Source organism: Sulfurimonas sp. ST-25 (assembly GCF_048079205.1).
GTDB classification, from domain to species: domain Bacteria; phylum Campylobacterota; class Campylobacteria; order Campylobacterales; family Sulfurimonadaceae; genus Thiomicrolovo; species Thiomicrolovo sulfuroxydans.
The window spans coordinates 1,854,681-1,912,351 of the sequence record NZ_CP182225.1; the positions used below are offsets into that span (position 1 = coordinate 1,854,681).

The window sequence follows — 57,671 nt, forward strand, 5'->3', positions numbered from 1 at the left end:
CACGGCGATCTTCGCCGCATTGAGACGTTCAAGCAGGCTCAGGCCGTCGATGGAGGGGACGTTGATATCGAGGATCAGCAGGTCGTACCCCCCCTTCATAATGGCCTCCAGGGCCTCCGCCCCGTCGACGAAGGCGTCGACCCTGTGGTTATGCATCTGCAGGTACTCGCTCACGGCGCCTTGCAGCATCACCTCATCTTCAAGCAGCAGAATTCTCATCGCACCCCCCTTTCGCAATAATATAGGTAAAGGCCGTCACCCCCGCCTCGGAACTGATCTCCGTCTCGATGCCGTACTTGTTGCAGATAGACTTGACAAGGTGCAGCCCCAGCCCGAAGCCGCTCAGCTCGTCCGCTTCCCGGTAGAAGGCTTCGAAGACCTTCTCCGGGCGGTCGATGGGGTTCGAGCGCGTCGTAAACCGCATCCGGGCCGTCTGCGCCACCACCTCCAGCTCGACGTCGACGGTGCTGTCGGGATAGGCGTACTTGATGGCGTTGGAGAGGTTGTTGTCGACGATGCGACGCAGCTCCTCGTCATTCATGCAGACCGGGACCGTCTGGGCGATCTTCGCGGCGACGCTCAGCCGGTTGGCGGCCATGACGCTCTCGAAGAACCCCAGCCGCGCCTGCAGGAACGCCCCCAGGTCGATCGTATCGGAGGGGTAGTCGATCCGCTCCTTCTTCACCATGTAGCGCAGGTCGTCAAAGATCGTATGGAGCATCTTCGCCGCCGCTTCGATGTGGCCGAGGAAACGGTCCTCCCCGTGCATGTGGCGGTAGAGGTCGATCTGCGTCATGATCACCGCCAGCGGGGTGTTAACCTCGTGGATAGACTGCTTGATAAAAGCGTCCTGCGACTGCACGAGCTGGTCGCTGAACGCCTTCTCCTTCTGCAGTTTGGCCGTTTTGTCCCGCACTTTCTGCTCCAGAGAGGCGTTGAGTTCGGAAAGCTCGAGGTTGCGGCTGTGGATCGTGTCGACCATCGCGTTGACGTGAACGACCAGGGTCTGGAACTCCGCGATCCGGATCTGCTCACGTTCGATGACGACGTAGCGCGACGCGGCAAGGGAGAAGAAGTCGCTGAAGGTGCGGATCTCGTCGCGCAGTACCTTGTTGATCAGTTTGATCCCGCTCAGCGCCAGGGCGAAGAGGATGGCACTGAGGGTGAGGATCTCCATCACGTACTTGATAAGCTGGTCGCGCTTTTGCAGCTTCTTCTCCGCGATCAGGGCATCGATATCGTCTAGGTAGACCCCCGTACCGATCAGCCACTGCCATGGTCCAAAGGCCACCGCCGTCGCAATCTTCGGGGAGAGCTTGCCCGTCGTCGGTTTCTCCCAGACGTAGTGGACGAATCCCCCGGAGCCTGCCGCCGCGATCAGTTCGCGCAGGATCTTCACTCCGTTCACATCCTCGATGTCCAACATATCCTTGCCGTAGTTTTCCGGCTTGTTCGGGTCGTTGATGTTGATGCCCTCAAGGGTATAGACAAAGATGTACTTGCTGCCGTCGCCGCGGTCGTAGAGGGCGTTGATCGCGTCGATGATGTTGCGCTGGAGCACCGCCTCATCGAGCCGCCCGTGCCAACGTGCGTACTCGTGCTCGACGAAACTGAGCGCGCGCTGCGTCTCCTCGCGGATCAGCTCTTTCTGCTGCTGTAGGTAGGTTGCGCGCATCTGGGCCGCATCCCGGTCGAAATCACGGTACTCTTCGAAAATGACCAGCAGCGTAAAGAGCATCGCAAAGCAGAAGAGTGCCACAATGGCAAGGAAGTTGATCTTCTCCAGGCTGATCGTATGCCACAGGCCGTGCGATGCTTTTCTTTTCACTGTCTCATATTCCGTTTCCCCATTAACTGAAATGAAGTTTATCCTAAATCTCATGCGGAACAAATCACGGCAGAAAACATATTGGCAGGATTCTTTAGGGACGCTACAGCATCCTGCGACGCTCCCGGTGTTATAATGTGAAGTCAAACACGCCAGCCAGAAGCATCTCTTCCGTCTACGGTCATGGACGGAACAGCCTTCATTGCGACGGAAGCACACTCGCCGGCACCCAAATTTATCCAGAGGAAGAGATGCGCCCTTTGCCACTGCCTGCCGCTTCCCAGACATTAAAAAGCGTCCGAACCATGCTGTTGGCGCTTCTCGCATCGCAAGCAGTGCTGCTTGCATCTGATCTTCCGCAGCAGCCGCTTTCCAACGCGGACGACACCCTCGTTGCACAGCACGAACCGTATACCGAGCACGGATTGATCGTGGCCGACTACCAGGTGATCCCCCTCACGGGCAGCGGCACGATCGACCTGTTCGGGATGCGCTACCTCCAGCAGCTCAACAGCTGGCTCTCTTTCGGGGTCGGCTTCCATGCCCCCCTGGTCGAGGGGGATTACGGCGGCTTTATGACCCTCGATGCCACGCTCCACGCCCAGTACACCCTCTATGAAGGGCTCTTCATCGACGCGGGGGCGACCGTCGGCGGCGGGGGCGGCGGTTCCAGCATTGAGCAAAGCAAAGAGCTCTCCGGTACGGGGGGATTCGGCATCGGCTATATCGGGTTGGGGTACGCCTTTGACAACGGCTTCTCGGCAGGAATAAACTACGCCCGCATCAAATTCAAAGCGTCGCAGATCGACAGCTCGCAGGTCAATTTCTTTATCGAGAAATCCGTCGATTACACCGCCGGTTCCTATGCCGATGCCGGCAAGATCGTTCCGGCCTTTTACGATCTGTTCTCTTCGCATGAGAAGATCCTGACCTTCGAAATGAACAACATCTTTCAGATCGACCCGCAAGGCACGAACCAGAAAACTATCAACACCCTCGCGCTGCAGTACTCCCATTTCCTCGATGACGCCAACTACCTCTTTATAGAAGCGGAAGTCGGTTACAGGGGGCGCCCGCTCTACAACCAGATCCTTCCCGGTGCCGGCCACCGTTTCGCGCTCACCCCGCACCTGCACCTCTACGGCCAGATCGGCGTCGGGTCCGGGGGCTACTCGCCCGAACTCATCGATACCGGCTCCGGGCTGCTGGTCTATCCCAAAGCCGCGTTGGAGTACCGGCTGAACGACGGCATCGGCCTGGCCATCACCGGGGGCTACCTGGCCGCGCCGACGGGCAGCTCTAGAAACTATACGGTCGGGGCCGCCCTCGACTACCACCTCTCGGCCGGACGGAAAAACACCCAGGAGTATGATTCGGCTACGGCCCCGCGTTACAAGGGCTTCCGCCTCAGTATCTTTCCCCAGAGCGACCTCAACGTCAAGGTCGCCCACGCGGACCACCACGACATCCATATGCTCTCGGGACAGCTCGACGTGCTCTTGCATCAGAACTGGTACTTCGCGACCCAGGCCAGCATCGCCTACAACGACTTCAGGGAGTACCCGGGATACGGGGAGATACTGGCGGGAATCGGGGTACAGAACCGCTACACCTCTTCCACGCGGTTTCAGAGTTTCTTCCAGTTGCTGCTCGGTACCAACGTCGACGGCGTCGTCTTCAAACCCTCCGTCGGGACAAGCTACACCCTCAGCGACAGGGCTGCGTTCTATGCTCAGGTGGGCCAGATCATCTCCGTGGACAGTGCGGGCCTCTACCGTGAGGAGAGGCCGTTCAGCGCGACATCCGTCGGTGCGGGTCTCAGCTACCGCTTTTCGCTTCCGTAAGCGCGGGCCTTCCCTTGGCCTACGCCCTTATCCGTGAGTAACCCGCTTTAGAAACCGCCCGTTAAGTTTTTCCCAAATATAATGCGGATTACATTACACAGGGAGCACTACATATGTTCGGTTTCGGAAAACAAGAACTCAAGACCTACGACTACAGCGCCGAGGAGATGGCATCGTTCCAATGGGTAAAAATGACCACCAGCAAGGGTGTCATGTGGCTCAAACTCTACAACGAAGAGACGCCGAACACCGTCGCGAACTTCGCTTTCCTCGCCAAAGACGGCTACTACGACGGCCTCAACTTCCACCGCGTCATCCCGGGCTTCATGGCCCAGGGCGGCTGTCCTCACGGTACCGGTACCGGCGGTCCGGGCTGGAGCATCGCGTGTGAAACAGCCAACAACGTTCACAAGCACGTCAAAGGCACCCTCTCCATGGCCCACGCAGGTCCGAACACCGGCGGCAGCCAGTTCTTCATCTGTTTCGTCCCCTGCCCGCACCTCGACGGCGTCCACACCGTCTTTGGCGGCATCGAAGCCGGTGACGCAGACTCCATGGCCGTGCTCGACAGCATTGCCGGCCAGGACAAGATCGAGAAAGTCGAGATTTTAGCGGAACGCTAACCGAGCAAAGCCCGGATAGCTGCGTTAACACTGGGTTGCGCTGCCCTCACTGCGTTGCGAAATTCCGCTCCGCTACATCGGCAGCAGGCGCACTGGAAGAAGTGCCCTCGGGGTGCCCGCGCGCCCTTGGCGCTTTCCGCCAACCGAGAAAGGAATGATTTATGTTAGTGCATATTTGCTGTTCTGTTGACAGTCATTTCTTTCTTGAGAAACTGCAGCACGACTACCCCGACGAGAAGCTGACCGGCTTCTTCTACGACCCCAACATCCACCCCTATTCCGAATACCGCCTGCGCTACCTTGACGTCCAGCGTTCGTGCAAGAAGCTCGGTATCGATCTGCTTGAAGGCGAATACGACTTCGAGACGTGGATGGACGCTGTCAGAGGATTGGAAAAAGAGCCGGAAAAAGGGGCGCGCTGCGAGGTCTGTTTCGACCGCCGTTTCGAGGTGAGCGCGAACAAAGCGCTGGAGCTGGGCAAAAAGCGGATGACGACGACCCTTTTGGTAAGCCCCCTCAAATCCCAGGAGCAGCTCAAACGCGTCGGCGACGCCTTCCACAAAGAGCACGGCGTCGAGTTCATCGCCGTCGACTACCGCGCCGCCGGCGGCACTCAGGACCAGAGCCGGGTCACCAAGGAGCAGCAGCTCTACCGCCAGGACTACTGCGGCTGTCTCTTCGGACTGAGCATGCAGCGCGAGCACCAGGATCGCCTGATGGACGAGATGTTCTCCCCCGTAGACGGCCGCATCCTGCCCGCCTCCATCGAGGAGCGCCTCACCATGTACGAACAGCGGATGGCCCTGGAGGATGCGGGAAAGACCTACCGCATCGTCAAGCAGAAGTTCCTCAACTACCGCCAGTTCACCTGCCGCCTCACCCGGGGCAAAAGCGAATCCGTGCCAGCGTATGCCCTGCACTACTCGACCCTGCCGCGCAAACGCGCCAATGGAAAAATCGAGTATGAGCAGCACGGCATCCACTACTTCAACCGCGACGATATCCGATTCATCTCGATAGATGAGTTCAATAAAAGAGTGGCAACGTCGTACGCAAGCGTGACTGAACTGATCTTCAACCCGCCCGCGTTCGAAGACGAACTGGCATTGCGCCGGCAGCTTTGCGAAACGCCGTTCGACCTCACCCCGGTTATCGTTACGGACGAAAAACCCGAAGGCAAATACACCCTTTTCCTAGACGCCAAGGTCTACGAGGACACCAAAGAGCGGTTGATCATCGACTAAAGCCGCTATCGACGGTTCACTTTTACATTGAACCGCACAGTTACCGCAAATCACATCACACATGTCTGAGAGCTTTCTTACGCTAATCCGCCGAACCAGCCAAAAGTTTTTTTATCAACTCCGGATCTTGTGAAGCCGCACACGCTCTTCCCCCTAGATCCTTTGACAACACACTTTTTGTCTTTTAAACACAAATTAACTTTAATTTCTAAACTCTTGTGTGATAATGGCGCGACAAAAGGGGTGGGGGCTGCATGCAGATCGTTAGAATCGCGTTTTTTATTCTTCTCGTTCTAAACGCGCATGCCTATGAATCAGAGGCGAAACTCCAAAGTGCCATCATCGGGAAAATCGCAGAGTATATCACCTGGCCAAATGATCGGCGGAACTCCTTTACGATCACCATCCTCAAAAACCAGATGGGGACACATTTTGAAGATTTCTACAAGCACAATACCATCAAGGGAAAACCGGTCAGGATTGTTCTACGAGATGACGTTGCACGCGCAAAAACCCCAGAGGTACTTTATGTATCCGGGAAAAACGCGAGACAACTGCCGACCATCCTCAACACCCTAAAAAACCAGCCCGTACTGACTGTCAGCGACATGCGGGGATTCGCCGAAAAAGGCGGGATGGTGCAAATCTATTTCACCGGCCAGCGCATGCGGCTGAAAGTCAACCTCGATGCGCTCGAAGCTCATGGACTCAAAGCCTCACCCCATCTGCTTCGCTTCGTCGATATCGTCAAGGAGCACAACTGATGACAAAACTCGGAATCCTCCTCACCTGCAGCCTATTAAGTCTTCCCATTCTGTCGGCGGAGGACAATCTTTATACCAAAAGCATGGAGGGGATTCTTTCCACAGAGTCCGAGCTGAAGGCCCAGGTCGGCTCGCGCACGAATGCCGTCAACTACCTGGAATCCAATATCCCGATCGATGTCATCACCCAAGAACAGATCGCCCGAAGCGGCATGACATCGCTCCCGGATATACTGCGCTATTTCGTCGCAGGGTTCAATGCACCTGAAACCTCAATCGCCGACGGCAGCGATCATGTTCGCACCATCACGCTTCGGGGGATGAGTCCCGATCAGATCCTCGTGCTCATCAACGGCAAACGCCTGCACACCTCTTCGCTGCTGCATGTCAACGGGACGATTGGACGCGGATCGAGCCATGCCGACCTTGATACGATCCCGCTGGCCATGATCGAGAAGATCGAAATCATGCGCGACGGTGCATCGGCACAATACGGCTCGGACGCGATCTCCGCCGTAATCAATATCATCTTCAAAGGGATTGGAAACGACACAAAAGCCGGAGTCTTATATGGAGGACGGAAGGCGGGTGACGGTCACCAGGCCGCTGGAAACGCGTTTGCCACCATTGCGCTTCCATATGATGGGTTTGTCAACCTTTCCATCGACGCCAAAGGGCAGGAACAGACACAGCGCGCGGGCCTGGACCGCCGTGTCTCACCTCCTGCGCTCACCACCCATGTCGGCATACCCGACAGCGACAGCCTCACCATCGGACTGAATGCGGAATTGGCAGGCGAAGAGACGACATCGCTCTACCTTGACGGATTCCTGCACCACCGCAATAGCCGGGCGGGGGCATTTTACCGCCCTGAACTAACCGCTGAAGGTTTCCCGGGCTTTCTGCCGATCATCAACGCGGACATTCTGGACTATGCTGTGACCGCCGGCATCAAGGGGGTCAACGACTCCGACATCACCTGGGATCTGAGCAATACGTACGGTCTCAACCGTATACACTACACGGTTGAAGACAGCCTCAACTATACCCAGGGCGATCCGCAGCTTCGCAGTTTCGACAACGGGAGCCTGCAGTTCACGCAAAATACGGTCAACTTCGATATCACCCAGCGCCGATCGAACTATAAGTTCTCCGCCGGAGCCGAGTACCGTTACGAAAACTACAAGATTCTTGCGGGTGAACAGGCATCCTACGCAGACTACGGCGTTGTCAGCGGTGTCACTGCCGGAACACAGGGCTTCGCCGGATACTCTCCCTACAATGCGGTTGATGAGTGCCGCAGCAGCTATGCACTGTACGCAGACAGCGTCTTCGATCTGAATGAACGGTTCAATGTGGAGATCCTCGTGCGTTATGAAGAGTACTCTGATTTCGGCGAAAGCACCAATGCGAAAGTGGCCTTGACGTATCAGGTTTCGCCGTCGCTGATGCTGCGCAGCTCCGGCAGCACCGGGTTCAGGGCCCCGTCGCTGTCCCAGTCTTACTATGCTCAGACCTCATCGTTTGCCGGCGCAAACGGCATCGACACCCAGGGAACCTTCCGCGTTGACGACCCGATCGCGGAGGCACTGGGAGCCAAACCGCTTAAATCCGAGCGCTCCAAGAATGTCACCCTGGGCGGTGTCTATCAGTACGACGGCGAAACGGCACTCACCGTCGACTTCTTTTACGTGGAAGTCAACGACCGCATCATGCTCAGTGACGACATCAACAATACCTCCGACCTTTGGCCGAACGTTTCCAAGGTCCGTTTTTTCATCAACGCGGCCCATACCTCCACCCACGGCGTCGATATCAAGTTCAATAAGAGCTACCCTATTGAGCGCTTCGGCATGTTCAGAACCGGTCTCTGGTACAACTACAATATCAACAAAATTTCCGGGAACGGATCGGACAACTCAAGCGCCGATGATGCGACACAGAAGATCCGAATCGAAAAAGGTCAGCCAAGGCACGCTCTGCGTTGGCTGAACAACTACAGTTACCGCGGCCTGGATGCCACGGCGAACATCAGCTACTTCGGCACGTACTCCCAGATGGTCGATGCCAAAGAGTACGTTTTTGACCCGATGTGGACACTCGATGCCGACATCGCCTACCGATTCGACTCCGGATTGACGATCGCTGTCGGAGGGCATAATCTTTTTGATGCCGTCCCGAACAAATGGGACGGCCTTTCGGGGACCCTCTACGGCTACGACGGCATCAAGCCGTATTCGCGTTACTCCCCCAACGGCTACAGCGGCACTTTTTACTATCTCCGTGCCGAAATGACGTTCTAAAGTCCGTGCGATGAAAAAACTGTTTGCTCATCTCAAAGCGGCGTATATCTTTCTCGCCATCGCCCTGGGAATATTCATCGTTGCGACCCTGCTCTCATTCAAATACCAGGACACGCGCAATGAAATTTTCCAGATCAACAAGGCCCTCAATCTGCAATACGTGCAGGGACTTGCACAAAACCTCAGCGAAGACATCCTGCGCATCGTCGACAAAAATTTTCATGATGAGCTCATGACGAACGCGCTCCTGCATGATTACGTCGAAGCCGACCTGAAACTGTTTATCACCACCAAATTCAAAGATATCCGTCTGCTGGTAAAGCCTGCCGATTCTCAAACGTGTATGATCGCAGCAGACGGGAATGCGTCACCCAGCAGAGCTTGCAGCGAAAACGAACAGACCATCTTTTCAGAGATTCATGACACCGGGGAACCACGGTATGTCGTCGACTCCTCCGAAGCAGACGTCTGGGCGACCTATTATGCCCCCATCGTCAGCCACGAAAAAGTTCAGGCCGTCATCGTCATCAAGTTTTCGATGTTCGAGCAGCGGAGTATTTTGGGCGAACTTGCCAAATTGGGGAATCTGATCGAGTCGATTTTCATCTTTTTTGTCGTGATTGTCCTGCTGATCCTTTGGTTCGCCTATTTCGATTTCAGGCGCGAAAGAGACAAGAACAGACTGCTGCAGGAACTAGAAACGTCCAATCAGGAGCTGAGTGAAAAGACGAAACAGCTTGCGTTCAAGACCCAAAAAGCCCATGAGCTTTTTGTACAGGCCAGCCAGAATCTGGCGACGCTGAATGAAGCGCAGAGAATCGCCAAGATCGGGAGTTTCGATGACTATCTGGATCAGGACCACTTGATCTTTTCGGAAGAAAACTACCGTATCTGGGAAATCGAACCCGGGCAGACGATAACACACAAATCGCTTCTCACACGCGTCCATCCCGAAGACATGGGGACCCTTGCTCAGCACATCAACGCCAACATGGAACAACACGCGGACAGCATGTATTCATTCAGGATCATGACGTCAGACGGCGAAGCAAAACATATCCTGGCACGTGAGAGTTCCATCTTTGACGACGACGGGGTATTCATCGGGATCAGGGGAACCCATCAGGATATCAGCGAAAAAGTGAAGGCTGAGGAGAAAGAGCAGAAACAGAACCTGCTGATCATGCACCAAAACCGCCTGGCGATGCAGGGCGAAATGCTTGAGATGATCGCACACCAGTGGCGACAGCCGCTCAACACGCTTTCGCTGACACTCTTCTCCCTGTATGTAAAGATCGCTGCCCTCCCGGAGGTCCCTGATGACGTCAGTGCCCTGCATGAGAAAGCGGATCACGCCATACAGTATCTTTCCAGAACCATAGACGACTTCAAAAGTTTCTTCGCCGAGGACAAATCGACCCAACGGTTTTCACCTGCCGTGCTCCTCGATGAAACCCTCGGCATCATAGACAACCGGCTGGAACAATACCGTATCGACGTGAACAAAAACTATAATGCCGTTGACCGCGTGCAAATCGAATCCCTGCCATCGGAACTGGGCCAGGTGCTTCTTGCCATTGTCAACAACGCCATTGATGCACTGAAAGAAGTGCAGATCGACCGTCAGATCTTTATCGATATTGCCCCCTTCGGCGATTATGGTGTACGCATTGAAATCGTCGATAATGCGGGCGGGATTCCCCACGACGTGATACCGTATATCTTCGAGCCCTATTTTTCAACCAAGAAAGACAAAAACGGTACCGGACTTGGGCTCTATATGGCCAAGATGATCATAGAGGAGTCCCTCGGAGGCAGTATTGCCGCCCGGACGGAAAACGATCGGGCCATTTTCACGCTCATACTCCCGGGATCAAAGCCTCAGGAGCACCCCTTCTCCTAGCAACATCATCAGCGTTGCCGGACGTATAACGGTGGCCTTTTTGCCCCGCGCGTTTCGATCCATAATGCATCCTTAACGACAATTTCGATAAAATCACTCACTTTTCTACCCGCTCGATTATGGAAGCGGGCATTACATAAAAAGGAAGATCCACCCACTATGATCGATGTTGTCGAAATTCAGAAAATTCTGCCGCACCGCTTCCCGTTCCTCCTCGTAGACCGCGTCACCGAACTCAACCCGAACGAGTCCCTCACCGGTTACAAGAACGTGACAATAGGCGAACAGATCTTCGAAGGCCACTTCCCGGGCCACCCTATCTATCCGGGCGTTATGATCCTCGAGGGGATGGCGCAGGCCGGCGGTATCCTCGCGTTTAAAAGCATGGATATGAGCGAAGAGGAAGCGGCGAACAAAGTCGTCTACTTCATGAGCATCGACGGCGCGAAATTCCGCAACCCGGTCCGTCCGGGCGACCGTCTGGAGTACCGCATGAAAGTCGTCAAACACAAAGGCGCCATCTGGATCCTCGAGGGCAAAGCCTATGTGGACGACAAGCTCGTCTCCGAAGCCGAGCTCAAAGCGATGATCGTCGACAAGTAAGGCAGGTATGATGAGCAAAATCTCACCGCAGGCGATCATCGAAGAGGGCGCCGTCATCGGCAACGACGTCGAAATCGGCCCCTTCTGTTTCATCTCATCCGAAGCGACCATCGGCGACGGCACCACGATCGCGCAGGGCGCCTGCATCTACGGGAAAACGACCATCGGCAAGCATAACGAGATCTTCTCCTATGCCGTCCTCGGCTCCATCCCGCAGGATCTGAAATTCGGCGGCGAAGACGTAGAACTCATTATCGGCGATCACAACAAGATCCGCGAGTTCACCCTCTTCAATCCCGGCACCAAAGGCGGCGGCGGCAAAACGATCATCGGCAGCCACAACCTCTTTATGGGCTACGTCCATATCGGGCACGACGTCGTGATCGGCAACCACTGCATCCTGGCTAACGCCGCGACGCTCGCGGGCCACGTCGAGATGGGCGATTACGCTGTTATCGGGGGGATGACCCCGATCCATCAGTTCGTGCATATCGGCGACTTCGCGATGATCGCCGGTGCATCGGCATTGTCGCAGGACGTTCCGCCCTACTGCATGGCCGAAGGGAACCGCGCCGTTATCCGGGGCCTCAACCTTACCGGCCTGCGCCGCCACAGCGAGCGCAACGACATCGATGCCCTCAAGTCCGCCTACCGCGACCTTTTCGAATCGGGTCAGCCGCTCAAAGAGACGGCGGCGGAGCTGGTGGAGAGCAGCGACAACCACTACGTACACAACCTGTGTAACTTTATCCTGAAAACCAAACGGGGAATCCCCTTTGAGAGGAAAACAGCATGAAACAGCGCCACTGCAGCTTCTGCGGGACCCATGAGAGCGAGGCGAACCCCCTGATCGCGGGCAACGACGCCTATATTTGCAAGAACTGCGTCTTCTCCGCCTACAAGATCATGTTCGGCGACGAGGAGGCCCTCAGCGAAGCGGACAAGCATCTTGTCGAATATGTCGGCGATCTGATGACGCCCAAGGAGATCAACGCGTTCCTGGGCGAGTACATCATCGGGCAGGAGCGTGCGCGCAAGCTGCTCTCCGTCGCCGTTTACAACCACTACAAGCGGATATTCAAACAGCACGACCTCGACGACGATACGGAGATCGCCAAATCGAACGTGCTGCTGATCGGACCGACGGGCAGCGGGAAAACCCTGATGGCCCAGACGATCGCCCGTATTCTCAACGTGCCCCTGGCGATCGCAGACGCCACCAGCCTCACGGAGGCGGGCTACGTCGGCGAGGACGTGGAGAACATCCTCACCAAACTGCTGCAAGCGGCCGACGGCGACGTCGAACGAGCCCAGCAGGGGATCCTCTTCATCGACGAGATCGACAAGATCGCCCGCATGAGTGAAAACCGCTCCATCACCCGCGACGTCTCCGGCGAAGGGGTGCAGCAAGCGCTGCTCAAGATCATCGAGGGCTCCGTCGTCAATATCCCGCCCAAAGGGGGCAGAAAGCACCCCAACCAGGATTTCATCGCGATGGACACCTCCAATATCCTCTTCATCTGCGGCGGGGCCTTCGACGGCATGCAGGAAATCCTCAAGCGCAAAGCGGGCAAAAACGTGCTCGGCTTCGGCCACGAGCAGAAAAGTACCGCCGAGCAGGAGGTCACCATGGAGAGCGTCGAACCCGATGACCTCGTGCACTACGGCCTGATCCCCGAACTGATCGGCCGTCTGCCGGTCATTGCATCGCTCAACGAGATCAGCGAAGAGGATATGATCCGCATCCTCACCGAGCCGAAGAACTCGCTGATCCGCCAGTACGCCAAACTCTTTGCCATCGACAACGTCAAACTGACCTTCGAAGACGACGCCCTTCGCGCTATCGCCGCCAAGGCCAAATCCCGCAAGACCGGGGCCCGTGGCCTGCGCTCGATTCTCGAAGAGACGATGATCGACATCATGTATGAACTGCCCGACTACAGCGGTTACGAGGTCGTCATTACGGCCGAGTGTATCACCGAGGGGGAGAAACCCCTCTACATCAAAACAGACGACAAGAAAAGCGCTTAAAGGAACACGATGCTTCTGAACAAATTGATCGGACTCTTCTCCAACGACCTCTCCATCGACCTGGGGACGGCCAATACCCTCGTCATCGCCAAGGGACACGGCATCATCATCAACGAGCCTTCCGTCGTCGCCGTGAAGATGGAAAAATTCGGCCAGCAGCGCGTCCTGGCCGTCGGCCACGAAGCCAAGGAGATGGTCGGGAAGACCCCGGGCAACATCCGCGCCATCCGTCCGATGAAAGACGGGGTCATCGCCGACTTCGACATGACCGAAAAAATGATCCGCAAGTTCATCGAGAAGGCCCACGGCCGCTCGGCGCTGATCAGCCCGCGCATCATCATCTGCGTCCCCTACGGCCTGACGCAGGTCGAGCGTAAAGCAGTCCGCGAATCGGCCCTCTCCGCCGGCGCACGGGAGGTCTTCCTTATCGAGGAGCCGATGGCCGCCGCCATCGGTGCGGGTGTGGATATCCGCGAACCCCAGGGGAACCTCGTCGTCGATATCGGTGGCGGTACGACAGAGATCGGCGTCGTCAGCCTCGGCGGCCTCGTGCTCTCCAAGTCCATCCGTACCGCCGGCGACAAGATCGACAAGGCGATCATCGACTACGTCAAACGCAAATACAACCTCCTCATCGGCGACCGTACCGCCGAAGAGATCAAGATCGAGATCGGGACGGCCCTGCCGCTGGAAAAACGTCTGACAAAAGTCGCGACGGGCCGCGACCAGGTCGAAGGGATGCTGAGCACCATCGAACTCACCAGCGACGACGCCTACGAAGCGATGAAAGAGCCGCTCAAAGAGATCGCCGAAGCGCTGCGGGACGTCCTAGAGAAGATGCCGCCCGACCTCGCCGGCGACATCGTCGACCACGGCATCATCCTCACCGGCGGCGGCGCACTGATCCGCCAGCTCGACAAGTTCCTGGCCGACATCATCCGCATCCCGGTCTTCGTCGCCGACGAACCGCTCCTGGCCGTCGCCAAGGGAACGGGACGCGCCCTGGAGGAGATCGACCTGCTCCAGGAACTCTTCGAAAATGAGTAAACGCGCCTCTGCGCTCCTCTTCCTGCTTCTGCTGTTCGCGGGGGCCGTCTACTTTTCGACGACCCTGCAATCCCCCCTGCTCTCCGTCCTGCAATCGATCAACCGCTCCTGGAACACCTTTAGCACCGGTATTGGCAATCTGATCGAGGAAAACTTCGAACAGAAAGAGACCATTCAGGCGCTGCGCAAAGAAGCCGAACTCTACCGACAGTCGCACCTGATCCTGCACGAGATGGCCACCGAGTTCAACGCCCTTCTGGCCGAGAATAACTCCACCTTCCGCTACGACCCGCGCGTCGCCCTCGTGCGTACCATCGCCTATGCCAACTTTGCCGACATGACCAAGCTCTGGCTGCAGATGGATGATTTCAACTCTTCGCGCCTCTACGGACTCATCTATAACGAGACGGCCGCCGGGATCGTCACGGCGCGCGACGGCAGACCGCTGGCCCTGCTCAACGGCGATTACCAGTGCACCTATGCCGTCTTCGTCGGGCCCAACAAGGCCCCAGGGATCGTCCGCGGCCGCAACAGCGACACCATGCTCGTACAGTACATTCCCACCTGGGTCGCCATTACCGTCGGTGACGAGGTCGTCACCTCCGGCCTGGACCACCTCTTCTTCGCGGGGGTCAAGGTCGGCACGGTCAAATCCATCGAACTCACCGGCGGCTACCAGAACGCCGTCATCGAACCCTATTACAAAGGAAACGATCCGGATTATTTCCACGTGATCACTGACATCAGATGAAACGATTACTCCTTTTACTGCTCCTGCCCCTGTTCCTGGGAGCCAAAGATGATATCTTCCTCGGGGCCGGCCCCTATTTCCAGACCCTGCCCTACAAGGATGCCGACCCCGTTGTTCTCGGTACGCCCGTCATCTTTTTCGACAACTCCCTCTTTTACATCCGATGGACCCGGGTCGGGATGTACTTCTACGGCGAAAGCGGCGAGACGCAGAGCTGGGGGCTCTCTTTCACCGCGCAGCCCCAGATTATCGGCTACTACGAAAGCCGCGCGCTGACCCAGCTCAACCGCCGCTCCAAAACGCCTATTTTGCAGGGAATGCGTGAGCGCGACAGCGGCTGGGAAGGGGGCCTCGCGGCCAGCTACGCCTACGGCGATTTTTTCGCGGAGTTCGTTGCGCTGCATGACATTACCGATACGAACAACGGTACGAAACTGCGCCTGGAAGTAGGCCAGAGCTTCAGCGTCGGAGATTGGTACTTTGTTCCCAGCATCCTCGCCGTCTGGCTCTCCCAGCCCTTTGCAAACTACTATTTCGGCGTGAAAAACAGCGAAGAGGATCTGCTGATCGGCCGGCCCGCCTACCGCAGCGACGCGACGCTGAATTTTGCCGTCCAGACCTATGTGAAGTACAACATCAACGCACACTGGCACCTGCTCGGCAATCTCCGCGCCGACCGCTTCGGCGACCCCGTCGCAGACAGTCCCCTGACGGAGACCAGATACATGTACAGCGGCATGCTCTCCCTGCTCTACTCCTTCAACCTTTTCGGCGAAGAAAAAGCCGTCCTTAACCCGCCGGAAAAACGGTGACGCCGGCGGGGAGCCTTTTCCCGCCTTTCACCCCTTTTTAAGGGCCTCCCGACTATAATATCCTTCTGAAATTTTCATCTTTTTTGAAGGGTATAAATGCCAAAACGCGATGACATCAAAACGATTCTGCTCATCGGCTCCGGCCCGATCGTAATCGGTCAGGCCTGCGAATTCGACTACTCCGGCACCCAGGCGGTCAAAACGCTCAAAGAGCTCGGCTACCGTGTCGTCCTGATCAACTCCAACCCGGCGACGATCATGACGGACCCGGAGTTTGCCGACCGTACTTACATCGAGCCGATCAAAGAAGAGATCATCGCCCAGATCATCGCAAAAGAGAACGTCGACGCGATCCTGCCGACCATGGGCGGGCAGACGGCCCTGAATGCCGCCATGAGCATGTACGAAAAAGGAATGCTCGACGGCATCGAATTCCTCGGCGCCAATCCCGAAGCGATTAAAAAAGGCGAGGATCGCCAAGCGTTCAAGGAAGCGATGATCAAGCTCGGCATGGACCTGCCGCATTCGCGCTACGCCTACAACATGGACGAAGCGCTCGCGGCGGCCGAAGAGATCGGCTTCCCGATTATCATCCGTGCCTCTTTTACCCTCGCCGGCGGCGGTTCGGGCGTTGCCTACAACATCGACGAGTACAAACTGCTTGCCCAGCGCGGTCTGGATGAGAGCCCGATCACCGAGATCCTCGTCGAAGAGTCCCTCCTGGGGTGGAAAGAGTACGAGATGGAAGTTATCCGCGACCGCGCCGACAACTGCATCATCGTCTGTTCCATCGAGAACTTCGACCCGATGGGCGTCCATACCGGCGACTCCATCACGATCGCCCCGGCACTGACGCTGACCGACAAAGAGTACCAGCGCATGCGTGACGCCTCCTTCGAGATTCTGCGCGAGATCGGCGTCGATACCGGCGGTTCCAACGTCCAGTTCTCCGTCGATCCGAAAACGGGGCGCATGATCGTCATCGAGATGAACCCCCGCGTCTCCCGCTCCTCGGCGCTGGCGTCCAAAGCGACGGGCTACCCTATTGCCAAAGTCGCGACCCTGCTCGCCGTCGGCTTTACCCTCGACGAGATCACCAACGATATCACCGGGACGCCGGCCTCCTTCGAACCGGTTATCGACTACATCGTCACCAAGACGCCGCGCTTCACCTTCGAGAAGTTCCCCGAAGCCGAAAACACCCTGACGACGGGAATGAAATCCGTCGGCGAGGCGATGGCCGTCGGCCGCACCTTCAAAGAGTCCATGCAAAAAGCGCTCTGCTCGCTGGAAACGGGCCTCTCCGGCTTTGACGAAATAGCGGGCGACATGGACCACATCCGCCACGAGATCCGCCGGCCGAACGCCGAGCGGATGCTCTACGTCGCCGAAGGCTTCCGCCGCGGCATGGACGTCGAGGAGCTCTTTGAACTCTCCAACATCGATCCGTGGTTCCTCTACCAGATCGAAGAGATCGTCGCCGAAGAGCAGACGGTCGACCTCGATATCCTCAACGACGCGGCCCGCCTGCGCAAGGCAAAAGCCAACGGCTTCAGCGACAAGAAGATCGCCCAGCTCATCGCCAAGCAGGGTGCGGGCGACATCCGCGAGAGCGACGTCTACAACGCGCGCAAACGCATGGGCATCCACCTCGAGTACAACGAAGTCGACACCTGTGCCGCCGAGTTCGAGGCGCTGACGCCCTACCTCTACTCCACGACGAACATCACGACCCTGCCCGAACAGCCGACGCGCGCTTCGGACAAGAAAAAAGTGATGATCCTCGGCGGCGGCCCGAACCGCATCGGCCAGGGGATCGAGTTCGACTACTGCTGTGTCCACGCGGCGTTCGCCCTCGAGGAGATGGGGATCGAGACGATCATGTACAACTGTAACCCCGAAACCGTCTCGACCGACTACGACACCTCCGACGTCCTCTACTTCGAGCCGATCGATCTCGAGCATGTCCGCGAAGTCATCGAATACGAGAAACCGAACGGCGTTATCGTCCACTTCGGCGGCCAGACCCCGCTGAAGCTCGCCAACCCGCTGACGGCCATCGGCGCGCAGATCGCGGGGACCCCGGCCAAGGTGATCGACCTCGCCGAGGACCGCGAAAAGTTCTCCGACTTCGTGACCAAGCATGACCTCAAGCAGCCCGACAACGGCATCGCGACGACCAAAGAGGAGGCGATCAGCGTCGCTTCGCGTCTGGGCTACCCGGTCCTCGTACGCCCCTCCTTCGTCCTCGGCGGCCGCGCGATGCGTATCGTCTACAAAGAGGAGGAGCTGCGCCAATACATGGAAGAAGCGGTCTCCGTCTCCAACGACGCGCCGGTGCTCGTCGACAAGTTCCTTGACCAGGCGGTCGAGCTCGACGTCGACGCCATCTGTGACGGCAGCGAGGTCTATATCGGCTCGGTAATGCAGCACATCGAAGAGGCCGGTATCCACTCCGGCGACTCCGCCTGTTCGCTGCCGCCGGTCAACCTCAGCGATGCGCTGCTCGCACAGGTCGAGCAGCAGACGAAAACGATTGCCCTCGGCCTCGGTGTCATCGGCCTGCTGAACATCCAGTACGCCATCTACCAGAACGAGGTCTACCTCATCGAGGTCAATCCGCGCGCATCGCGTACCGTCCCCTTCGTCTCCAAGGCGACTGGGATGCCGCTGGCCAAAGTCGCGACACGCGTCATGATGGGCGACACCCTGCGCAACGCGCTGGCCTTCTACGACCGCTACGATATCGTCATCGAAGGCGACGGGCTGCTCAAACCGCGCCTGCGCGACCACATCGCCCTCAAAGAGGCGGTCTTCCCGTTCAACAAACTCTACGGCGCCGACCTGGTCCTGAGCCCGGAGATGAAATCGACCGGCGAGGTCATGGGGATCAGCTCCAGCTTCGGTGTGAGCTTCGCCAAGTCGCAGATGGCGGCGGGCAACCGTATCCCGACTTCGGGAACCTGTTTCCTCTCCTTCATCACGATGGACAAACCTGCCGGCGTCGAGATCGCTCGCGGACTGCATGAACACGGCTTCAAGCTCGTCGCCACCCGCGGCACCCAGAAGGTGATCGAAGAGGCGGGCATCCCGTGCGAACCGGTCCTCAAGATCTCCGAAGGACGCCCGAACATCGAAGACATGATGAAAAACGGCGACATCACCATGGCAATCAATACCTCCGACAACAACACGTCGAAAAAAGATGCCATCGTCATCCGACAGATCGTCCTGCGGATGAACATCCCCTATTTCACGACGCTCAGCGCCGCCCGCGCCGCGATCGATGCGCTCGGCCACATGAAGGACGATGCTTGGACCGCCCCGCAAGCCCTTCAAGACTACCTGGCCTGACACGGCTTCTGCTGGTCCAGACCGACACGACCGTCGGTTTTGTCTCGCAGAACGCGGAGGCCCTTGCGCGCGCGAAAAGCCGCCCCCCGTCCAAACCCTTTCTCAAGACCTTCGCCTCGATGAAAGCCTACAAACAGGCGGGGCGTATCCCCGGACGCTTCAAGCGCGAAGTGCGTTGCAGCACAAAGACGACCTACATTGTCAGGGGTCAGGCCTTCCGCATCGTCCCCGAGGGCAGCTACCATCAGCTGCTGCGCCCCTACGGCTGGCTCTACTCCACCTCCGCCAACGCGGCGGGGGGACGATATGAGCCCGCCTATGCCGCTGAGACGGCCGACGTCGTCGTCGAGGATGCGCGGGGACTCTATGAAGACACACCATCCACAATCTATCAACTGAATAATTGCAAAAAACGGAGAATCAGATAAGTATGAATCATGTCAAATCTATCGCTTCGGGCCTCTACCTCGGCACGGCGGGAATCACGATGATGAGCGTCCTCTCCGGATGCGTCCAGGAGCAGCAGGAACACCAGAACCGCTACCTCATCGTCCAGCAGCAGGCCGGCGGCAAATACGTCGTCGTCGAAGAGATGCCGACCGAGGGTCCGAACCGCGCCATCATCCGCGAGTATGACGCCAACGGCACCATGACCGAGCGCTTCATGAACGAAGCGGAGATGAAGGCGCTGGCCCAGCAGGAGTATGACAAAATGCAGGCGGGCCAGAGCGAACTGAACCAACCGCCCCAGGGCGAGGGGATGGGACTGGCAGGGACGATCCTTGCCGTCGCCGCAGGCTCCCTGCTGGGGAACATGATCGGCAACGCGCTGATGAACAACGCCAACTACCGCCAGCATGCCGACCGCGTCAACAAAAGCGCCTACCACGCCACGCAGAAGGCAAAAGCGTCCAGCAGCAAGAAAAGCTTTTTCGGCGGCACCAAAACGGGGACTTCTTCGACCTCATCCACGACGTACGGAGGGTAAAAGATGGTCCGACTCGATTCCGTCTCGGCACTGCCGAACGACGCCCTGGACGCCCTCGGCTTTACCTGGCACACCGACAGCGACGGCACCCGCTATGTCGCCGACGAACTGGTCCTCGTCAGCGATACCGAAGCCGAGGCCTACTACGAGGCGGCCAATACCCTCTATGACATGTACGTGCAGGCGGCGGAGTATGTCATCGAAAACGACCTTTTCTTCGATCTCGGCATCCCTTTCAACCTGATCGATCCGATCAAGAAGAGTTGGGAGAACGACGTACACTGGCACGTCTATGGACGGTTCGACCTTGCCGGGGGAATCGACGGACAACCCATCAAGCTGATCGAGTTCAACGCCGACACGCCGACGGGCCTCTACGAGAGCGCGGTGCTGCAGTGGGCGCTGCTCAAGCACAACGGGCTCGATGAAGCGCGCCAGTTCAACAACATCTACGAAGCTTTGCTCCAAAACTTCCGCCGCCTCATTACCCTCTTTGACGACCCGGACGATTTCGAGAAGTTCTACGACGGCTGGAAAATCCTTTTCAGCAGCGTCGAGGGCAATGACGAGGAGGAGGTGACGACGAAGCTGCTGCGCCAGATCGCGACCGATGCAGGCTTTGCCACGGGGTTTGAATTCCTGCAGAATGTCCGCTTCGATGACGAGGGGATCTTTGATGCTGATGACAGCCCCTTTGAATACTGGTTCAAGCTCTACCCCTGGGAAGACATCGCCACGGACGAACCGGAACTCGCGGTCCTGCTCGGCGCGATCATGGCCAACCAGAAGGCGATCATCCTGAACCCCGCTTATACCCTGCTCTTTCAGTCCAAAGGGATGCTCAAGATCCTCTGCGACCTCTTCCCGGACTCCCCCTACCTGCTCAAAACCTCATTCGAGCCGCTTCCGGGCATGAAACAGGTGGAGAAGAGGGTCTTCGGCCGCGAAGGGGCCAATACGCAGATCATGGATGCCGACGGCAGCGTACTCGTCTCGACGGAGGGGCCTTACGGCAACTATCGCCCGCTCTACCAGGAATATGTCCCCTTCCCGCAGGACCGCAGCGGCAACCGCTACCAGGCGGGAGTCTTCTTCGCCTACGAGGCATGCGGGCTCGGTTTCCGCCGCGGCGGCGAGATACTGGACAATATGAGCAAGTTTGTGGGGCACATGCTTTCGTAGAAAGTGGTGAGAGCGTCCCGGACGCTGTCCGGGGAAACGCTTCATTCCAGAAAATAGATATCCGGCCGGTCGATGACGCCGACCTCCTGCATCTTCTGCTTGAGATCCTCGGATGCGGCAAAGGCACGGGCTTTTTCAAGATCGGCGGCTTCAAACAGCGCGATGACCTCCTGGGGGTCGTCCGCGTTTTGAAGCAGATAGAGCTCTTTCAACCCGGCAGCGTCCCTTGCCCCCTTATGCCCGTCATACCCGGGCTTCCATTCGTTAAAATCCCTGACTTTGTGTCGTACCATCATAAAAGCCATCTCGTCTCCCTTGGTTGGATTATCGTTTGGAGTACCGCCCGAAGGCGGAAGCCTTCATACTTTTTTCAGTATGAAACACCTCCGGTAGATTCCGACTTAATTATTAAAATCAAAATCTCCGTTTTAGGAGAGAAACTGATGGGAATTGCGAAGACTATCAGTCGATATTGTAACGTCAGGATGGGCCTTTCGTCCCGCTTTGGTATAGATTTAACACTTCTGTTATAGAGTTTCACTATACTCTATAGATATGCCTGAATGCGTCAGAACAACGAAAAGGTGGTCTGAGAAAATTGCAGGAATGTTTATTATCATCTCGAAGGAACATCATGACCCTTTTGCATCGCGTATTGATCACAGCACTTTTCCTTGTCGCCGGCCTCTCCGCCCAGTCTGTCGAAGTCTCCGGCATCTATGTCCGCGAAGTCCCGCCGAATATGCCGAACAGTGCCGCATTTATGAAGTTGACGAACGCCACCGACAAACCGGTCGCGCTGGTAAGTGCCACCTCGACGGCTGCCAAGACGGTCGAACTCCACGAACATGCGAACGTCAACGGCATGATGCAGATGCGCCAGATCCCGAAGATCGACATTCCGGCCGGCGGGACGACGATGCTTCAGCCGGGCGGCCTGCATGTCATGCTCATCGGCCTGACACAGAAGCTCAAGGCGGGGGAGAATGTCACGATCACATTGAACTTCTCCGACGGCGAAAGCATTACGCTTGAGGCGCCTGTCAAAAAAGTAGCCGGCATGATGATGCAGCAAAAAATGAAATGCGGCAGCGGTAAGTGCGGTAAGTGACGGGTGAGTCTCAAAAAACTTTTTAAGATTCTCGCCATTCAGCTTGGCATCGCCCTGCTGCTCATTTTTGCCTATCTTGCCTACGATGCGGACGTCATCTACAAATGGCTTAGCGGCGACGTACAGTTCGGCACGACTGCAAAAGAGTGCGACCTTCAGACTAGCGCCTGTACTGCAACGATGGGCGACGGCACGCCCGTGACCTTTGCCATCACACCCCGTCCGATCCCGGTCATGCAGAAGCTGCAGCTGCACCTTTCGACCCCCCATGCCTACAAGACACTCAAGGTGGAAATCTACGGTCTGAACATGAATATGGGCCGATACAGCTATATCCTGACGCGCACGGACGATGGCAATTACAGCGGCGAAGGGATGATCCCCACCTGCACCGGACGGATGGATTGGCGCGCCAACATTATTGCCGAAGAACCGACAAAGCGCATCGGTGCCTATTTTACCTTTTCGACGGAGTAACCATGGTCCAACGTCTGATCCTGATTCTTTTTCCCATCCTGCTGGCCGTAGGGGCCTACTTCTATGTCATTCCCACCATGGAACGGAAACATTACGACTTTACCCTTGAGAGTGCCGACGGCCCGGTCAGCCTCAGCGACTTCCGGGGTAAAAAAGCCGTCGCCGTCTATTTCGGCTACACCTACTGCCCCGACATCTGCCCGACAACCTTCTCCAACCTCACGGGGGCGATGAGACTCCTGCCGCCCGAAGCGGCCAATGAGATGCAGGTCATCTTTGTCAGCGTAGACACCAACCGCGATACGCCGCAGAGCCTCAAGGAGTATGTCGAATACTTCTACCCCACCTACATCGGCGCGACCGGGACGAAGCAGGAGATCGACGACGTCGTCTCACGCTTTGACGGGACCGAATACACGATTCTCGAGGGGGGAAGCAAGGCAATGGGCTACACCGTCGGCCACACCTCCTACGTCTACTTTTTCGACAAACAGGGCAACTTCAGCTCACGCCTGAACCACAGCATCGACCCCCGCGAAACGTTGACGCATATGGAAAAAGCGCTCGGTATCTCCCACTAATTATACGGTACCCGAGCGAAGCCCGGATGCCTACGCTAACGCTCTGTTCCCTTCGGCAGGGTGCCCATACCCCAAGGGTACTTCTTTCAGGGCGCGCGCAGACGACCGAAGGAAGTACCTTCAGGTATGAACCGCGCTCGCAACACATTCAAAACAAACCGTTCAGCAGTTATTTTCCCGAAAACTTGAAGTGCTGCTGTTACGCTTCTGCCGTCTGGCCGTTACCGCCCGTGCCGAGCAGCACGGCGATCCAGCGGGTCGACTCTTCCGAATCGAAAACGATCTTCACCATGATTGTCAGCGGGATGGAGAGCAGCATACCGACCGGCCCCAGCAGCCATCCCCAGAAGATCAACGACAAGAAAACGACCAAAGTTGAGAGATCGAGCCCTCTGCCCATTACCTTCGGTTCGATGATCGAACCGACCAGCACGTTGATTGCAACATACCCGGCCGCAATCCAGAACGCCGAAGCCGGGTCAAGCTGGATGAGTGCCAGCAAAACGGCGGGTACGGCAGCCATAATCGATCCGATATTGGGGATAAAGTTCAGCAAGAAGGCTACGACACCCCACAGTACGGGGTAATCCAGGCCGAAGATGAGCAGCAGCAGATAGACGAGCAGACCCGTACCGGCGCTGATCAATGCCTTAAGCGCCATGTAGTGGTTGATCTTCGCCAGGATCTCGTTGAGATGCTTCTGGCCTTCAGAGTGGTTCCGGCGGTAGATATAGGCGATCTTGTTACGGTAGGCCACCCCCTCTAGAAGCATGAATACCGTTGTCAGCAAAATGACGAACCCGTTTGTCAGGATCGATCCGAATCCCTTGAGGGCCCCGGTCATATAGGCAAAAACCGCACTGGGATCGAGCAGCGTCTGCAGGTTCTTTTCCGGCAGGGTTATCCCCTGCCCGGTCAACCATGCCGCCACCCCGCCGAGACGGTTTCGCAGATCGGCTTCATAGCCGGGAAGATTACCGATAAAGTCATTCGTGGCATGACCGACGATCACGCCGAAAAGCACAAAGAAGAGCAGCAGCAGACCGATAAGCATCAGCATCGCCAGTGCCATCGGGATTTTTCGATCCATCAAGAAGTGCAGCAGCGGCATCAGGATGATCGCAAGGAAGAGTGACAACAGGAAAGGGATAATGATCGCAGATGCCGCTTTGACACCGGCAAAGACGATGACAACGGCGGCAAGGATAATAAAAACGTTCCCGAAACGGTTTGTCTGCTCCATAGACTACGCTCCTGACTGGATTTTTTTCTTATTGGTGCGCTGCTGAAGATAGTTGGCAAGATTCATCAGACTGAGCGTCACGAGAAAGATCATCAGTCCGGGGAAGAAACTGACCCACCACGCGATGTCGATCACCTCCTTCCCGTTGCTCAGGATCGTCCCCCAGCTCATCTGAGGTGCGACGATCCCAAGTCCCAGGAAGCTCAGACCCGATTCGGAAAGAATGGCGCCGCCGACGCCGAAGGTAAAGCTGACAAAGAAAATCGGGGCGAGCAGAGGGGCGTAGTATTTGAGCAGGATTTTTGCCCGTGACACCCCTGCAATATTGAGGATCTTGATAAAGGGCTGCGACGTCACGGCGAAACTTTCCGAACGCACCAGCCGCGCCGTCGTCATCCAGCCCGTCACGGAGATGATGAGGATCAATACCAGCGCCGAAGCGTTGACATAGCTCACCAAAGCCAGCAGCAGGAAAAAGGTCGGGAAGGTCAGAAAGAGGTCCACGACAATGACAAACCCTTTATCGACGACTCCCCTCGCATACCCGGCGATCGCACCGAGTATAAACCCGAGGAAGGTCCCTATCAAGGCACTCCCGACCCCGATAATAAGCGAGATCTTACCCCCTTCCATAATGCGCGCGAGAAGGTCCCGTCCGAGCCGGTCGGTCCCGAATGGATGGGCGAATGAAGGGGCCGAAAGGATCGCATCGGCATTCAGCATATAGGGATCGGCCGTATAGAAGAAGCCGCCCGCAAAAGTCACCAGGACGATCACTGCCAGCAAGAAGAGTGTTTTGCGCGGGAAATCATGCATCATTCAGGCACCAGTCGATCGGGATGATGCCTACGCTTTGCAGGTAGGCATTGGTCTGCGAAAAGGGTTTCGAACCGAAAAAACCGCGGTACGCAGAGAGCGGAGAGGGATGCGGAGAGGTAATGATATGGTGGCGTGAAGCGTCGATAAGCGACGCTTTCATCTGGGCCGGCCGTCCCCAGAGAATAAAAACGAGCTTCTCCCGGCCGTCGCTGAGAGCCTTGATCGTCGCATCGGTAAAACGCTCCCACCCCTGTTCTTTGTGCGAATGCGCCTGCCCCGCACGGACCGTCAAGACCGTATTGAGCAGAAAAACCCCCTGCTGCGCCCATGCTTCCAGCGTCCCGTGTTGCGGGACCTCGCAGCCGATGTCCTCTCTCAGCTCCTTGAATATATTCTGCAGGGAAGGCGGATGCGCGATGCCCCGCTGCACGGAAAACGCGAGCCCGTGCGCCTGGTTCGGCCCGTGGTAAGGATCCTGACCGAGAATTACAACTTTGACCTTTTCATAGGGTGTCAGGTTGAATGCAGCGAAGATATCGGCACCTTTGGGGTAGATGGGAAAGGCGGCCTTTTCAGCGAGAAGGAAAGTTTTCAACTCTTTGAAATAGGGCTGCTCGAATTCCGAGGAAAGCACTTGCTTCCAGGAGGGGTCGATCTTGGGGTCAATCTGCATAGCACCGTCCGTATATAGAGTCCGACGTAGTATACAGAAGAAAGTGTTTGGGATGCGTAAAGCGAAGGAGTCCGCCCGAAGGCGGAGGAATGAAGTTTCTTAGTGCACGATGCGCTTAGAACGCAAAGTTCACTTGTGCACTTACACCGGTTTGAGAATGCTTAACCGTCGCTTTTGGGCCCGCCATACCGAGTGCAGCAAGACCGCCTGTTCCGAATTCAGTTTTCTTCTCTGGTGCATAGACCACTGCAGCATCAACTGATACTCTGTCAGTAACGCCATATGTTCCACCAAGGCTGTAATGCTGTTCAACAGTTGCAGGGAAGCCAAGAAGGTTAAACATGTTCAAAGCAGCACCGCCGGCGTATGCATAGGTGTTCGGATCATTCGGGTCAACAAAACCTGTTCCATCCGGCAACTCCTGGATAGGGTTTTCAGCATAGTTGAAACCGGCGCGCACTGCCCAGTTATCCATAGCGAATTCGTAACCGATCGCATAGACATTCTGGTTATCCCAACCAAAGTCTTTGTAGCCTGTCGCATCCGCCCATTTAATTTGCTTGTAATCAAAGGCAATGGTGTTTCCTGCGATGGAATAAGATACACCAACACCGATTTCGGCGGGCTGTTCCAGTTTATCACCCATAGGAGCCGGGAAGATACCAAAGTCGACAAATGGCTGCGTTGCAGATGAGAGCTGCTGTTTGTATTCCATTTCGATTGCACTTTTATAAACAGCGCCAAGAGTTAGACCCTTTACACCAACCTGTGTGAAATCGTAGGCTGCACCAATGTTGAATCCGAATTTCAGATCTTGTGCGACACCGCCACCAATGGAATATGGATTTCCGTTATTCTGGTTCATAAGATCCGGCATCTTGTAGTTAATACCAAGGGCACCGTATTGAAGAATAGGTGTAACACCGACACTGAACCCACTGCGGGCATACGTAAATGGTACACCAAACTGCATCAGCTGAAGATTTGTCACCATCTGAAGGGTACCGTTGCCACCTGTAGCCGCATTGCCTGCTTCACGATAGTCAACACCCATACCGGCTGTACCCCACATACCGATACCCCAGTAGAAGTTGTCATTTACTTTGTACGCAATGGATACTTCCGGAATCATATTCATATCCGCATCACTGTTTTGCGCACCGGCGCCTACATTCGCATCATATTTGACATGCGGCATAAAGAGTGTGCCACCAAAGGAAATTTCCACATCTTTAACAGATGAGATCAGCGCCGGGTTGGCGAGTGCGGATTCCGCACCGTGGCTCATACCGATACCGACACCAGCCATACCGCGTGTCTTGGCACCCAGCCCAATAAGCGTATCACCATTTGTCGCAAATGCGGAAGTTGTCCCAAGCGCCATAGCCGCTGCAAGAGCCAGTTGGATTGTACGTGTCATCTATTCTCCTACGAATAAAAATCAAATGGAAGTATTTGCTTCCGATTTCGATCATTATATGCCCTGCAAAATAAACCGAATCTAAAGCCGAACATCCCTATTTAAGGAGTATTAATAATAATTTTAAGCAAAATGAGGAAATTGGAAGAAATAAAATATTTTTATATACTGTAGTTATGATACTGGGCATTTTTATTTATTTTCTGTTATTTTTTATACAGATTATTCATTTTGATAGAAATGTGTCAAATATTTGACAGAATTGTGAGAATGTTACTATTTGTAACTTTATAGGCTGACAATGATTTTTGCACGAGACAGTTTCCTTCTGCCAACAGCACTGTGGAACATTAGAAAAATAGCAGATAAAGGAATTTAAGCAAAGAAGATGATCATAGATGTTGATGTAATTTTCGAATATCGTTAGTTTACACTGTGGATAAATGATTAGTGATACTTTGGAAGTAAGTAAAAGAAAGATAAATCCGAGAACCAGGATATCTCATGAAAAAAGGCAACGGGGTTGCGTTTTTACAGGAGTAAAGTAAGATAGATGAAGAGCGAATACGTAGTATAAAGCGAACATAGCCGCCGGAGTTTAGACTTAAGAGATTGTTGGTAATAAATTGTTGTGATTGTTTGAATGTGAAGAAATTCCGAGAACCAGGCGGCGACCTACGTTCCCAACCCTGCAAGGGTCAGTATTATCAGCGATGAGAGGCTTAGCTTCCGGGTTCGGAATGGGGCCGGGCGTTTCCCTCTCTCTATAGCCACCTGGACAATCGGATCTAAAAGCACCGAAGTGATCTTAGATCCGACTGTGTCGGGAAGTTTTCATTGTTAAAGTCAACGGCAACTACAGTGATTACAGCTTCTCATATTCAGTAAGGCAGTAAGACACTAATTTTAGGGAAAAAAGACGAACGGACTATTAGTACTGGTCAGCTAAACAGATTGCTCTGCGTACACACCCAGCCTATCAAGCATGTAGTCTTCATGCGTCCTTCAGGGAGAGTTCATCTTGGAGTTGGCTTCCCGCTTAGATGCTTTCAGCGGTTATCACATCCGAACGTAGCTACCCGGCGGTGCCCTTGGCAGGACAACCGGTGCACCAGTGGTTCGTCCAACCCGGTCCTCTCGTACTAGGGTCAGCTCTCCTCAACTCTCCTACGCCCACGGAAGATAGGGACCGAACTGTCTCACGACGTTCTGAACCCAGCTCGCGTACCGCTTTAAATGGCGAACAGCCATACCCTTGGGACCTGCTCCAGCCCCAGGATGCGATGAGCCGACATCGAGGTGCCAAACCTCCCCGTCGATGTGAGCTCTTGGGGGAGATCAGCCTGTTATCCCCGGCGTACCTTTTATCCTTTGAGCGATGGCCCTTCCACACAGAACCACCGGATCACTATGACCGTCTTTCGACTCTGCTCGACATGTACGTCTCACAGTCAGGCTGGCTTATGCCATTATACTCTGCGATGGATTTCCAACCCATCTGAGCCAACCTTTGTAAGCCTCCGTTACTTTTTAGGAGGCGACCGCCCCAGTCAAACTACCCACCAGACATTGTCCTGACAGAGGATAACTCTGCGCAGTTAGCTATCAGAATATTCAAGGGTGGTATCTCAAGGGTGCCTCATATACAACTGGCGTCATATAATCAACGGCTCCCACCTATCCTGCACATGAATATCCCAATAGCAGTGTCAAGCTATAGTAAAGGTGCACGGGGTCTTTCCGTCTTTCCGCGGGTAGGAGGAATTTTCACCTCCACTACAATTTCACTGGATCCCTGGTTGAGACAGCTCCCATCTCGTTACGCCATTCATGCAGGTCGGTATTTAACCGACAAGGAATTTCGCTACCTTAGGACCGTTATAGTTACGGCCGCCGTTTACTCGTGCTTCAATTCACCGCTTCGCAAAGCTAACGGATCCTTTTAACATTCGAGCACCGGGCAGGCGTCACACCCTATACATCCACTTACGTGTTGGCAGAGTGCTGTGTTTTTGGTAAACAGTCGGGAGGGACTCTTTGCTGCGACCCGCTTCTGCTCCACCCGCAGGGGTTTCACATACAACGGGCACACCTTATTCCGAAGTTACGGTGCTAGTTTGCAGAGTTCCTTAACCAGGGTTCTTCCACGCGCCTTAGAATACTCATCTCACCCACCTGTGTCGGTTTACGGTACGGGCGACTGTAGATATGCTTAGAAACTTTTCTCGGCACGACGGCATCAACGATTCTGTTTCTGCTCCGAAGAGCGTCGACAGCCTGTCAGATCTCGGTCTCATGTAAGGCGGATTTGCCTGCCTTACAACCTACATCCTTCGAGCCACTATTCCATCAGTGACCTCGTTTAGCCCTATGCGTCCTTCCATCACGCTCTACAGTCGGTATCGGAATATTAACCGATTTGCCATCGTCTACCCCTTTCGGACTCGACTTAGGTCCCGACTAACCCTACGATGACGAGCATCGCGTAGGAAACCTTGGGTTTACGGCGAAGCAGATTCTCACTGCTTTTATCGCTACTCATGCCTGCATGCTCACTTCCATCCGCTCCAGCACTCCTTGCCGGTATACCTTCAACGCTGAATGGAACGCTCTCCTACCACTTAGTAAAACTAAGTCTAGAGCTTCGGTGTACATCTTAGCCCCGTTATATTTTCGGCGCAGAATCGCTAGACCAGTGAGCTGTTACGCTTTCTTTAAAGGATGGCTGCTTCTAAGCCAACCTCCTGGTTGTTTCAGCAACTCCACATCCTTTTCCACTTAGATGTAACTTAGGGACCTTAGCTGCTAGTCTGGGTTGTTCCCCTCTCGACGATTGATTTTATCACCCACCGCCTGACTCCCGAGGTTAGGCATACAGTATTCGGAGTTTGATAGGGTTTGGTACCGCGGTGAGCAGCCCTAGCCCTGTCAGTGCTCTACCCCTGTATGCTAATAACTCGAGGCTATACCTAAATATATTTCGGAGAGAACCAGCTATCACTGAGTTTGATTGGCCTTTCACCCCTATCCACAAGTCATCCGGAGGCTTTTCAACGCCTATCGGTTCGGTCCTCCACTAGCTCTTACACCAGCTTCAACCTGCTCATGGATAGATCACTCAGTTTCGGGTCTGCAGCATCTGACTAATCGCCCTATTAAGACTCGCTTTCGCTACGGCTTCGCGTTCGCTTAACCTTGCCAGATACCACAACTCGCAGGCTCATTATGCAAAAGGCAGTCCGTCACCCCTCATAAAGAATGGGGCTCCGAATGATTGTAAGCTATAGGTTTCAGGTTCTATTTCACTCCGTTCACCACGGTTCTTTTCACCTTTCCCTCACGGTACTGGTTCGCTATCGGTCTGGTAGTAGTATTTAGCCTTGGAGGGTGGTCCCCCCATGTTCAGTCAAGATAACACGTGTCCCGACCTACTCGAATAACATGTAGATAGTTTTCGCTTACAGGGCTATCACCTTCTATGGCTCCTCTTTCCAAAGGATTCTGCTAACACACTACACGCTTTAGGGCTAGTCCCATTTCGCTCGCCGCTACTCTGGGAATCTCGGTTGATTTCTTTTCCTCAAGGTACTGAGATGTTTCACTTCCCTTGGTTCGCCCCCCGAAGGGTGACACGATTCGCACCGTGCCGGGTTGCCCCATTCGGAAATCCCCGGATCAAAGCTTCTTGGCAGCTCCCCGAGGCTTATCGCAGCCTAGTACGTCCTTCATCGCCTCTACCAGCCTAGGCATCCACCTATAGCTCTTAATATCTTTATTCTAATTAGCGCTTACTGCCTTACTCAATATGAATAAGACTGTAATCTTCAATTGTAGTTGCATATAGTAATTTCTTACTATATTTGTTGACTTTAACAATGATAATTCAATGAACGATTTAGACTCTTATACACTAAGAAGTCTAATATGAATACTTCATCAAGTACTCGTATTAGGCTTCATCCGTGGTGGAGAATAGCGGGATCGAACCGCTGACCTCCTGCGTGCAAAGCAGGCGCTCTCCCAGCTGAGCTAATTCCCCACATAGTGATCCTGGTGGGCCTAGGAGGACTTGAACCTCCGACCTCACCCTTATCAGGGGTGCACTCTAACCAGCTGAGCTATAGGCCCCTTCTCGGCATTTCTAATTCAATAGAACACAGATCACTGAAAACTAAGCAAGCAAGCGGACAGACACAACTCTGTGTGAGATTTTCTCTTCGGGCCCTCAAACGAATGAGGCCCGGTTACTCTAGAAAGGAGGTGATCCAACCGCAGGTTCTCCTACGGTTACCTTGTTACGACTTCACCCCAGTCGCTGATTCCACCGTAAGCGGTAGCCAGTTTGGCATCCCGATTTCGGGTGAAATCAACTCCCATGGTGTGACGGGCGGTGAGTACAAGACCCGGGAACGTATTCACCGTAGCTTAGCTGATCTACGATTACTAGTGATTCCAGCTTCATGCACTCGAGTTGCAGAGTACAATCCGAACTGAGAGACGCTTTATGAGATTGGCTCCACCTCGCGGTATCGCAACTCTCTGTACGTCCCATTGTAGCACGTGTGTAGCCCTGGCCGTAAGGGCCATGATGACTTGACGTCGTCCTCACCTTCCTCCTCCTTGCGAAGGCAGTCTCCTTAGAGTGCCCAGCCGAACTGCTGGCAACTAAGGACGAGGGTTGCGCTCGTTGCGGGACTTAACCCAACATCTCACGACACGAGCTGACGACAGCCGTGCAGCACCTGTTTTCAAGCTCCAGTAAACTGGCACTACCGTATCTCTACAGTATTCTATCAATGTCAAGGCCAGGTAAGGTTCTTCGTGTATCTTCGAATTAAACCACATGCTCCACCACTTGTGCGGGTCCCCGTCTATTCCTTTGAGTTTTAATCTTGCGACCGTACTCCCCAGGCGGAATGCTTAATCTGTTAAGTGCATCACCGAAACTACAAGAGCCCCGACGACTAGCATTCATCGTTTAGGGCGTGGACTACCAGGGTATCTAATCCTGTTTGCTCCCCACGCTTTCACGCCTCAGCGTCAGTTATGTCCCAGCAGATCGCCTTCGCTTTCGGTATTCCTAGTGATATCTACGGATTTTACCCCTACACCACTAATTCCATCTGCCCCTTCCATACTCTAGGTTCCCAGTTTCAAGTGCAGTTCTATGGTTGAGCCATAGGATTTCACACCTGACTTAAAAACCCGCCTACGCGTCCTTTACGCCCAGTGATTCCGAGTAACGCTTGCTCCCTCCGTATTACCGCGGCTGCTGGCACGGAGTTAGCCGGAGCTTATTCATTAGGTACCGTCATTTTCTTCCCTAATAAAAGGAGTTTACACACCGAAATGCGTCATCCTCCACGCGGCGTTGCTGCATCAGGGTTTCCCCCATTGTGCAATATTCCTCACTGCTGCCTCCCGTAGGAGTCTGGTCCGTGTCTCAGTACCAGTGTGGCGGATCATCCTCTCAAACCCGCTATGTGTCATCGCCTTGGTGAGCTCTTACCTCACCAACTAGCTGATACAATATAGGCCGATCCCTCAGCGAAAAACCTTTCCCTGCGAACAGGAGTATCCGGTATTAATCACCGTTTCCAGTGGCTATCCCAGACTGAGGGGCACGTAACCTATACATTACTCACCCGTGCGCCACTCGTCAGCAAAAGAGCAAGCTCTTCCCTGTTACCGTTCGACTTGCATGTGTTAAGCACGCCGCCAGCGTTCACTCTGAGCCAGGATCAAACTCTCCATAATTGAAAAGACGTTTCCGAAGAAACGATTACTGATCCAGCCCAAGATATAAAATCATTGGCTGTATAGTGTCTATCACTATTATATAGTAATAGACGGTTAAATTGTGTCTTATCTAAGTAAGACTTCCAGACTCGCATCTGTCCATCCCACTTGCTTAGTTTTCAATGATCTCAAACTTCCCAAATCTTCAACTCGAAGACCCGGCTGATCGGCTTCTTTCGATGCCTCTCATCGTTTGTGGACGGGAATTATAGGGGATTCCTAAAGCAATGTCAAGAGGTTTCTGCGCAAATTTTCGAATTTTGTGAAATTTCTTCGAATTTGCTAATTTATGTAAATTTGTTACTTGTTATTTGCGCTGTTTTCGCGTATGGATTTAACCTCGGCAACCGCCGTAAAGCGGCTGTCCATCAGACTGATTTCATCCCCTTCTCTTACATTATAAAGGGAAATGGGGCGCCCCTCTTTGACAACCTGGGCATATCCCTTTTTATCTTTGAGCTTCGGATCCTGGGATTCGATGTTTCGCTCCAATGCATTCAGCAGCGACTGCTTCTGATTCAGCAGGAGCACTTCGCTCTGGTCCAGGCGGGTGTACATCGGTTCCAGCATAGATGCCGCCTGCTGAAGCCGGTATGCGATGCTTTGATCAAACCGCTGTTGCAGTTGCAGCAGCAGTTCGCCCTGTTCTTTAATCTTCTGTTCGACCGAATGCTGTCGATAACGTTCGTACAGATGGGTAACCGTCTGCATGTTCACCTGCAGCTTTTCGCTAACACGGCGGTCCAGCTGTTCCTGGAGCGCATCGAGGTTCATCATTATTTCATACTGGTCCGGCAGAATCATCTGCATTGCGGCGGAAGGAGTCGGTGCCCGCAGGTCGGCGACGAAGTCCGTGATCACCCAGTCGATCTCATGCCCGACGGCGGAGACGACCGGGGTTGCTGCTGCCGCAACCCCCCTTGCCAAGGTTTCGTCGTTGAAACCCCACAGGTCTTCAAGGCTTCCCCCGCCCCGACTCAGAACAATGACGTCATATCCCGCTTCATCAGCCGCCTTCAGTGCTGCCGCCAGTGAAAAAGGCGCCTGTGCTCCCTGGACGATGCTGTCATAGACGAAAAGTTCCGTCAGGGGCCAGCGGTGCGCCGCCACCCGCTTCATATCCTGAAGCGCCGCTCCCGTCGCAGAGGTGATCAGGGCGATTTTTTTCGGGTAACGCGGCAGCGGCTTTTTCCGTTCACTTTCAAAAAGCCCCTCTTCCGAGAGCTGTTTTTTCAGCTGTTCGTAGGCCAGGGCCAATGCCCCCTGCCCCGCAGGTTCGATCATCTGGGCATTGATCTGGTACGTGCCGCGGGGTTTGTAGAGCGTGATCCCGCCGCGGACGACAACTTTGAGACCCTCTTCGAGCCGGAAACGCAGATGGGCCGCGTTTCCGCGGAACATGACGCCGCTGAGCGCCGAACCGCTGTCTTTGAGGGTGAAATAGATGTGGCCGCTGTTATGATAGGTAATTCGGGAGAGTTCGCCTTCGACGGCGACCTGGACAAAAGTCGTCTCGAGAAGGTTCTTGATCTGTTCGTTGAGGGCCGATACGGAGACCGCCTGCACGCTTTACACCTTCTTGGCGATGATCAGCGTGGAGATATCCATGGAAAAACTCTGGATGAAGAGTGGCTCGAAGCCGGCAGCTTCCAGTTCGCCGCGCATCCCTTCCACTGTCAGGAAGCCCTCGATGGAGTTGGGCAGGTATTCGTAGGCTTCTTTGTTCTTCGAGATAAAGCCGCCGATCTTCGGCAGGACCTTCGTCATGTAGAAGTCGCGGATCTTGCCCAGAAATGAGGGGTGTTCATTTTTCATGAACTCCAGGATCACAACCATTCCTCCGGGTTTGAGGGCACGGTTGAATTCCTGCAGGGCTTCTTCACGCTCGACGACGTTGCGGATGCCGTAGGAGATGCTGAGCATATCCGCCGTATTCGCTTCAACGGGAAGCTCCGTCGCCTTGGAGATGGCAAAATCAAAATCGGGGAACTTTTTCCGGCCGACACCGACCATCCCCTCGGAGGGATCGACGCCGAGGATCTTTTTGACGCTGATGTTTTTGACAGCGGCGCGCTGTCGCCAGTAATCCATCATATCTCCCGTCCCGCAGGCGACGTCAACGATGAGATCAAGTTCCGGCCGGTTATAGAAACCGAAGGCCTTATCGCACCCTTTTCGGCGCCAGCTGCGGTCGACTCCCATACTCATGACGCGGTTCGCCTTGTCATATGTCGGCGCGATCTCGTCGAACATCGATACGATTTTTTCCTGTCTATCCATTCACCATCCATTGTTTGACATCCTCCCCCGAACGGGACAGGTGCCTGATTTCAAATTGTTTTCTCTCTTGCAGAAAGCGTATTGTACCACCGCTTGAAGGCGCAACAAAACAGAGGTACATATCGCACTGCGACTGTACCGCTTCGAACATCCCCGGACCACCCTCGACAAGAACATTGTGGTACCGGTCAATTGCAGTGAGATCAGACGCGATCATCACCTTCCGGCCGGGGACGTTGAAGAGCGGGATCGTCCGATCAAAATCGTCACGCTTGGAGAGAATAAGGATATCCGGTGCCTTGCCCTCCACCATCCTCGCATCCAGTGTCGGGTGGTCGGTACGTACGGTATTGCCCCCGATAACAAGCAGGTCCGCCGCGTCACGCATCGCGTGCACAAATCGGCGCGATTCATTCCCGCTGATGGTCCCTCCGTCTATCGTTCCGTCGAGCCGCTGGGCCCACTTGAACGTGACAAAAGGCTTTTTCTGCCACTGTACGAAGGGAAAAAGCAGATCTTCCGACGCTTTGGAAGGTTGGTGCTCGACACGAATACCCGCTTCACTGAGAATGGATGCTCCGCCGGCCGCTTCCGCATTCGGATCCGCCGCCGCGTAGACGACCCGCCCCATCCGCACGCCTACCAACAGACGGGCGCAGGAGGGGGTTTTACCGTGATGGGCACAAGGCTCGAGGGTGACGTGGATCGTGCAGGAAACGAAACATCCGTTATGATGGGTCAGAAGATAGTCATGGATCGTGCCGGAATCAGTGAGTGCCAGGATCGCAGTGTCAGAAGTCAGAAGAGCAAAGGCCTGCTGAAGCGCCAGAACTTCCGCATGAGGACCGCCCGCTTTTTCATGGGCGGCGACGGAAAGGATTCGGCCGGAAGCATCGGTAACGGCAGCACCAACGGCCGGGTTCGGGAACGTACACCCCTGGAAAGCCCACGCCGCATCGACGGCCAGCGCCATCGGATCAGGCCGGGCCATCCGTGTTACCACTCGAAGTAGGTTGCGGCCTTGACGACGCTGTCAAAGGGGACCGCTTCGGTTCCCGCCTCGGTTTCGATGCTCAAAATGCCGTCTTCGCCGACACTTTTGAGTTCGCCGCGCAGTTTCGTTTTGTCCTGCAGGGTCAGCTCTACCTTTTCGCCGACGGAGAAGCGGAAGTGCTCCAGGGTTTTGAGCTTGCGCTCCACGCCCGGCGAGCTCACCTCGAGACGGTATTCGCCCTGAACCGGCGGGGTAACATCGAGCATTGGAGAGATCAGCTTCGTCGCTTCGACGCACTGATCCATCGTCGTGCCGCCTTCGCCGATAACGTTGACGCGGTAGATCGTCTCACCGTTTTCAGTAACAACAGACGTATCATAAAGGTGCAGGCCGATCGACTCGACCAGGTTCTTGATATCGGTCTCAAGACTCATCGTGTTTCTCCCCTTCGATCTGTTTGAAAAGCGCCTCGATCTGCTGTGTCTTCTGGAGCTGATCGTCAAACACGAATGCCAGTTTCGGGCAGCGGTACCACCCCTGGTCTTTCATGCAGTAATCTTCGATGACCGGGCGCGCTTTGCGCAGCTGTTTCAAAAAAGCATTGCGCTCCGCTTCGCTGTAGTCGTGGGGGTCAAGGTAGACTTTGGCGTCGCTGCGCCCCTTGGCGCAGCGGACTTCGATGACGTCGAGTTCATGCAGACGGGCATCCCCGAGTTGCGAGATCGCCTCGGGGATAAGCTCCTGCAGGATCGCGTCGGTGCGTTTAAGCTTGATCTCTGCGGGCGTCACAGCTCTACTTTCTGCTCCACACGGGTGAAGGTCTCGATGACGTCACCGACCTGGACATCGTCGTAGCCGTTAAGGACAACCCCACACTCGTAGCCGTTACCGACCTCTTTGACGTCATCTTTGAAGCGTTTGAGCGATGTCAGTTCACCTTCGTGGATAACGACACCGTCGCGGATCACGCGGACCGGGCCGCCGCGGACCAGTTTGCCGTCGACGACGAGACAGCCCGCAACCATCCCTTTGGGGATCTTGAAGACTTCGCGGACATCGGCCTGGCCGCTGTGCTCTTCGCTGAATTTCGGTGCCATCATACCCGTCAGCATGCCCGTAATGTCGTCGAGCAGTTGGTAGATGATCGTATAGGTACGGATTTCGACACCGCGCTGTTTCGCCAATGCCTTGACCGCACCCGTCGGACGAACGTTGAAACCGAGCAGGACGCTGTTTTCGGAACTGTTCGCAAGCTCCACGTCGTTTTCGGTGATCCCGCCGACGCCGGAGGAGATGATATCGACCTTGACCTCGTCGTTGCGCAGCGCAAGCAGTGAGGTGCGGATCGCTTCGAGCGAACCGTGGACGTCCGTTTTCAGGATAACTTTGAGGGATTTCAGTTTCCCTTCCGCGATCAGGGCCGTCAGTTCATCCAGAGAGGTCTTCGTGCTGGCGGAGAGTTCTTTCTGGCGCTCGTACTCGGCACGTTTCTGTGCATACTCACGCGCCTCTTTGTCGCTCTCCATCGCGATCATGATGTCACCGGCAGCCGGGACTTCGTTCAGACCAACAACCACGGCGGTTTCACTCGGTCCCAGGACCTTGATCTGCTCTCCCTGGTCGTTAATGAGGGAGCGGACCCGGCCGAACGCCTTGCCACAGACGACGTTGTCGCCGACGCTGAGTGTACCGTTTTGAACGATGACCGTTCCGACAGGGCCACGGCCCTTCTCGACGGAGCTCTCGACGACAACCGCTTTGGCCGCCGCTTCCGGGTTGGCCGTAAGCTCCATCACTTCCGCCGTCAGTAGAATGTTATCCAGAAGCTCATCGATCCCTTCGCCTGTTTTCGCGGAAACCGGTACGAATTCGACGTCCCCGCCCCAATCGATTGGAGAGACTTCATGCTCTGCCATCTGTCCTTTGACCAGATCCGGGTTCGCGCCCTCTTTGTCCATCTTATTGACCGCGACGATGATCGGTGCTTCGGACGCCTTGGCGTGCTTGATCGCCTCGATCGTCTGCGGCTTAACGCCGTCGTCCGCCGCAACGACAATGATAACGATGTCGGTTGCCTGGGCACCGCGTTCACGCATCGCGCTGAAGGCGGCGTGGCCCGGGGTGTCGATGAAAGTGATCTTTTTGTCGCGCTGCTCTACCGTATACGCACCGATATGCTGGGTGATACCGCCGGCTTCACCGTGGGCGACGCGAGCATTGCGGATCGCGTCGAGCAGAGAGGTCTTACCGTGGTCGACGTGGCCCATGATCGTAATGACCGGCGGGCGTTCTTCGAGGTGCTCCTCGGATTCCGCTTCGACGTACTCCTCTTCATAGTTGAAGGCGTTTGTCGGGTCGATCGTCGTGACTTCGACCTCGAACTCTTCTGCGAGGATCTCGATCTCGTCCTTGCCAAGGAAGTCGTTCTTCGTTACCATCATGCCGAGGTTGAAAAGGACCTTGATAACGTCGGAAATCGGGTGGTTGATCTTCTCGGCGAATTCGTAAACGCGGATATCTTCAGGGATCTCGACGTGGGTAATAACTTCCTCCGCACCCTTCTCTTTCGTGTATTTTCTGCGCTTTTTACGAGCGACCTGACGCGGACGGTTGCCGCCGGGCTTCTTCTGACCGCCGCCGCGGCCGACCGGCTTCTTCTCGCGCGGGCGCTGCGGCTCTTCGGGCAGTTTCGGTTTGTCCTGCGTCGCTTCGCTCAGGTCGAGCAGTACGACTTCGTCGTCATCGTAATCCATGGAGACGTCCGACATGGACCCACCGAAGATATCCAGGGAAGTCCCACTGGTTTTGCGCTGTGTCGGCGTCGATTTGGAAGCTTTCTTGGCTCTTTTCTTCTGGGCAAGCTCTTCAAGGACGTCCGCATTGAGTTTTCCGTAACTGGAGAGTTTCGTCGTCTCTTTGGAGACCTTGGCCGTCTCCTGGGCGGACGGGCGGTTTTTCTTTTTGATCCGCAGACCGCTGCGCTTGATCGGCGTCACCTGCTTCAGGGCCGGTTCCGTCTGCTGGACGACTGCTCCTGAAACCGGTTTCGGTTTTTTCTCCGCCGCCGCTTCTTCCGCTTTCGGTTCCGCTTCTGCCTCGGCAGCTGCCGGTGTTTCGGTTTTCGCCGCCGGAGCTTCAGCCGCCGCTTCTTTGGCTTCGGCCGGTGCAGCCGCCTCTTCTTTGGCTTCGGTCGCTTTCTTCACGACACGGACTTTCGGTGCCGGCGCCGCAGGCGTCGTACCGCTCATGATAAAGTTAGCGATCTTCTCCGCCTCTTCCATCGAAACGGAGTTTGAAGCCGTTTTTACGTGGCCAAGCCCCATTGTCTGGGCTTTTTCGACGACCTCTTTTGATGCGATACCCAATTCTTTGGCAATCTCGCTTACTCTAACTTTATCTGACATCCGTGATGATCTCCTTTAACTCGTTCAGCAGGCGCTCGATCTCCCCGCTTTTGCATTGGCGGGCGAGCGCTTTGGCAGTCTGTTTGGCAGTGAAACACTCCGGGCACAGATAAAAGCTCCGTCCCGTCCCGCTATAGGGGCGCAGGGAACGCTCGGCGCATTGCAATCTCAACAGTTGATTCTGTGCTTCCCGTTTCCGACAGCTGACGCACATACGAACGGGGCCCGAATAATTTTGGCGCATTATATCCAAAGTTTCCTTGAATGAGCGTTTCAGCGTTCGACCGTCAGGCCGTAGTTGTCCAGGTTGAGAATTTTGACCGCAAACTGGGGGAAACGCTGTTCAAGCCTCGCCGCCAGCCCTGCGGCGTCTTCGTCGTAGCACAGGGAGAAGAACGTTGACCCGCTCCCCGAGAGCGTACTCATCAGTGCACCCTGCTCATACGCCGCCTTCTGGATCGTAAAGAGCTCCGGCATCATTTTCATCCGTGTTTTCTGGTGGAAACGGTCCTGGGTCGCGATCTTGAGCATCTCCCAATCCTCGTTAAAGAACGCCGCCACCGTCAGCGCAGCATGCGAGACGTTGAAGACAGCGTTCTCCTTGCTGTAGGACTTGGGCAGTGTCGTGCGTGACTTCGCCGTCGAGATCGGCTTGTCGGGAATGACCACGACCGCCCGCAGGTAATCGGGGAGGTGCTTTTTTTGCGAAAAGACCTTGTTCTTCTCCACCGTGGCGACGTTGAAGCCGCCCATGACCGCCGGCGTAATGTTGTCCGGATGCGATTCATATACAAGGGCATGGTTCAGGATCCGGCGTTTTGAGACACGTACACCCGCTGCTTCGTGCGCCGTGGCGATGGCGCTGACGATTACGGCCGAAGAGCTTCCAAGCCCACGGGAAAGGGGGATGCTGTTGTAAAACTGGAATTTGAAATTCTGTTTTTTGTGCGTCAGGCGTTGGTAATGCTCGTTGAAGATACTGACAAACATATTATTGCCCTTCAGCCGAGGGTTACCCTCTCCTTCGCCCTTGATGGAAACGCTGAAAAAACGCGACGGTTTGAACTCGACCCTGTTGCGCAGGTCGACGGAAAGACCGAGGGTGTCGAAACCCGGTCCGAGGTTGGCGCTTGTCGCCGGAACGCTGATAATCAATCGTGCTCCTTAACCGACGGCTCCGATCCCGTAGTAGGGCAATGCATCGTCGGAAAAATCATTGAGATCCAGGTGGGACGGAAGCCGGAAATCCGCCTCAACCGGCGTTTCGAACTTTTGCGTCTTGATTGTGTCCGCCATTTTAACGAAATAGAGCTTCCCAACGGCTTTGAGCGGGCGGTTGCCATTGAAGTAAAATGCATCGGCGGCGAGCAGGCGTGTTCCCAGAACGATACTGAGGGTTTTCAGGTAGAGGTAGGCGATCTTGATGGCCATGAAACTGCCGGGGCCCTTAGCGTAAATGAGATGTGCGAGGGTGTATTTTTTCAGAATCGTCTCGAAAAGTTCCGGGAGGGAATCGGAGCTCTGTTTCGTACTCTCGAAACGCTCGACGAGTTCCCCCTCTTTGTAGATCCCGACAACGATCGGGGTGGTCAGTGCAATGACGACGGCATCATGCATATGCTTTGGCCATCGCCTTCGCTTCCGCCGTCGCGATCTCGACAACCTCGTAGTTCGCGGGGTCTTTGAGCAGCTCGAGGGTCAGCTTGTGGTTGAGGTCGTGGCTCCCGGCGAAGGCCTCGTACTCCCCAATGAAGTTGATGCCGATAAGGGACATGTCCCCAATGGCGTCCAGGATCTTGTGGCGGACGAACTCGTTACTGTAGCGCAGCCCTTCGGGGTTGAGCACCTTTTTCTCGTCCAGGACGACGGCGTTCTCCAGGCTGCCGCCCAGGGCCAACCCTTTGGAGCGGAGATACTGGACCTCGTGAAGAAAACCGAAGGTGCGGGCACGCGCGATCTCCGCTTTGTAAGTTTCACGGCTGAAGTCGAGGTCGAAGTGCTGTTCGGAAATGACGGGATGCTTGAAACGGATGGTGAAGTGGTAGCGCAGGTCGTTCGAGGGTATCAGTTTGACGTACTTGTCCCCCTCTTTGATCGTCACTTCCTTCTTGATACGCATAATACGCTTCGGCGCATCCTGTTCGACCGTTTCCGCCTCATCCAGCAGGAGGCAGAAGCTTGCGCTGGAGCCGTCCATGACGGGGACTTCGTCGGCGTCGACGATGATGCGGAGGTTGTCAATGCCGTAAGCGTACACCGCGGAGAGAAGATGCTCGATCGTCGAGATGACGAAGCCGTCTTTTCCGATCACCGTCGCCATCTGCGTGTCGACGACGTTTTCGGGCTTGAGGGGAATGGAAACACCGACATCCTTGCGGACGAAGACGATCCCGCTGTCCGCCTCAAGAGGTTCAAGCCGGAGACGTACCGGAGAACCTTTGTGTAAGCCGATTCCCACCAGTTCCACCGGTTTTGCGATCGTCGTCTGTTTCATGCATCCCCCTTACAGGCTCGTTATTGGCGCTATTATAGCCTAAAAACGTGAATAAATTGTGATAACTCCGCCTGTTAACGGCGGCGGTCGATCACCTTTTTTGCCTCTTTGATGACATCGCTGACATTGAGACGGATCCACTGCTTGTCCATCCACTCCTCCGGTCTTACTTCCACGCCCTGGACCAGAACGCCGAAGTGGAGGTGGTCTCCCATGGCGTAACCCGTCATCCCCGTATTGGCGATGTGCGTTCCCGCATCAACGTGTTCGCCCTGGGTGACGTTCAGATTCGAACAGTGCCCGTAAAGGGTATAGAGCCCCAGACCGTGGGCCAGGATCGGCATATTACCGTAGATACCGTTCTCGTCGGCAAAGACGATATCCGCGGGGTTCTGAATCTTGATCTTGCCCATTTTCACGCTGGCGAGGTCGAGCCCAAGGTGGTAGGATTCGCTGACCTTCGCGCCGTTGTAGTAGTAAAGACGATGATCACCGAAACTGGCAACCACCTGTCCGTTGCGCAGCGGATAGAACGGCTGCTGGTCGAACCGGTCGATCTGGGCATCCCCTACTTTCGACGTAATGTTGTGGATCAGCTCTTCGTTCTGCGCGCGCATGGTTTCATTCACATAGCGGAAACGCTCAATCATATCGGCGTTGGCCGGAGCACCGTACATCTGCGCGAGATCGGAAACCTTTCCGTTAAGAAAGTGGTCGCTGAGTTTGATCTTCGAAACGCGGTACTGCTTCTCCTGAAGGTGCAGCGGGATGTAGGCCTTTGCCCGATTGCCCGCGACGTCGTCGGCGATGACGTAGGCCCGGAAACGCTCGGCAGTCACCGGCCATGCGATCAGCGCGACATAGTAATTTTCCGCATAAAAGGGTACGGCCTTGAAGCGGCGCCCGAAGCTCGTCTCGATGTAGAGCTCTTCGAGGTTCTCGTCTTCGGCTTCAAACACCACGAGGGCCGAACCGCCCTTCGTGATCTTGTAGGAGTTGGCGATAATCCCCACTTTCGGTCGACGGGCGTCGATCTTCAGGGTGACGCGTTTGACCGCGCGGTTCCCGGCGAAGAAGTTCCAGCGGCTGGCGTCGCGCGCCTCGACTTCGAGGGTGACGACATCGGTCTGCTTGCCGATCGTGCGGGCAGGGACCTGCAGCTCAAACTGCTTCGACTTCTCCGGTGCAGGCGATTTCGCCTCGGAGAGGATCGTCTGGTTGCTGCCGCTCATCAGCGTGATCTTGTACTCCACGATGCCGCTCTGATCGTCGATGGAGACCTTGAGCGGGGCCTCGCCGTTCCAGTAACCGCTGTTTTCAATGCGGATATCCGGTACGTCACGCTCGAACGCATCCGAGGTGTACAGGTAGACCGCTCCTCCGATCGCCGCGAGCAGGATGCTCAAAAACATCACGCCGCCGTATCCCTTTTTTCGTCGTCTCATTCCAACTCCTTTTCAATAATGTCGATCATTTTTTCTGACAGTCGCTCCAACGCCGTCCCCGTTGCCGTGAACCCGGACGCAAAATGGTGTCCGCCGCCGCCGAAAGCCTCCGCGATCACCCCGACGTCGATCCCGTCGTCGGTACGCAGCGACACTTTGAGCACACCCGCTTCACGCTCGCAGAGCATCACGGCCACGCAGACCGTCGGCAGACCCAGTACTTCCTGCAGGACATCGTCGCAAACCGTATCGTCCGCCCCGCTCTGTTCCATCATCGCCCGGGTCACCTGCAACAAAGCGATACGTGCATCGCTGCGCAGGGCAAGGCTTGAGAGCATCAAGGCCTTAAGGCGCAGTGCCGAGAGCGGACGGCGCAGGAAAAGCGCGTGATTCACCGACACGACCTCCGCCCCGGCCCGGGCGAGCTCAGCGGCCATCTCGAAAACCGCCGCGTCCGTCCGACGGCTCATAAATCCCAGAGTATCTTCGGTAATCCCGGCGTAGAGCGCCGTCGCCATTTTGGCGTTGATTTTGATCGCTTCGGTCTTGAACCATGTCAAAAGGACGGCGGTGGTACTGACCGCTTCCTTGTCAATGAGCTTGATATGCCCGAAGCCGTCGTTACTGCCGTGGTGGTCGACATTGATCAACGTACATTTCGGAAGTACGCCCAGTCGTGCCGAATCACCGCAGTCGAACGCGATGGCCAGGTCTGCCGTTTCATCCCAACGCGATGTGATCTTATCCGCCCATGGCAAACAGAACAACCGTTCATCGATGGCTTCGCTTGCACAAAAAAGCGTCACGCGCTTTTGCAGCCGAAGCAGGTGGGCATACATGGCGCATGCGCTGCCCAGCGAATCCGCATCCGGATGCACGTGGGCAATCAGCGCAATGTGTTCCGCGGCTTCGATCGCTTCGCGCATCAGTCCATTTTCATGGAGAGATCGATCCAGTTCGCCTGATGGATCAATGAACCCGTGCTGATCGCGTCGACCCCCGTGGCCGCATACGATTCGATCGTTTCAAGGGAGATGTTCCCGCTCGCTTCAAGTTTGATGTAGGGGTAGTTCGTGTTTTTGTAGACAACCACCTCGCGCAACTGCACGGGGGTCATGTTGTCGCACATGACAATATCCGCCCGCACGTCCATCGCCTTCTTCGCCATCTCAAATGTCTCCGCCTCGATCTCGATCTTGGCGGTATAGGGAATCCTTTTGCGCGCGTCGGCCATGAAAGCGTCAAGGTCCTTGATCGTGCGCAGGTGGGTATCTTTGAGCATCAGACAGTCATCCAGCCCCATGCGGTGGTTCACGGCCCCGCCGATGCGCGTCGCATACTTTTCGAAGTTGCGGAGCATCGGGCGCGTTTTACGCGTATCGAGCAATTTGGTGCCGTAGGGTTCGATCAGGTCGACATACTGGCGGGTCAGCGTCGCGATCGAACTGGCATGCAGCATCATATTGAGGATCGTGCGTTCGCAGCGCAGCAGGGTGTGCGAATCCCCGCTGAAGTGGGCGATCACATCCCCTTTGGCAAAGCGCTCGCCCTCTTTCACGAACCACTTGACATAGATGCTCTCCATCTTCGCCAGGGTATCGACGTACAAGACGCCGGCCAGAACACCGTCGCTTTTGGCATAGATCTTGGCCGAAGCCTCAACCGCCTCCGACACCCGTGCGTAGAGGTCTCCGCGGCCGACATCCTCGGCCATCACTTCTTCGATAAAGTGTTCGATATTCACAGCGCCATCATCCGATCAAGGGCGACCTTGGCCCATTTGCGCGTCTCTTCGTCCACGTGGATCTCGTTCATCGGTTCGCCTTCGTCGATCGACTTGAGGGTGTTATAGAGGTCTTCGAGGGTCGTTTCGTTCATCGTCGGGCACTCCGGCTTCGTTGATGAAAGGACGTAGGTGTTCTTAGGGCGCAGGCGGTTGACGAGATTGAACTCGGTGCCGACGGCGACCTTCTGATCCTCCGGAAGTTCGGCGATATACTTGATCAGCTGCGAGGTCGAGCCCGTGAAATCGGCTTCGGCGACGATAGAGGGATCGCATTCGGGGTGGACGGCGATGAGTATCCCCGGGTACTTCTTGCGGTAGAAACGGATGTCGTCGACGCTGAAGAGTTGGTGGACCGAACAGAAGCCGTCGTAACAGATGATGTCGGCATCGGCAAGGTTGTCATCAATCCCGATGACGGCGGATTTGAGCCCCATCATGTTGGCGATGTTCTGCCCCAGGCAGCGGTCGGGCACGAAGAGGATCTTCTTGCCCTCTTTCAACGCCGTTTCGATGATCGTTTTCGCATTGGAGCTCGTACAGACCATCCCGCCCATCTTGCCGACCTTGGCCTTGACGTCCGCGTTGGAGTTAATATAGGTGATCGGCAGGATATTCGCTTCAGCGATGCCCGCCTCTTCCATTTTCTTGACGGATTCGTCAAAGTAGAGGCTATCGATCATCCTCGCCATGGCACAGCAGGCGATCTTCGGCATGACGACCCGTTTTTCGGGGCTGAGCACCTTGACGCTCTGTCCCATGAAACCGACACCGCAGAAGACGACAAACTCGCTGTCGTCCGCCATCGTCTTCTTGGCCAGTTCCAGCGAATCGCCGGTAATGTCGCCCATGTCAAAGACTTCGTCGCGCTGGTAGAAGTGTGCAACGACCGTTACGCTCAGCTTCTCCTTGAGCGCGCGGATCTTTGCTTTGAGTTCTTCGGTGTTATCCGTCAAATCATCTCCCCTATCTGTCTGGTATCGGGCCGCCGCCAGCGGTGCGCCGCCCGGAATATTAATGGAATTATAACCAAAGCGTCGTTACCATATCCCTTACAATTCATATCTACTCTCAAGGCCCTGTTTTTATGGACTTCCTCTTCAATCCCAATGTACAGTTCTACCTGCTGGCTTACTTTGTAGGCGGTATCCCCTTCGGACTCGTCCTGGCCAAATTGTTCGCCGGCGTCAATGTCAAAGAGGGCGGTTCGAAAAGCATCGGCGCGACGAACGTGCTGCGCGTCGTCAAAGAGACCAACCCCGCGCTCGCGAAAAAACTCGGTATCGCGACCCTCCTTCTTGACGCCCTCAAAGGGGTCGTCGTCCTGCTGATCGCGAAAGCCTTCGGGATGAGCGAAGCGGCCCAGTGGGGCGTGGCCGTCCTGGCCGTTGCCGGCCACTGCTTCAGCCCCTACCTCTGGTTTGAAGGGGGCAAAGGGATCGCGACGGGTATGGGCGTCATGCTCGTCATGCTGCCGCTTGAGACACTGATCGCGCTCGCCGTCTGGGGGATCCTGGCCAAAACGGTTCGGATCTCCTCCGTCTCGTCGCTGAGCGGCGTCCTTGCCCTGCTCGTGGCCAGCTTCATCCTCCATCCGGAGATGGCGCACGCCCCGGTCATCCTGATCGTCGTGCTCCTCTTTTACAAACATATTCCCAACATCGTCCGCCTCGTCAGGGGCGAGGAGAAACGCGTCGTCTGATGACCATCGAGATCCGCGCCCTCACCTTCGACTGCATCATCGGCATTCTTGATTTCGAGCGGGTCACCCCGCAGCGCGTCATTGTCGACGCGGTCATCGACTACGACTATGAGGCGGAGCGTTTCATCGACTACGCCGCCGTCGCCGACCATATCAGGACACAGATGCGGCAGGAAAAGTTCGCCCTCGTTGAAGAGGCTCTTGAAGCGCTTTCTATTACACTGAAAAAGGCGTTTCCGGGCATAAAAAGCCTCTCGCTCACCGTCGCCAAACCGGACATCCTCCCCGACTGCAGGGTCTCTGTCACAAAAAAATCCAATTTTTAAAGAAAATTGAAAAAAAGTTTAAAATTTTCTAAAACTGTGCTATACTTCGCGAAAATTTTCAACAATTAGAGGATTAATGCATGCGCATTTTGATCATTGAAGATGAGATCACACTCAACAAAACTCTGGCCGAAGGGCTTAAAGAGTTTGGATACCAGAGCGACGTCGTCGAAACCCTCAAAGACGGTGAATATTACCTCGATATCCGCAACTATGACCTGATTCTGATGGACTGGATGCTCCCCGACGGTAACAGCATCGACATTATTCCCGACATCAAGGCCAATACACCGAAAACGGCCGTTGTCGTTCTCTCCGCCCGCGACGACAACGAGAGCGAGATCGCCGCGCTGCGTGCCGGTGCAGACGACTTTATCCGTAAACCGTTCGACTTCGACGTCCTCGTCGCACGCCTGGAAGCCCGCCTGCGCTTCGGCGGCAGCAACATTATCGAGATCGAAGACCTGATCATCAACCCTGAAGAAGAGAAGATCATCTACAAAGAGAAAGAGATCGAACTCAAGGGCAAACCGTTCGAGGTCCTCACGCACCTGGCCCGCCACCGCGACCAGATCGTCTCCAAAGAGCAGCTGCTCGACGCCATCTGGGAAGAGCCCGAACTCGTCACGCCAAACGTTATCGAGGTCGCGATCAACCAGATCCGCCAGAAGATGGACAAACCCCTCAACATCACAACCATCGAGACCGTACGCCGCCGCGGATACCGTTTTTGTTTTCCGAAAGAAGCATAAGGAACCGTTTCCTCATTCAGCTGATCGTCGCTTCGGCGGCGCTGCTGATCATCTTCTCCTCTATTCTCTACTTCTACATCCGACAGAACATTTATGACGAGAAACAGCATGAGATGCTGCAGTTCGCCAAGAACATCACCGAGTTCCAGTCCCTCTCCGATACGATGAGCAATGACACCGACGCCCTGCTGGGCGTCAGCGTGGAGCTGATCTTCTACGATGCTTCCGGCGACGAACCGCACTTTTTTGACGACAGCAACAACGGGCGCGACTACCTGGTCCTCCTCTACCCCTTCGAGCAGGCACAAAAGACCTATCTCAAAGTCTCCAAAGACATCAGTACGATGAAGAAGCTGCTCAAAAAGATCCTGCGTTCGATCTTCATCATCAACGCCATCGGCTTTTTCATCATCGTCCTCTACGCCATCGCCCTCTCCAAGATGCTCACCATCCCCATCCGGCAGCTCAGCCACCGCCTGGCGAATATGAACGAGCACCTTGTCCGCCCGATCCGCGTCGAGCATCTGCCCGAAGAGTTCGAACCCCTCGGCGTCACGATCAACCGCCTCCTGGCGCGGATCCAGAACTTCGTCAAATACCAAAAAGAGCTCTTCATCGGTGCGGCGCATGAGCTCAAAACGCCCCTGGCCGTCATCAAACTCAAAAACCAGGTCACCCTGATCAAGCAACGGAGCCCCGAAGAGTATATCGAGGCGATCAAGAAGACCAACGAGACCGTCGACGAGATGAACAAGATCGTCGCCGATATCCTCAACATCGGCCGCCAGGAGGGGGCGCAGCTCGAAGCGCCGGTGCGCCGGGACATCATCGACATGCTCCGGCGCAAGGGGGAGGATTTTGCGCTGCTGGCCCGGGCCGAACAGAAAACCCTCGAATACGACCTCCAGCCCGAATCGTATGAAGCGACGATCCAGGAGGGACTGCTCAACCAGATCCTGCAGAACTTCCTTCAAAATGCCGTCAAATTCACCCCCGAAGGGCGCAAGGTCACCTTTACCAGCCGAGCGGAGGGGGAGGATCTTGTTATCCGGGTGATAGACGAAGGGTGCGGGATCGACGACAGCGTCGACCTCTTCGCCCCCTTCAAACGCCTCGGGACCAAGTCCGGCGTCGGCCTGGGACTCTTCCTCGCCAAAAGCGCCGCCGACGCCATGGGAGCGGAGATCACGCTGCGCAACCGAACCGACGGTGTCGACGGAACGGAAGCGAGGCTGGTGCTGCGCGCCAAACTCTGCTGTCCCCTTCCCCAGCAGAAGAAAAAATAGGGCGCCCCTTCCTCCCCCTTTTTATCACGAAATCTAATCCGAATGACACCTTTCGGGCGAATGCTTTACACTTCAAACTCGCCAAAGGTTTCTTCTGCTATAACTCGCAATTAAATTACTGACGCGAGCGCGTCACAAACGAGGTATGTATGTCCCTGCTGATCAATGATGAGTGTATCGCCTGCGATGCCTGTAGAGAAGAGTGCCCGACCGAAGCAATTGAGGAGGGGGATCCGATCTACATCATCGACCCCGACCGTTGTACCGAATGTGTCGGTACCTATGACGAACCGGCGTGCATCGCCGTCTGCCCGGTCGACTGTATCGTCCCGGACAAAGACAACGTTGAAACCGTAGCCGAACTGAAATTCAAACACGACCAGATCATGGCCGAGTACGAGGACTGATTCCGCTACTTCTTCCCGCCGTCGCCGCACATTGTATGCGACGGCACAATCTTTTTTAATCCCCCTTTCCATGCACTCCTATCTTAGGAGCCTTTTACACGACAAAGACTATAATCCCTTCATTATTCCAATGCCGACACAAGGGACTTCATGGCAAAGCGTACCGCGATCATCGATATCGGGTCCAACTCCGTTCGAATGGTGGTCTTCGAAAAAAGCAGCCGCTTTGCCTTCTCGCTGCTGCATGAGTCCAAGAGCCGCGTCCGGATCAGCGAAGGAGCCTATGCCGACGACGGCAACCTCCAGAGTGCCGCCATCGACCGCGCCCTGGAGGCCCTCGGCGAGTTTCTCAGCATCGCCCGCGCCTACGGGAGCCGCAAACTCCTCTGTGTCGCCACCTCCGCCGTACGCGACGCCCCCAACCGAGCCCTCTTCCTCTCACGCGCCCGTAACGAGCTCGGCCTGCAGATCAAAGTGATCGACGGGGAGAAGGAGGCGTATCTCGGCGGGGTCGCCGCGGCCAACCTTCTTCCGGCCATGAGCGCCCGCACCATCGATATCGGCGGCGGTTCGACGGAATACGCCTGTATCGCCTCCGGGAACGTCATGCAGAGCGCTTCGCTCAACCTTGGCACCGTCCGGCTCAAAGAGCTCTTCTGCGACCGGGGCGACCTCGACGGCGCCCGCGCCTATATCGATGCACAGTTTGCCGCCATGCCGCCGGTTACGAGCCCCATTGTCATCGGTATCGGCGGCACCTTCCGTGCCCTGGCCCAGATCATCCAGAAAAACCAGGCCCACCCCATCAAGAAGCTGCACGCTTTTACCTTCGGCGCGGATGCGCTGATGGCGCTGGGGAAAAAGATCCTCGCCGCCCCCGACGACGAGGCGCTCAAACAGCTCGGCGTCAAAAAAGAGCGCTATGACGTCATCCGGCCCGGAACCCTGATCCTGATGCGCTTTTTGCAGCATGTCGGCTGCGAAACCCTTGTCACAAGCGGCGCCGGGGTACGCGAGGGGCTCTACCTCACCGACCTGCTGCGCCACAACCGCCACCGTTTCCCGGCGGGCTACAACCCCTCATTGCGCTACCTCCTCGATTGCCACACGATCGAAACAAGCTTTTCCAACCAGCTCCCGACCGTCGCCATGCGCCTGTTTGACCTGCTGCAAGCCCCCATGCACCTTCCCGAGGAGACCCGACGTCTCCTCAAGATTGCGGCCCAGCTCGCCAAGGTCGGCGCGTCGGTCCATTTTTACTCCTACCACAAGAACAGCCAGTACCTGGTAGAAAGCGCCCTGGAGTACGGCTACAGCCACGAAGAGATCATGACGGTGGCGGCACTGGTGCGCTATCACAAAACGCGAAAAATCGCCAAACCTTTTTACAGCGACTATCAGCGTCTGCTCCCGAAGGCGAAAACCCTCAACCGTCTCAACCTGCTGCTCGCGCTCTCGGATGCCCTGCTGACCCACCGGCCGCGCAATATCGATTTCGACCTCTCTCTCGATGAAACAGGTGTCCTGCATGTCCGGGCCAAAGAGGGCAGCTCCCTCTATCTTGCCAAAGAGCAGATCGCACGGCTGGGTATCGAGAAAGAGCTGACGGTTCAGATTGCGTAGCTGCGGCAGCAATGCCGCATGAAATTTGATCGCAGGATGGAAGGGGCGGCTTAGAAGCGCTGCCCGATGGTAAATTCGAAGTGGGAGATCCGGTCGTCCGTTTCCGGGTTGATCGGGTTGGCGAAGACCAGCTGCAGCGGTCCCATCGGTGAGAACCACTCCAGAGAGACACCGTATCCGCCGCGGGAGAACTCCGACAGCGACGTGGTACCGATCCAGCCCCAGTCCAGGAAGGTCGTCAGGCGCATCTTCGCCTTCGGGGCCAGCGGGAAGCTCAGCTCGGCATTGTGCGAGAAGGTCTGTTTCCCCCCGATGCGGACGTTGTCGCCGGAGACGGTATTGCGGTAGTACGGCATGGAGTAGGACTCGTAGCCGCGGACCGACCCGAGCCCGCCCATGTAGAAGCGCTCCGCCAGCGGCAGGTAACCCGTATCGCGTGCGAGGTAGTAACGCGCTTTGTAGCGGAAAATCAGGTCAAAGCCGAGCCACTCGTCCAGCCCGTTGTATTTGCTTAGTTCCGTCCGGCTCTTGACATAGTTCGCCTGGGCCCCGAGCCCGGCCCGCTCGATACTCTCCGAGATCGCCCACCCGCTCCGCGCGACATAGTAGTCATCCGTATTGTCGAAGCTCATCGCGACCGAGACGGCGCTCTTGTCATAGCTCTCGAAAAAGCGCTGCTGATCCTGCGAATAGAGCGACAGGTTCACGTCCCGGTAGTTGACGTTGGAGTAGGTATAGTTGAGGAATCCGGAGATGTAACGGCTGAAACGGTGTCCCGTCCCAAGCGTCACCCCATCGGAGTGGGTCGTATAGTCGTTGTACTGGAAATCGCTATAGAAAATCGAGAAGTTTCCGCTGAAATCGCTGTCGTTGAGGCGCGGGTTGGAGATGTTGAACGAATAGTTATTTGAACGCTGGGAGCGCTCCAGACGCAGCCCGACATTGATGCCCGAACCGAAAATATTACGGTCATTGACCCCGACGCTGAGCATGAACCCGCCGTAGCTGCCGTAACCGCCGCCAAGCTGGATGTTGCCCGTCGGCGCCTCTTTGACCTTTACGACCAGGTCCATGGAGTGGTCGTCGACCCGTTTTTCCTCGATGGTGTTGGCGTCAAAATAACCGGTACGCCCCAGGGCGTTGCGCGAATCTTTCAGGTCCGTCAGCGAATAGAGGTCACCCGGCCCCAGGTAGAGTTCGCGGCGGACGATGCGGTCGAGGGTGCGGTTGTTCCCCGAGATCACGACGTTGCGGATCCACACCTTTTCGCCCGGAATAATGCGGTAGACGACCTCGAGCGTGCCGTGTTCTTTGTCCTTGCGCAGGTCCGGAAGCACCCGGACGTAGGCGTAGCCCAGGTCGGCAATCTTCGTCTTGATCCGCTCCGCGTCCTCCCGGAAGGTTTTGATATTGAACGGCTGCTCCGTCTCGAGGGTGATAACGTCACGCAGGACGGCATCGTCAATGACGTGGGTCTGCTGATGCAGCTCGATCGCCTTGGTGATGTAGACCTGCCCCTCCGAGACCTGGTAACTCATCTCGGCCGTATAATCGTCGAAGTCGATCCGGGTAAAGGGGGCATCGACCTTCGCATCCATATAGCCGTGCTGCATATAGGTGTCGCGGATGCGCATCGGGTCGTACTGCAGCTGGTCGAGCATCATCTTCCCGTCGTTGCGGCCCCAGAACCACCCCATGAACTGATGCTCTTTGTTGGCGATGTTTTCATCGAAAACGTCGGGATCGAGCCCTTCCACGCCGCTGAAATTCAGCTTTTTGATCAGAATCGTCTCGCCCTCGTTGACGACGAAGGTGACGGCGACGGATCCGTTATCAAGATGCTCCGTTTCGATCTCGACGACGGAGTCGATCTTCCCCTCCTGCGAAAGGTTGTCGACGATGCGCTTCTTCGCCGCCTCGAGCTTTTTCGGATCGTAGAGGGTGCCCTTTTTCAGCTGGACGACATCTTTCAGCGTATCCTCGTCCTTCTCTTTCCACCCCTTGAGCTCGATGCGCGAGATGACCGGCTTCTCAGTGAAATGAAGGGTCAGTACACCCGCGTCGTACGTCGCGTAGATGTCCGTGAAATATCCCTGCCCGAAAAAGCGCTCGATCGTCTTGTCGACCTTCTCCGTCTCCAGCGGCGTCCCCGCCTTCTGCACCAACAGCTGTTCGGCCACCCCCTCGGAGATATGGACCAGCCCTTCGAATTGTACTTTTTCAACGGTTTCGGCGGCGAACGCGAGCGTCGAAGCCGTCAAAAACACCGCTATCAGTGCCGACCACTGTTTCATCAGAACCCTATATGCATATTTTCTTGTTTTTTGGAAACAAGGATTCTACCAGCCCGCAGGTTAATAGGACGTAAAAAGCCCCCTCTAATCCTGCGGGCGCTACAATAAGCGCGACATTAAGGAGGTGTGATGACACTGGGAATTATCGGACTGGGACTGATGGGCGGCTCGCTGGGAATGGACCTGCGGCAGCTTCCCTTCGTCAATGAGGTGATCGGACACGACCACAACGCCTCCCACTGCGCCACGGCGCTGGAACTGGGACTCGTTGACAGGGTCGTTGATTTCGACACCGTCCTTCAGTGCGATACGATCTTCCTTTCCGTCCCCGTCGACGGCATCATGAGCATCCTGCAGCAGATGCCCGGCCGCATCAACGCGGACGCGACCGTGATCGACCTGGGAAGTACCAAGGCCCGGATCGTCGAAAGCATCCCGGAGAGCATCCGCCGCAACGTCATCGCCGCCCACCCTATGACCGGTACCGAGAACTTCGGCCCCCAGGCCGCGGTCTCTGGTCTCTACAGAGACAAGGTCGTCGTCCTGTGCGACATGGCCGATTCGGGCAAGCAGCAGCAGGAGACGGCCGTCCGGCTCTTCTCGGGCCTACACATGCGGCTGCACTACATGCGCGCCCACGACCACGACCGCCACGCCGCGTTTATCAGCCACATGCCCCACGCCATCTCCTACTCCCTGGCCAATACGGTACTGAACCAGGAGGACAAATACAACATCCTCGCCCTGGCCGCGGGGGGCTTCCGCTCCATGAGCCGCCTGGCGAAGAGTTCGCCAAATATGTGGGAAGATATCTTCCGCCAGAACAAGGAGCATCTCCTCGAAGCGATCACCCTCTTCGAAAACGAACTAGACGCTATGAAAAAGGCGATCAAGGATGAAGCGTGGGAGGAGGTGCACAATCGCCTCGAGACCGGTAAAAAGCTGCACGAGATCCTCCTGTGACCGAAGCCAATACGATTCTCCCGCAGAATCTCCAGGACCTCATTGCCAACCTCTCCTTCGTGCAGGCCGTGCCGCTCGGGACCCAGCAGGGGATCCCCTTCGTCGCCGTCAAGGTCGCGGACAATAACAGTAAGCTCCTCGAAGACAACGCCGTCACCTGCGAGTTCAAACCCTCCATCTTCAACGTCGACTACAAAGGGCAGACCATCGCCCTCTGTATCGTCCAGTTCCGCCTCAACGGCTCCGACCGCCACATCTACACCGCCAGCTACGACCTGCACAACGACAAGCAGTACAGCGACTGCCACGACCTGCTCGCCATGACCCAGTACGGCCTGCTCGTCGCGACGAACGACGTCCACACCTTCTTGCAGTTCGACACGAACTTCGCCGGTACCTTCAACCCGCAGCAGATGATCAAAGAGGCCCGCGCAAACGCGACCGATTACGACCCCCTGCTCTTCGGCGAGGTCTCCTACGGTCTGACGATGCAGGCCGATACGCCTGCAAACCTCTGGGAGTACCTGGAGCAGATCGCCCCTGCCCTGCACCGCTGGTATGCCCGGATGCAGCTGGAATCCGAAAAGGTCGAATGAACGCCTTCGACGTCATCGTCGCCGGCAGCGGCGCCGCAGGCATGATGGCCGCCATCGTCGCGGCCCGGCAGGGCAATCAGGTGCTGCTGCTTGAAAAGCTCTCCAAACCCGGCGCCAAGCTCAAAGCCACCGGCGGCGGCCGCTGCAACCTCACCAATACCCTCGACAACACCGCCTTTATGGCCCGCTTCGGCCGCGACGGCCGCTTCATGACCCCGGCGCTGGAGGCCTTCGACCACAAAGCCCTGATCGCTTTTTTCGGTGAGATCGGCGTCAAAACCCACGCCCCCGACGGCTACCGGGTCTTTCCCGTTACCCATAGCGCGGAGACGATCCTCTCGGCATTGGAGAAGGAGCTTGAGCGCCTCGGGGTCGAGGTACGCTGCAATCAGAAAGTCATCTCCGTCGAGCATAACGGCGATCATGTCACCGGGGTGACGACGGAAACGGACGTCTTTGCCACCCCAAATGTCGTACTCGCCACCGGGGGGCTCGGCTACCCCCAGCTCGGCGCCGAAGGGGACGGCTACGCCCTCTCGCAGCAGGCGGGACACACCGTTACCGAGCTCTACCCCGCCATGATGCCGCTGAAAACCAAAGAGACCTGGGTAGAGCACTGCCGCGCCGATACGATCCCCAAGGTCACCATCAGAGTCGACCTGAAAAAGGCGAAAAAACTGCGCGCGACCGGGGACCTCATCTTCACCAAGACTGGCATCAGGGGGCCCGCCGTGCTGGACTTCGCCCGCGACGTCACCCCGCTGCTGGAGACCTATGGCGAAGTACCGCTGCTGATCAATATGACGAAGGGGATGAGCGAGGACGACCTGCTCAAGCATTTCAGAGCATACCAAAACGACCATCCCGACGCCGTCACGATCGACCTTGTCATGACCCTGCTGCCCGAGGCCCTAAGTTTGCAACTCTGCGCCCTCGCCCACGCCGACCCGCAGACGATGTTCAATAAACTGGGCGGAAAGGTGCGCGATGCCCTGCTCAGGCTCCTCGCCTGGACCCCCCTGACCGTCACCGGCCACGACGGCTTCAAGATGGCGATGATCACCCGCGGCGGGGTCTCCCTCAAGGAGATCCGGCCCGAAACGATGGAGAGCAAACTCATCAAAGGGCTCTACTTCTGCGGCGAACTGATGAACCTCGACGGTCCCTGCGGCGGCTACAACCTGCAGTGGTCCTTCGCCAGCGGCTACCTCGCCGGGCACTTGGGCGCCCTCCCCACCCCGCAGTAATCTTCAAGCGCGCCGGCGGTAATAAGACGGAAATTTTTGTTGGAGTATAATGTGACAACCTCCTCAAAAGGCGCCGTAATCAAACAGAATATCAACTCTTTTTCCATCGCCGAAGAGATCTGGCACGCCGTCACCCATGGGCTCGGCCTGCTGCTCAGCGTCGCGGCGATGAGCATCCTGACGCTGCTTGCAGCCCAGAGCGGCAGCGGCAAAGCGCTCGCAGGCGCCCTGGTATTCGGCATCGCGCTTATTTTGATGTACGGCATCTCCACCCTCTACCACGCCGTCACCGCTCCCATGGCGAAACGGATTCTCCAGCAGCTAGACCACTCCGCCATCTACCTCCTTATCGCCGGGACCTATACCCCCGTCTCCCTGCTCGGCATCCAGGGCTCATTCGGCTGGATCATCTTCGGCGTCGAATGGGGAGTCGCCGCACTGGGCATCTATCTGAAAGTGGCCTACCACGGCCGTTTCGAAACCCTCTCCCTTGTCCTGTACGCCCTGATGGGCTGGCTGGTACTCGTCGCCGCCAAACCGATGCTGGCCCACGTCGACACGCTCACCCTCTCCCTCCTGCTTGCCGGCGGGCTCACCTATACCCTGGGGATTATCTTCTACGTCTGGGATTCACTGCATCTCAACCATGCCGTCTGGCACCTCTTTGTCCTCGGC

Annotated in this window: 51 protein-coding genes, 2 tRNA genes and 3 rRNA genes (2 of these 56 cut by a window edge); 29 read left to right on the forward strand and 27 right to left on the reverse strand. The window is 56.1% G+C overall.

Going from position 1 to position 57,671, the window contains the following annotated elements; translation table 11 throughout:
• Positions 1 to 219 carry the start of a response regulator transcription factor gene (locus ACM66T_RS09560; RefSeq protein WP_231018784.1) on the reverse strand. 441 nt of this gene lie to the left of the window's left edge, so 219 of the gene's 660 nt are visible here — the first part of the coding sequence; it begins with the start codon at positions 217 to 219; the stop codon falls past the left edge of the window.
• Positions 200 to 1,828, reverse strand: a complete 1,629-nt coding sequence (locus tag ACM66T_RS09565; protein WP_416768474.1) for a cache domain-containing protein — start codon at positions 1,826 to 1,828, stop codon at positions 200 to 202. Before ACM66T_RS09565 ends, ACM66T_RS09560 begins: the two co-directional genes overlap by 20 nt.
• Positions 1,829 to 2,133: 305 nt before the next feature.
• Here ACM66T_RS09565 and ACM66T_RS09570 point away from each other — a divergent pair, with 305 nt between their 5' ends.
• From ACM66T_RS09570 to ACM66T_RS09645, 16 genes are all read left to right on the forward strand, one after another.
• Positions 2,134 to 3,672: a hypothetical protein gene (locus ACM66T_RS09570; RefSeq protein ID WP_231018787.1), complete on the forward strand. Its 1,539-nt coding sequence runs from the start codon at positions 2,134 to 2,136 to the stop codon at positions 3,670 to 3,672.
• 113 nt (positions 3,673 to 3,785) lie between these two features.
• The gene (locus ACM66T_RS09575) at positions 3,786 to 4,295 is read left to right on the forward strand and encodes a peptidylprolyl isomerase (RefSeq protein WP_231018788.1); all 510 of its coding nucleotides are present in this window, start codon (positions 3,786 to 3,788) and stop codon (positions 4,293 to 4,295) included.
• A 161-nt stretch (positions 4,296 to 4,456) separates the two neighbouring features.
• Positions 4,457 to 5,539 (forward strand): epoxyqueuosine reductase QueH, encoded by a 1,083-nt coding sequence (locus ACM66T_RS09580; protein WP_416768475.1) that lies wholly within the window; start codon positions 4,457 to 4,459, stop codon positions 5,537 to 5,539.
• Positions 5,540 to 5,793: 254 nt separating this feature from the next.
• Positions 5,794 to 6,303: a YfiR family protein gene (locus tag ACM66T_RS09585; RefSeq protein ID WP_231018791.1), complete on the forward strand. Its 510-nt coding sequence runs from the start codon at positions 5,794 to 5,796 to the stop codon at positions 6,301 to 6,303.
• Positions 6,303 to 8,606, forward strand: a complete 2,304-nt coding sequence (locus tag ACM66T_RS09590) for a TonB-dependent receptor plug domain-containing protein (protein ID WP_231018794.1) — start codon at positions 6,303 to 6,305, stop codon at positions 8,604 to 8,606. Before ACM66T_RS09585 ends, ACM66T_RS09590 begins: the two co-directional genes overlap by 1 nt.
• 10 nt (positions 8,607 to 8,616) lie before the next feature.
• Positions 8,617 to 10,509 (forward strand): ATP-binding protein, encoded by a 1,893-nt coding sequence (locus ACM66T_RS09595; protein ID WP_231018795.1) that lies wholly within the window; start codon positions 8,617 to 8,619, stop codon positions 10,507 to 10,509.
• Between the two features lie 159 nt (positions 10,510 to 10,668).
• The gene (gene fabZ / locus ACM66T_RS09600; RefSeq protein WP_231018798.1) at positions 10,669 to 11,112 is read left to right on the forward strand and encodes a 3-hydroxyacyl-ACP dehydratase FabZ; all 444 of its coding nucleotides are present in this window, start codon (positions 10,669 to 10,671) and stop codon (positions 11,110 to 11,112) included.
• 10 nt (positions 11,113 to 11,122) lie between these two features.
• Positions 11,123 to 11,908, forward strand: coding sequence for an acyl-ACP--UDP-N-acetylglucosamine O-acyltransferase (gene lpxA / locus ACM66T_RS09605; protein ID WP_231018800.1), 786 nt, complete (start codon positions 11,123 to 11,125; stop codon positions 11,906 to 11,908).
• The gene (gene clpX / locus ACM66T_RS09610; protein WP_231018801.1) at positions 11,905 to 13,143 is read left to right on the forward strand and encodes an ATP-dependent Clp protease ATP-binding subunit ClpX; all 1,239 of its coding nucleotides are present in this window, start codon (positions 11,905 to 11,907) and stop codon (positions 13,141 to 13,143) included. Before lpxA ends, clpX begins: the two co-directional genes overlap by 4 nt.
• A 9-nt stretch (positions 13,144 to 13,152) precedes the next feature.
• Entirely contained in the window at positions 13,153 to 14,190 is a 1,038-nt protein-coding gene (locus tag ACM66T_RS09615; protein WP_231018803.1) for a rod shape-determining protein, read from the forward strand.
• Positions 14,183 to 14,941, forward strand: coding sequence for a rod shape-determining protein MreC (gene mreC, locus ACM66T_RS09620; RefSeq protein ID WP_231018804.1), 759 nt, complete (start codon positions 14,183 to 14,185; stop codon positions 14,939 to 14,941). The genes ACM66T_RS09615 and mreC overlap by 8 nt, the downstream gene beginning before the upstream one ends.
• Positions 14,938 to 15,753 carry a MipA/OmpV family protein gene (locus tag ACM66T_RS09625; RefSeq protein WP_231018805.1) on the forward strand — a complete coding sequence of 272 codons (816 nt, stop codon included), beginning with the start codon at positions 14,938 to 14,940 and terminating at the stop codon, positions 15,751 to 15,753. Before mreC ends, ACM66T_RS09625 begins: the two co-directional genes overlap by 4 nt.
• Before the next feature lie 96 nt (positions 15,754 to 15,849).
• A complete protein-coding gene (carB, locus tag ACM66T_RS09630) occupies positions 15,850 to 19,107 on the forward strand; it encodes a carbamoyl-phosphate synthase large subunit (RefSeq protein ID WP_231018811.1) in 3,258 nt (1,085 codons plus the stop codon).
• The gene (locus tag ACM66T_RS09635; protein WP_231018812.1) at positions 19,068 to 19,535 is read left to right on the forward strand and encodes a hypothetical protein; all 468 of its coding nucleotides are present in this window, start codon (positions 19,068 to 19,070) and stop codon (positions 19,533 to 19,535) included. Before carB ends, ACM66T_RS09635 begins: the two co-directional genes overlap by 40 nt.
• 2 nt (positions 19,536 to 19,537) lie before the next feature.
• Positions 19,538 to 20,095, forward strand: a complete 558-nt coding sequence (locus ACM66T_RS09640; RefSeq protein ID WP_231018813.1) for a hypothetical protein — start codon at positions 19,538 to 19,540, stop codon at positions 20,093 to 20,095.
• A 3-nt stretch (positions 20,096 to 20,098) separates the two neighbouring features.
• Positions 20,099 to 21,277 (forward strand): glutathionylspermidine synthase family protein, encoded by a 1,179-nt coding sequence (locus tag ACM66T_RS09645; protein WP_416768476.1) that lies wholly within the window; start codon positions 20,099 to 20,101, stop codon positions 21,275 to 21,277.
• A 41-nt stretch (positions 21,278 to 21,318) separates the two neighbouring features.
• Here the strand turns inward: ACM66T_RS09645 and ACM66T_RS09650 are convergent, their stop codons facing one another.
• Positions 21,319 to 21,582 (reverse strand): hypothetical protein, encoded by a 264-nt coding sequence (locus tag ACM66T_RS09650; protein WP_231018817.1) that lies wholly within the window; start codon positions 21,580 to 21,582, stop codon positions 21,319 to 21,321.
• Positions 21,583 to 21,911: 329 nt separating this feature from the next.
• Here ACM66T_RS09650 and ACM66T_RS09655 point away from each other — a divergent pair, with 329 nt between their 5' ends.
• Genes ACM66T_RS09655 through ACM66T_RS09665 form a run of 3 tightly spaced genes read left to right on the forward strand, consistent with a single transcriptional unit; the run spans position 21,912 to position 23,446 of the window.
• Entirely contained in the window at positions 21,912 to 22,388 is a 477-nt protein-coding gene (locus ACM66T_RS09655; protein ID WP_231018818.1) for a copper chaperone PCu(A)C, read from the forward strand.
• A 3-nt stretch (positions 22,389 to 22,391) separates the two neighbouring features.
• Complete coding sequence (locus ACM66T_RS09660; protein ID WP_231018820.1) at positions 22,392 to 22,865, forward strand: hypothetical protein; 474 nt, start codon at positions 22,392 to 22,394, stop codon at positions 22,863 to 22,865.
• 2 nt (positions 22,866 to 22,867) lie between these two features.
• On the forward strand, positions 22,868 to 23,446 hold the full coding sequence (locus ACM66T_RS09665) for an SCO family protein (protein WP_416768477.1): 579 nt from the start codon (positions 22,868 to 22,870) through the stop codon (positions 23,444 to 23,446).
• A gap of 199 nt (positions 23,447 to 23,645) precedes the next feature.
• Here the strand turns inward: ACM66T_RS09665 and ACM66T_RS09670 are convergent, their stop codons facing one another.
• The 23 genes from ACM66T_RS09670 to nadA all read right to left on the reverse strand — a co-directional run bounded on the left by ACM66T_RS09670 (position 23,646) and on the right by nadA (position 46,756).
• A complete protein-coding gene (locus tag ACM66T_RS09670) occupies positions 23,646 to 24,689 on the reverse strand; it encodes an AI-2E family transporter (protein WP_231018823.1) in 1,044 nt (347 codons plus the stop codon).
• 3 nt (positions 24,690 to 24,692) lie between these two features.
• Positions 24,693 to 25,505, reverse strand: coding sequence for an ABC transporter permease (locus ACM66T_RS09675; protein WP_416768929.1), 813 nt, complete (start codon positions 25,503 to 25,505; stop codon positions 24,693 to 24,695).
• Positions 25,498 to 26,181, reverse strand: a complete 684-nt coding sequence (gene ung, locus ACM66T_RS09680; protein ID WP_231018825.1) for a uracil-DNA glycosylase — start codon at positions 26,179 to 26,181, stop codon at positions 25,498 to 25,500. The genes ACM66T_RS09675 and ung overlap by 8 nt, the downstream gene beginning before the upstream one ends.
• A 115-nt stretch (positions 26,182 to 26,296) precedes the next feature.
• Complete coding sequence (locus ACM66T_RS09685; RefSeq protein WP_231018828.1) at positions 26,297 to 27,601, reverse strand: OmpP1/FadL family transporter; 1,305 nt, start codon at positions 27,599 to 27,601, stop codon at positions 26,297 to 26,299.
• Between the two features lie 662 nt (positions 27,602 to 28,263).
• Positions 28,264 to 28,379 (reverse strand): 5S ribosomal RNA (rrf, locus tag ACM66T_RS09690).
• A gap of 132 nt (positions 28,380 to 28,511) precedes the next feature.
• Positions 28,512 to 31,378, reverse strand: a 23S ribosomal RNA gene (locus tag ACM66T_RS09695).
• A gap of 186 nt (positions 31,379 to 31,564) precedes the next feature.
• Positions 31,565 to 31,640, reverse strand: a tRNA-Ala gene (locus ACM66T_RS09700).
• Positions 31,641 to 31,652: 12 nt separating this feature from the next.
• Positions 31,653 to 31,729, reverse strand: a tRNA-Ile gene (locus tag ACM66T_RS09705).
• 125 nt (positions 31,730 to 31,854) lie between these two features.
• A 16S ribosomal RNA gene (locus ACM66T_RS09710) occupies positions 31,855 to 33,358 on the reverse strand.
• Together the 16S, 23S and 5S rRNA genes with 2 tRNA genes alongside form the textbook arrangement of a ribosomal RNA operon.
• A 342-nt stretch (positions 33,359 to 33,700) precedes the next feature.
• Complete coding sequence (gene xseA / locus ACM66T_RS09715; RefSeq protein ID WP_231018830.1) at positions 33,701 to 34,966, reverse strand: exodeoxyribonuclease VII large subunit; 1,266 nt, start codon at positions 34,964 to 34,966, stop codon at positions 33,701 to 33,703.
• Positions 34,967 to 34,969: 3 nt separating this feature from the next.
• Complete coding sequence (gene ubiE / locus ACM66T_RS09720; protein WP_231018831.1) at positions 34,970 to 35,680, reverse strand: bifunctional demethylmenaquinone methyltransferase/2-methoxy-6-polyprenyl-1,4-benzoquinol methylase UbiE; 711 nt, start codon at positions 35,678 to 35,680, stop codon at positions 34,970 to 34,972.
• The gene (ribD, locus tag ACM66T_RS09725) at positions 35,673 to 36,683 is read right to left on the reverse strand and encodes a bifunctional diaminohydroxyphosphoribosylaminopyrimidine deaminase/5-amino-6-(5-phosphoribosylamino)uracil reductase RibD (protein ID WP_231018833.1); all 1,011 of its coding nucleotides are present in this window, start codon (positions 36,681 to 36,683) and stop codon (positions 35,673 to 35,675) included. The genes ubiE and ribD overlap by 8 nt, the downstream gene beginning before the upstream one ends.
• Positions 36,677 to 37,108 (reverse strand): ribosome maturation factor RimP, encoded by a 432-nt coding sequence (locus ACM66T_RS09730; RefSeq protein WP_231018834.1) that lies wholly within the window; start codon positions 37,106 to 37,108, stop codon positions 36,677 to 36,679. Before ACM66T_RS09730 ends, ribD begins: the two co-directional genes overlap by 7 nt.
• Complete coding sequence (gene rbfA / locus ACM66T_RS09735; RefSeq protein WP_231018836.1) at positions 37,098 to 37,463, reverse strand: 30S ribosome-binding factor RbfA; 366 nt, start codon at positions 37,461 to 37,463, stop codon at positions 37,098 to 37,100. Before rbfA ends, ACM66T_RS09730 begins: the two co-directional genes overlap by 11 nt.
• Entirely contained in the window at positions 37,460 to 40,078 is a 2,619-nt protein-coding gene (gene infB / locus ACM66T_RS09740; protein ID WP_416768478.1) for a translation initiation factor IF-2, read from the reverse strand. Before infB ends, rbfA begins: the two co-directional genes overlap by 4 nt.
• Positions 40,068 to 40,322, reverse strand: a complete 255-nt coding sequence (locus ACM66T_RS09745) for a DUF448 domain-containing protein (RefSeq protein WP_349636714.1) — start codon at positions 40,320 to 40,322, stop codon at positions 40,068 to 40,070. The genes infB and ACM66T_RS09745 overlap by 11 nt, the downstream gene beginning before the upstream one ends.
• Positions 40,323 to 40,351: 29 nt before the next feature.
• Positions 40,352 to 41,233: a homoserine kinase gene (gene thrB / locus ACM66T_RS09750; protein WP_231018842.1), complete on the reverse strand. Its 882-nt coding sequence runs from the start codon at positions 41,231 to 41,233 to the stop codon at positions 40,352 to 40,354.
• Between the two features lie 9 nt (positions 41,234 to 41,242).
• Positions 41,243 to 41,695 carry a hypothetical protein gene (locus ACM66T_RS09755; RefSeq protein ID WP_231018843.1) on the reverse strand — a complete coding sequence of 151 codons (453 nt, stop codon included), beginning with the start codon at positions 41,693 to 41,695 and terminating at the stop codon, positions 41,243 to 41,245.
• Entirely contained in the window at positions 41,688 to 42,572 is an 885-nt protein-coding gene (gene lpxC, locus ACM66T_RS09760) for a UDP-3-O-acyl-N-acetylglucosamine deacetylase (protein ID WP_231018844.1), read from the reverse strand. The genes ACM66T_RS09755 and lpxC overlap by 8 nt, the downstream gene beginning before the upstream one ends.
• Before the next feature lie 74 nt (positions 42,573 to 42,646).
• Positions 42,647 to 44,017: a M23 family metallopeptidase gene (locus ACM66T_RS09765; RefSeq protein WP_231018845.1), complete on the reverse strand. Its 1,371-nt coding sequence runs from the start codon at positions 44,015 to 44,017 to the stop codon at positions 42,647 to 42,649.
• Positions 44,014 to 44,943, reverse strand: coding sequence for a DHH family phosphoesterase (locus ACM66T_RS09770; RefSeq protein ID WP_231018847.1), 930 nt, complete (start codon positions 44,941 to 44,943; stop codon positions 44,014 to 44,016). Before ACM66T_RS09770 ends, ACM66T_RS09765 begins: the two co-directional genes overlap by 4 nt.
• On the reverse strand, positions 44,943 to 45,731 hold the full coding sequence (gene nadC, locus ACM66T_RS09775) for a carboxylating nicotinate-nucleotide diphosphorylase (RefSeq protein WP_231021235.1): 789 nt from the start codon (positions 45,729 to 45,731) through the stop codon (positions 44,943 to 44,945). Before nadC ends, ACM66T_RS09770 begins: the two co-directional genes overlap by 1 nt.
• A 26-nt stretch (positions 45,732 to 45,757) precedes the next feature.
• Complete coding sequence (nadA, locus tag ACM66T_RS09780) at positions 45,758 to 46,756, reverse strand: quinolinate synthase NadA (protein WP_231018848.1); 999 nt, start codon at positions 46,754 to 46,756, stop codon at positions 45,758 to 45,760.
• Positions 46,757 to 46,887: 131 nt separating this feature from the next.
• On the opposite strand from nadA, the gene plsY reads away from it, so the two are divergent.
• The 6 genes from plsY (at position 46,888) to ACM66T_RS09810 (ending at position 51,896) form a co-directional block, all read left to right on the forward strand.
• Entirely contained in the window at positions 46,888 to 47,502 is a 615-nt protein-coding gene (gene plsY, locus ACM66T_RS09785; protein ID WP_231018850.1) for a glycerol-3-phosphate 1-O-acyltransferase PlsY, read from the forward strand.
• Positions 47,502 to 47,828: a dihydroneopterin aldolase gene (locus ACM66T_RS09790; RefSeq protein WP_231018852.1), complete on the forward strand. Its 327-nt coding sequence runs from the start codon at positions 47,502 to 47,504 to the stop codon at positions 47,826 to 47,828. The genes plsY and ACM66T_RS09790 overlap by 1 nt, the downstream gene beginning before the upstream one ends.
• Before the next feature lie 80 nt (positions 47,829 to 47,908).
• A complete protein-coding gene (hsrA, locus tag ACM66T_RS09795) occupies positions 47,909 to 48,580 on the forward strand; it encodes a homeostatic response regulator transcription factor HsrA (protein ID WP_231018853.1) in 672 nt (223 codons plus the stop codon).
• The gene (locus ACM66T_RS09800) at positions 48,559 to 49,866 is read left to right on the forward strand and encodes a sensor histidine kinase (RefSeq protein WP_231018854.1); all 1,308 of its coding nucleotides are present in this window, start codon (positions 48,559 to 48,561) and stop codon (positions 49,864 to 49,866) included. The genes hsrA and ACM66T_RS09800 overlap by 22 nt, the downstream gene beginning before the upstream one ends.
• Before the next feature lie 149 nt (positions 49,867 to 50,015).
• Entirely contained in the window at positions 50,016 to 50,273 is a 258-nt protein-coding gene (locus ACM66T_RS09805; RefSeq protein WP_231018856.1) for a YfhL family 4Fe-4S dicluster ferredoxin, read from the forward strand.
• A 150-nt stretch (positions 50,274 to 50,423) separates the two neighbouring features.
• Positions 50,424 to 51,896 (forward strand): Ppx/GppA phosphatase family protein, encoded by a 1,473-nt coding sequence (locus tag ACM66T_RS09810; RefSeq protein ID WP_231018858.1) that lies wholly within the window; start codon positions 50,424 to 50,426, stop codon positions 51,894 to 51,896.
• A 50-nt stretch (positions 51,897 to 51,946) separates the two neighbouring features.
• Here the strand turns inward: ACM66T_RS09810 and bamA are convergent, their stop codons facing one another.
• On the reverse strand, positions 51,947 to 54,190 hold the full coding sequence (gene bamA, locus ACM66T_RS09815; RefSeq protein ID WP_231018860.1) for an outer membrane protein assembly factor BamA: 2,244 nt from the start codon (positions 54,188 to 54,190) through the stop codon (positions 51,947 to 51,949).
• A 129-nt stretch (positions 54,191 to 54,319) separates the two neighbouring features.
• Between bamA and ACM66T_RS09820 the strand changes: the two genes are divergently transcribed.
• The 4 genes in view from ACM66T_RS09820 to trhA are tightly spaced (at most 51 nt apart) and all read left to right on the forward strand, a layout consistent with a single transcriptional unit that may run on beyond the window.
• Positions 54,320 to 55,153: a prephenate dehydrogenase gene (locus ACM66T_RS09820; RefSeq protein ID WP_231018861.1), complete on the forward strand. Its 834-nt coding sequence runs from the start codon at positions 54,320 to 54,322 to the stop codon at positions 55,151 to 55,153.
• Positions 55,150 to 55,749, forward strand: a complete 600-nt coding sequence (locus tag ACM66T_RS09825) for a hypothetical protein (RefSeq protein ID WP_231018862.1) — start codon at positions 55,150 to 55,152, stop codon at positions 55,747 to 55,749. Before ACM66T_RS09820 ends, ACM66T_RS09825 begins: the two co-directional genes overlap by 4 nt.
• On the forward strand, positions 55,746 to 56,996 hold the full coding sequence (locus tag ACM66T_RS09830) for an NAD(P)/FAD-dependent oxidoreductase (protein ID WP_231018864.1): 1,251 nt from the start codon (positions 55,746 to 55,748) through the stop codon (positions 56,994 to 56,996). Before ACM66T_RS09825 ends, ACM66T_RS09830 begins: the two co-directional genes overlap by 4 nt.
• Before the next feature lie 51 nt (positions 56,997 to 57,047).
• On the forward strand, positions 57,048 to 57,671 hold the 5' portion of the coding sequence (gene trhA / locus ACM66T_RS09835) for a PAQR family membrane homeostasis protein TrhA (protein ID WP_231018865.1). The gene runs 51 nt beyond the window's last position; only the first 624 of its 675 coding nucleotides appear in the window; its start codon is at positions 57,048 to 57,050; its stop codon lies beyond the right edge, outside the window.

Bases quoted from the DNA above. Each gene is read 5' to 3' on its own strand.
- ACM66T_RS09670 (WP_231018823.1), bottom strand. From the start codon at position 24,689: ATGGAGCAGACAAACCGTTTCGGGAACGTTTTTATTATCCTTGCCGCC.
- ACM66T_RS09585 (WP_231018791.1), top strand. From the start codon at position 5,794: ATGCAGATCGTTAGAATCGCGTTTTTTATTCTTCTCGTTCTAAACGCG.
- ACM66T_RS09830 (WP_231018864.1), top strand. From the start codon at position 55,746: ATGAACGCCTTCGACGTCATCGTCGCCGGCAGCGGCGCCGCAGGCATG.
- ACM66T_RS09665 (WP_416768477.1), top strand. From the start codon at position 22,868: ATGGTCCAACGTCTGATCCTGATTCTTTTTCCCATCCTGCTGGCCGTA.
- ACM66T_RS09675 (WP_416768929.1), bottom strand. From the start codon at position 25,505: ATGCATGATTTCCCGCGCAAAACACTCTTCTTGCTGGCAGTGATCGTC.
- ACM66T_RS09625 (WP_231018805.1), top strand. From the start codon at position 14,938: ATGAAACGATTACTCCTTTTACTGCTCCTGCCCCTGTTCCTGGGAGCC.
- ACM66T_RS09590 (WP_231018794.1), top strand. From the start codon at position 6,303: ATGACAAAACTCGGAATCCTCCTCACCTGCAGCCTATTAAGTCTTCCC.
- ACM66T_RS09645 (WP_416768476.1), top strand. From the start codon at position 20,099: ATGGTCCGACTCGATTCCGTCTCGGCACTGCCGAACGACGCCCTGGAC.
- ACM66T_RS09765 (WP_231018845.1), bottom strand. From the start codon at position 44,017: ATGAGACGACGAAAAAAGGGATACGGCGGCGTGATGTTTTTGAGCATC.
- ACM66T_RS09730 (WP_231018834.1), bottom strand. From the start codon at position 37,108: ATGAGTCTTGAGACCGATATCAAGAACCTGGTCGAGTCGATCGGCCTG.
- ACM66T_RS09685 (WP_231018828.1), bottom strand. From the start codon at position 27,601: ATGACACGTACAATCCAACTGGCTCTTGCAGCGGCTATGGCGCTTGGG.
- ACM66T_RS09805 (WP_231018856.1), top strand. From the start codon at position 50,016: ATGTCCCTGCTGATCAATGATGAGTGTATCGCCTGCGATGCCTGTAGA.
- ubiE (WP_231018831.1), bottom strand. From the start codon at position 35,680: ATGGATAGACAGGAAAAAATCGTATCGATGTTCGACGAGATCGCGCCG.
- nadC (WP_231021235.1), bottom strand. From the start codon at position 45,731: ATGGCCGAGGATGTCGGCCGCGGAGACCTCTACGCACGGGTGTCGGAG.
- ACM66T_RS09770 (WP_231018847.1), bottom strand. From the start codon at position 44,943: ATGCGCGAAGCGATCGAAGCCGCGGAACACATTGCGCTGATTGCCCAC.
- ACM66T_RS09575 (WP_231018788.1), top strand. From the start codon at position 3,786: ATGTTCGGTTTCGGAAAACAAGAACTCAAGACCTACGACTACAGCGCC.
- carB (WP_231018811.1), top strand. From the start codon at position 15,850: ATGCCAAAACGCGATGACATCAAAACGATTCTGCTCATCGGCTCCGGC.
- ACM66T_RS09655 (WP_231018818.1), top strand. From the start codon at position 21,912: ATGACCCTTTTGCATCGCGTATTGATCACAGCACTTTTCCTTGTCGCC.
- ACM66T_RS09580 (WP_416768475.1), top strand. From the start codon at position 4,457: ATGTTAGTGCATATTTGCTGTTCTGTTGACAGTCATTTCTTTCTTGAG.
- ACM66T_RS09790 (WP_231018852.1), top strand. From the start codon at position 47,502: ATGACCATCGAGATCCGCGCCCTCACCTTCGACTGCATCATCGGCATT.
- ACM66T_RS09640 (WP_231018813.1), top strand. From the start codon at position 19,538: ATGAATCATGTCAAATCTATCGCTTCGGGCCTCTACCTCGGCACGGCG.
- infB (WP_416768478.1), bottom strand. From the start codon at position 40,078: ATGTCAGATAAAGTTAGAGTAAGCGAGATTGCCAAAGAATTGGGTATC.
- ACM66T_RS09570 (WP_231018787.1), top strand. From the start codon at position 2,134: ATGCTGTTGGCGCTTCTCGCATCGCAAGCAGTGCTGCTTGCATCTGAT.
- ACM66T_RS09745 (WP_349636714.1), bottom strand. From the start codon at position 40,322: ATGCGCCAAAATTATTCGGGCCCCGTTCGTATGTGCGTCAGCTGTCGG.
- mreC (WP_231018804.1), top strand. From the start codon at position 14,183: ATGAGTAAACGCGCCTCTGCGCTCCTCTTCCTGCTTCTGCTGTTCGCG.
- ACM66T_RS09810 (WP_231018858.1), top strand. From the start codon at position 50,424: ATGGCAAAGCGTACCGCGATCATCGATATCGGGTCCAACTCCGTTCGA.
- ACM66T_RS09615 (WP_231018803.1), top strand. From the start codon at position 13,153: ATGCTTCTGAACAAATTGATCGGACTCTTCTCCAACGACCTCTCCATC.
- lpxA (WP_231018800.1), top strand. From the start codon at position 11,123: ATGAGCAAAATCTCACCGCAGGCGATCATCGAAGAGGGCGCCGTCATC.
- ACM66T_RS09595 (WP_231018795.1), top strand. From the start codon at position 8,617: ATGAAAAAACTGTTTGCTCATCTCAAAGCGGCGTATATCTTTCTCGCC.
- ACM66T_RS09650 (WP_231018817.1), bottom strand. From the start codon at position 21,582: ATGGCTTTTATGATGGTACGACACAAAGTCAGGGATTTTAACGAATGG.
- ACM66T_RS09820 (WP_231018861.1), top strand. From the start codon at position 54,320: ATGACACTGGGAATTATCGGACTGGGACTGATGGGCGGCTCGCTGGGA.
- fabZ (WP_231018798.1), top strand. From the start codon at position 10,669: ATGATCGATGTTGTCGAAATTCAGAAAATTCTGCCGCACCGCTTCCCG.
- bamA (WP_231018860.1), bottom strand. From the start codon at position 54,190: ATGAAACAGTGGTCGGCACTGATAGCGGTGTTTTTGACGGCTTCGACG.
- clpX (WP_231018801.1), top strand. From the start codon at position 11,905: ATGAAACAGCGCCACTGCAGCTTCTGCGGGACCCATGAGAGCGAGGCG.
- lpxC (WP_231018844.1), bottom strand. From the start codon at position 42,572: ATGAAACAGACGACGATCGCAAAACCGGTGGAACTGGTGGGAATCGGC.
- plsY (WP_231018850.1), top strand. From the start codon at position 46,888: ATGGACTTCCTCTTCAATCCCAATGTACAGTTCTACCTGCTGGCTTAC.
- hsrA (WP_231018853.1), top strand. From the start codon at position 47,909: ATGCGCATTTTGATCATTGAAGATGAGATCACACTCAACAAAACTCTG.
- ung (WP_231018825.1), bottom strand. From the start codon at position 26,181: ATGCAGATTGACCCCAAGATCGACCCCTCCTGGAAGCAAGTGCTTTCC.
- ACM66T_RS09755 (WP_231018843.1), bottom strand. From the start codon at position 41,695: ATGCATGATGCCGTCGTCATTGCACTGACCACCCCGATCGTTGTCGGG.